General features: G+C 61.7%; 50 protein-coding genes, 1 tRNA gene and 2 rRNA genes (2 of these 53 cut by a window edge). 18 read left to right on the top strand and 35 right to left on the bottom strand.

What is annotated here, in order from left to right:
* From RG540_RS20575 to RG540_RS20560, 4 genes are all read right to left on the bottom strand, one after another.
* On the bottom strand, positions 1-1,186 hold the 5' portion of the coding sequence (locus RG540_RS20575) for an acetyl-CoA carboxylase biotin carboxylase subunit (protein WP_038591838.1). Its footprint begins 824 nt before the window's first position; the window shows 1,186 of its 2,010 coding nt (coding positions 1-1,186); the start codon lies at positions 1,184-1,186; the stop codon falls past the left edge of the window.
* Positions 1,186-1,560: a hypothetical protein gene (locus tag RG540_RS20570; RefSeq protein WP_038594370.1), complete on the bottom strand. Its 375-nt coding sequence runs from the start codon at positions 1,558-1,560 to the stop codon at positions 1,186-1,188. Before RG540_RS20570 ends, RG540_RS20575 begins: the two co-directional genes overlap by 1 nt.
* Before the next feature lie 51 nt (positions 1,561-1,611).
* Positions 1,612-3,144 carry an acyl-CoA carboxylase subunit beta gene (locus RG540_RS20565; protein WP_038591836.1) on the bottom strand — a complete coding sequence of 511 codons (1,533 nt, stop codon included), beginning with the start codon at positions 3,142-3,144 and terminating at the stop codon, positions 1,612-1,614.
* A gap of 134 nt (positions 3,145-3,278) precedes the next feature.
* Positions 3,279-4,175: a LysR family transcriptional regulator gene (locus tag RG540_RS20560; protein ID WP_038591833.1), complete on the bottom strand. Its 897-nt coding sequence runs from the start codon at positions 4,173-4,175 to the stop codon at positions 3,279-3,281.
* Positions 4,176-4,385: 210 nt separating this feature from the next.
* On the opposite strand from RG540_RS20560, the gene RG540_RS20555 reads away from it, so the two are divergent.
* The 7 genes from RG540_RS20555 (at position 4,386) to RG540_RS20525 (ending at position 13,052) form a co-directional block, all read left to right on the top strand.
* Positions 4,386-5,360, top strand: a complete 975-nt coding sequence (locus RG540_RS20555; protein ID WP_038591829.1) for an ABC transporter permease — start codon at positions 4,386-4,388, stop codon at positions 5,358-5,360.
* Complete coding sequence (locus tag RG540_RS20550; RefSeq protein WP_038591825.1) at positions 5,357-6,256, top strand: ABC transporter permease; 900 nt, start codon at positions 5,357-5,359, stop codon at positions 6,254-6,256. Before RG540_RS20555 ends, RG540_RS20550 begins: the two co-directional genes overlap by 4 nt.
* A gap of 5 nt (positions 6,257-6,261) precedes the next feature.
* Complete coding sequence (locus tag RG540_RS20545; protein WP_038591822.1) at positions 6,262-7,233, top strand: ABC transporter ATP-binding protein; 972 nt, start codon at positions 6,262-6,264, stop codon at positions 7,231-7,233.
* Positions 7,230-8,285 carry an ABC transporter ATP-binding protein gene (locus RG540_RS20540; protein ID WP_038591819.1) on the top strand — a complete coding sequence of 352 codons (1,056 nt, stop codon included), beginning with the start codon at positions 7,230-7,232 and terminating at the stop codon, positions 8,283-8,285. The genes RG540_RS20545 and RG540_RS20540 overlap by 4 nt, the downstream gene beginning before the upstream one ends.
* A gap of 20 nt (positions 8,286-8,305) precedes the next feature.
* Positions 8,306-9,880, top strand: a complete 1,575-nt coding sequence (locus RG540_RS20535; protein ID WP_038591816.1) for an ABC transporter substrate-binding protein — start codon at positions 8,306-8,308, stop codon at positions 9,878-9,880.
* A gap of 107 nt (positions 9,881-9,987) precedes the next feature.
* Complete coding sequence (locus RG540_RS20530; protein ID WP_038591813.1) at positions 9,988-11,892, top strand: CocE/NonD family hydrolase; 1,905 nt, start codon at positions 9,988-9,990, stop codon at positions 11,890-11,892.
* Between the two features lie 8 nt (positions 11,893-11,900).
* Positions 11,901-13,052: a CapA family protein gene (locus RG540_RS20525; RefSeq protein ID WP_038591810.1), complete on the top strand. Its 1,152-nt coding sequence runs from the start codon at positions 11,901-11,903 to the stop codon at positions 13,050-13,052.
* Here the strand turns inward: RG540_RS20525 and RG540_RS20520 are convergent, their stop codons facing one another.
* Positions 13,053-13,778, bottom strand: coding sequence for a response regulator (locus RG540_RS20520; RefSeq protein WP_038591807.1), 726 nt, complete (start codon positions 13,776-13,778; stop codon positions 13,053-13,055).
* Positions 13,779-13,897: 119 nt separating this feature from the next.
* On the opposite strand from RG540_RS20520, the gene RG540_RS20515 reads away from it, so the two are divergent.
* Together RG540_RS20515 and RG540_RS20510 are read left to right on the top strand one after the other, a co-directional pair.
* Complete coding sequence (locus RG540_RS20515) at positions 13,898-14,653, top strand: cyclic nucleotide-binding domain-containing protein (protein WP_038591804.1); 756 nt, start codon at positions 13,898-13,900, stop codon at positions 14,651-14,653.
* Positions 14,654-14,664: 11 nt separating this feature from the next.
* Positions 14,665-16,587: a hybrid sensor histidine kinase/response regulator gene (locus RG540_RS20510; RefSeq protein ID WP_038591801.1), complete on the top strand. Its 1,923-nt coding sequence runs from the start codon at positions 14,665-14,667 to the stop codon at positions 16,585-16,587.
* Between the two features lie 115 nt (positions 16,588-16,702).
* Here RG540_RS20510 and ccoS read toward each other — a convergent pair whose 3' ends face one another.
* From ccoS to RG540_RS20450, 12 genes are all read right to left on the bottom strand, one after another.
* Positions 16,703-16,849 carry a cbb3-type cytochrome oxidase assembly protein CcoS gene (gene ccoS, locus RG540_RS20505; RefSeq protein WP_007757373.1) on the bottom strand — a complete coding sequence of 49 codons (147 nt, stop codon included), beginning with the start codon at positions 16,847-16,849 and terminating at the stop codon, positions 16,703-16,705.
* Entirely contained in the window at positions 16,846-19,137 is a 2,292-nt protein-coding gene (locus tag RG540_RS20500) for a cation-translocating P-type ATPase (RefSeq protein ID WP_038591798.1), read from the bottom strand. Before RG540_RS20500 ends, ccoS begins: the two co-directional genes overlap by 4 nt.
* The gene (locus RG540_RS20495) at positions 19,134-19,643 is read right to left on the bottom strand and encodes a FixH family protein (RefSeq protein WP_051909543.1); all 510 of its coding nucleotides are present in this window, start codon (positions 19,641-19,643) and stop codon (positions 19,134-19,136) included. Before RG540_RS20495 ends, RG540_RS20500 begins: the two co-directional genes overlap by 4 nt.
* Complete coding sequence (ccoG, locus tag RG540_RS20490; RefSeq protein ID WP_038591795.1) at positions 19,640-21,220, bottom strand: cytochrome c oxidase accessory protein CcoG; 1,581 nt, start codon at positions 21,218-21,220, stop codon at positions 19,640-19,642. The genes RG540_RS20495 and ccoG overlap by 4 nt, the downstream gene beginning before the upstream one ends.
* Before the next feature lie 145 nt (positions 21,221-21,365).
* Positions 21,366-22,229, bottom strand: coding sequence for a cytochrome-c oxidase, cbb3-type subunit III (ccoP, locus tag RG540_RS20485; RefSeq protein ID WP_038591792.1), 864 nt, complete (start codon positions 22,227-22,229; stop codon positions 21,366-21,368).
* Between the two features lie 2 nt (positions 22,230-22,231).
* A complete protein-coding gene (locus tag RG540_RS20480; RefSeq protein WP_007762698.1) occupies positions 22,232-22,384 on the bottom strand; it encodes a CcoQ/FixQ family Cbb3-type cytochrome c oxidase assembly chaperone in 153 nt (50 codons plus the stop codon).
* A gap of 12 nt (positions 22,385-22,396) precedes the next feature.
* Positions 22,397-23,128 carry a cytochrome-c oxidase, cbb3-type subunit II gene (gene ccoO, locus RG540_RS20475; protein WP_038591789.1) on the bottom strand — a complete coding sequence of 244 codons (732 nt, stop codon included), beginning with the start codon at positions 23,126-23,128 and terminating at the stop codon, positions 22,397-22,399.
* Between the two features lie 12 nt (positions 23,129-23,140).
* Positions 23,141-24,766: a cytochrome-c oxidase, cbb3-type subunit I gene (ccoN, locus tag RG540_RS20470; protein WP_038591786.1), complete on the bottom strand. Its 1,626-nt coding sequence runs from the start codon at positions 24,764-24,766 to the stop codon at positions 23,141-23,143.
* A gap of 137 nt (positions 24,767-24,903) precedes the next feature.
* Positions 24,904-25,962 carry an ABC transporter ATP-binding protein gene (locus RG540_RS20465; RefSeq protein ID WP_038591783.1) on the bottom strand — a complete coding sequence of 353 codons (1,059 nt, stop codon included), beginning with the start codon at positions 25,960-25,962 and terminating at the stop codon, positions 24,904-24,906.
* A gap of 6 nt (positions 25,963-25,968) precedes the next feature.
* A complete protein-coding gene (locus tag RG540_RS20460) occupies positions 25,969-26,760 on the bottom strand; it encodes an ABC transporter permease (RefSeq protein WP_038594361.1) in 792 nt (263 codons plus the stop codon).
* Positions 26,757-27,581, bottom strand: a complete 825-nt coding sequence (locus RG540_RS20455) for an ABC transporter permease (protein WP_038591780.1) — start codon at positions 27,579-27,581, stop codon at positions 26,757-26,759. Before RG540_RS20455 ends, RG540_RS20460 begins: the two co-directional genes overlap by 4 nt.
* 90 nt (positions 27,582-27,671) lie before the next feature.
* Positions 27,672-28,712 carry an ABC transporter substrate-binding protein gene (locus RG540_RS20450; protein ID WP_038591776.1) on the bottom strand — a complete coding sequence of 347 codons (1,041 nt, stop codon included), beginning with the start codon at positions 28,710-28,712 and terminating at the stop codon, positions 27,672-27,674.
* 267 nt (positions 28,713-28,979) lie between these two features.
* Here RG540_RS20450 and RG540_RS20445 point away from each other — a divergent pair, with 267 nt between their 5' ends.
* The 3 genes from RG540_RS20445 (at position 28,980) to RG540_RS20435 (ending at position 32,710) form a co-directional block, all read left to right on the top strand.
* Positions 28,980-30,854 carry an adenine deaminase gene (locus RG540_RS20445; protein ID WP_038591773.1) on the top strand — a complete coding sequence of 625 codons (1,875 nt, stop codon included), beginning with the start codon at positions 28,980-28,982 and terminating at the stop codon, positions 30,852-30,854.
* A 97-nt stretch (positions 30,855-30,951) separates the two neighbouring features.
* Positions 30,952-32,055, top strand: a complete 1,104-nt coding sequence (locus RG540_RS20440) for an NADH:flavin oxidoreductase/NADH oxidase (RefSeq protein WP_038591771.1) — start codon at positions 30,952-30,954, stop codon at positions 32,053-32,055.
* A gap of 97 nt (positions 32,056-32,152) precedes the next feature.
* On the top strand, positions 32,153-32,710 hold the full coding sequence (locus tag RG540_RS20435) for a nucleoside 2-deoxyribosyltransferase (RefSeq protein ID WP_038591768.1): 558 nt from the start codon (positions 32,153-32,155) through the stop codon (positions 32,708-32,710).
* On the opposite strand, the gene RG540_RS20430 is transcribed toward RG540_RS20435, so the two are convergent.
* Positions 32,707-33,435, bottom strand: a complete 729-nt coding sequence (locus RG540_RS20430; RefSeq protein WP_151045467.1) for a GntR family transcriptional regulator — start codon at positions 33,433-33,435, stop codon at positions 32,707-32,709. The two genes, RG540_RS20435 and RG540_RS20430, sit on opposite strands and share 4 nt — an antisense overlap.
* A gap of 240 nt (positions 33,436-33,675) precedes the next feature.
* Between RG540_RS20430 and RG540_RS20425 the strand changes: the two genes are divergently transcribed.
* The 6 genes from RG540_RS20425 to RG540_RS20400 all read left to right on the top strand — a co-directional run bounded on the left by RG540_RS20425 (position 33,676) and on the right by RG540_RS20400 (position 39,583).
* Positions 33,676-34,767: an ABC transporter ATP-binding protein gene (locus RG540_RS20425; protein ID WP_038591766.1), complete on the top strand. Its 1,092-nt coding sequence runs from the start codon at positions 33,676-33,678 to the stop codon at positions 34,765-34,767.
* Positions 34,768-34,803: 36 nt separating this feature from the next.
* The gene (locus tag RG540_RS20420; protein WP_038591763.1) at positions 34,804-36,093 is read left to right on the top strand and encodes an ABC transporter substrate-binding protein; all 1,290 of its coding nucleotides are present in this window, start codon (positions 34,804-34,806) and stop codon (positions 36,091-36,093) included.
* 149 nt (positions 36,094-36,242) lie between these two features.
* Positions 36,243-37,160 carry an ABC transporter permease gene (locus RG540_RS20415; protein ID WP_038591759.1) on the top strand — a complete coding sequence of 306 codons (918 nt, stop codon included), beginning with the start codon at positions 36,243-36,245 and terminating at the stop codon, positions 37,158-37,160.
* Positions 37,161-37,179: 19 nt separating this feature from the next.
* Complete coding sequence (locus RG540_RS20410) at positions 37,180-37,998, top strand: ABC transporter permease (protein WP_038591756.1); 819 nt, start codon at positions 37,180-37,182, stop codon at positions 37,996-37,998.
* A 5-nt stretch (positions 37,999-38,003) separates the two neighbouring features.
* Positions 38,004-38,750: an aspartate/glutamate racemase family protein gene (locus RG540_RS20405; protein ID WP_038591753.1), complete on the top strand. Its 747-nt coding sequence runs from the start codon at positions 38,004-38,006 to the stop codon at positions 38,748-38,750.
* Positions 38,747-39,583: a GNAT family N-acetyltransferase gene (locus tag RG540_RS20400; protein WP_038591750.1), complete on the top strand. Its 837-nt coding sequence runs from the start codon at positions 38,747-38,749 to the stop codon at positions 39,581-39,583. The genes RG540_RS20405 and RG540_RS20400 overlap by 4 nt, the downstream gene beginning before the upstream one ends.
* 50 nt (positions 39,584-39,633) lie before the next feature.
* Here RG540_RS20400 and RG540_RS20395 read toward each other — a convergent pair whose 3' ends face one another.
* From RG540_RS20395 to RG540_RS20315, 17 genes are all read right to left on the bottom strand, one after another.
* Positions 39,634-40,455 (bottom strand): bifunctional allantoicase/(S)-ureidoglycine aminohydrolase, encoded by an 822-nt coding sequence (locus tag RG540_RS20395; RefSeq protein ID WP_038591747.1) that lies wholly within the window; start codon positions 40,453-40,455, stop codon positions 39,634-39,636.
* 114 nt (positions 40,456-40,569) lie between these two features.
* Positions 40,570-41,973, bottom strand: a complete 1,404-nt coding sequence (chrA, locus tag RG540_RS20390) for a chromate efflux transporter (RefSeq protein WP_038591744.1) — start codon at positions 41,971-41,973, stop codon at positions 40,570-40,572.
* A 1-nt stretch (position 41,974) separates the two neighbouring features.
* Complete coding sequence (locus RG540_RS20385) at positions 41,975-42,790, bottom strand: chromate resistance protein ChrB domain-containing protein (protein WP_038591741.1); 816 nt, start codon at positions 42,788-42,790, stop codon at positions 41,975-41,977.
* A gap of 155 nt (positions 42,791-42,945) precedes the next feature.
* On the bottom strand, positions 42,946-43,827 hold the full coding sequence (locus RG540_RS20380; protein ID WP_038591738.1) for a creatininase family protein: 882 nt from the start codon (positions 43,825-43,827) through the stop codon (positions 42,946-42,948).
* A 58-nt stretch (positions 43,828-43,885) separates the two neighbouring features.
* A complete protein-coding gene (locus RG540_RS20375) occupies positions 43,886-44,266 on the bottom strand; it encodes a cupin domain-containing protein (RefSeq protein ID WP_038591735.1) in 381 nt (126 codons plus the stop codon).
* Between the two features lie 51 nt (positions 44,267-44,317).
* Positions 44,318-45,613, bottom strand: a complete 1,296-nt coding sequence (locus RG540_RS20370) for an NAD(P)/FAD-dependent oxidoreductase (protein ID WP_038591731.1) — start codon at positions 45,611-45,613, stop codon at positions 44,318-44,320.
* Positions 45,614-45,642: 29 nt separating this feature from the next.
* On the bottom strand, positions 45,643-46,359 hold the full coding sequence (locus RG540_RS20365) for a GntR family transcriptional regulator (protein WP_046600483.1): 717 nt from the start codon (positions 46,357-46,359) through the stop codon (positions 45,643-45,645).
* Positions 46,360-46,490: 131 nt separating this feature from the next.
* Complete coding sequence (locus tag RG540_RS20360; RefSeq protein ID WP_051909542.1) at positions 46,491-47,987, bottom strand: amino acid ABC transporter permease/ATP-binding protein; 1,497 nt, start codon at positions 47,985-47,987, stop codon at positions 46,491-46,493.
* 4 nt (positions 47,988-47,991) lie between these two features.
* Entirely contained in the window at positions 47,992-49,089 is a 1,098-nt protein-coding gene (locus RG540_RS20355) for an NAD(P)H-dependent amine dehydrogenase family protein (protein WP_038591728.1), read from the bottom strand.
* Between the two features lie 25 nt (positions 49,090-49,114).
* The gene (locus RG540_RS20350) at positions 49,115-49,822 is read right to left on the bottom strand and encodes an amino acid ABC transporter permease (protein WP_046600484.1); all 708 of its coding nucleotides are present in this window, start codon (positions 49,820-49,822) and stop codon (positions 49,115-49,117) included.
* Positions 49,823-49,839: 17 nt separating this feature from the next.
* Positions 49,840-50,676, bottom strand: coding sequence for an ABC transporter substrate-binding protein (locus RG540_RS20345; RefSeq protein WP_080724992.1), 837 nt, complete (start codon positions 50,674-50,676; stop codon positions 49,840-49,842).
* A gap of 122 nt (positions 50,677-50,798) precedes the next feature.
* Positions 50,799-51,725 (bottom strand): dihydrodipicolinate synthase family protein, encoded by a 927-nt coding sequence (locus RG540_RS20340; protein ID WP_038591722.1) that lies wholly within the window; start codon positions 51,723-51,725, stop codon positions 50,799-50,801.
* A gap of 2 nt (positions 51,726-51,727) precedes the next feature.
* Positions 51,728-53,098 (bottom strand): dihydroorotase, encoded by a 1,371-nt coding sequence (locus RG540_RS20335; protein WP_038591719.1) that lies wholly within the window; start codon positions 53,096-53,098, stop codon positions 51,728-51,730.
* Between the two features lie 4 nt (positions 53,099-53,102).
* Entirely contained in the window at positions 53,103-53,762 is a 660-nt protein-coding gene (locus tag RG540_RS20330; RefSeq protein ID WP_038591716.1) for an aspartate/glutamate racemase family protein, read from the bottom strand.
* A gap of 575 nt (positions 53,763-54,337) precedes the next feature.
* Positions 54,338-54,414 (bottom strand) — tRNA-Met (locus tag RG540_RS20325).
* Between the two features lie 271 nt (positions 54,415-54,685).
* A 5S ribosomal RNA gene (rrf, locus tag RG540_RS20320) occupies positions 54,686-54,800 on the bottom strand.
* A gap of 233 nt (positions 54,801-55,033) precedes the next feature.
* A 23S ribosomal RNA gene (locus tag RG540_RS20315) occupies positions 55,034-57,671 on the bottom strand (it continues 265 nt past the right edge of the window).

Below are 57,671 nucleotides of genomic sequence, written 5' to 3'. Positions count from 1 at the left end.
TTGCGATCATCGGGTCGTAATACATGGAGATCTCGCCACCTTCGAAGACGCCGGTATCGTTGCGCACCACGGTGCCGTCGTCCTGCTGGCCTTCGGCAGGCGGGCGGTAGCGGGTCAGCCGGCCGATCGAGGGCAGAAAGTTGCGGTAGGGATCCTCGGCGTATAGCCGGCTTTCGATCGCCCAGCCATCCAGCTTGACGTCTTCCTGACCGAAGGACAGTTTCTCGCCTGACGCAACGCGGATCATCTGTTCGACGAGATCGATGCCGGTGACGAGTTCGGTCACCGGATGTTCTACCTGCAGGCGAGTATTCATCTCGAGGAAATAGAAATTTCTGGCGCCGTCGACGATGAACTCGACAGTGCCGGCCGAGAAATAACCGACCGCTTTCGCGAGTGCGACGGCCTGCTCGCCCATGGCTTTCCGCGTTGCCGCGTCGAGGAAGGGCGACGGGGCCTCCTCAATGACCTTCTGGTTGCGGCGCTGGATCGAGCATTCACGCTCACCGAGATAAAGCGTGGTGCCGTGTTGGTCGCCGAGCACCTGGATTTCGATATGGCGGGGCTGGTCGACGAACTTTTCGATGAAGATGCGGTCGTCGCCGAACGAGTTCTTCGCCTCGTTGCGGGAGGACTGGAAACCCTCGCGCGCCTCGGTATCGTTCCAGGCGATGCGCATGCCCTTGCCGCCGCCGCCGGCCGAAGCCTTGATCATCACAGGATAACCGATCGAGGCGGAGATTTTTACCGCCTCCTCGGCATCTTCGATCAGGCCCATATGGCCGGGAACGGTGGAGACGCCGGCTTCGGCTGCGATCTTCTTCGAGGTGATCTTGTCGCCCATCGCCTGGATGGCTTTGACCGGGGGGCCGATGAAGGCGACGCCTGCCTTTTCCAGCGCCTGCGCAAACGCAGCGTTTTCCGACAGGAACCCATAACCGGGATGCACGGCATCGGCACCGGTCTTCCTGATCGCTTCGAGAATTCTGTCGATGACGATATAGGACTGGCTGGACGGCGCCGGGCCGATATGCACCGCCTCGTCGGCCATGCGCACATGCAGCGCTTCTGCATCCGCATCGGAATAGACGGCGACCGTTGCAATGCCCATCTTCCTTGCGGTCTTGATGACCCGGCAGGCGATCTCGCCACGGTTGGCGATGAGGATTTTTTTAAACGCCGCCATCAAACCTCCAGGACGTCTTCGAAAGCCTGGGGAAAGTTTTTCCGCGCCAGGCTTTCGTTGATACGCAACATCGCCTGGTAGGAGGCGGGGTCGAACGAGCGATCTGCGGGGATCACTTCCCGCCCCAGCAAACGCGACAAGCGTTCGCCATCGAGATTGCCGCGCTCAAAGGGTTCCGCTCCGAAATAATGCCAAAGGGAATGCATGAAGGCGGTATCGGCCAGAGCGACCGTCTGATCCCGGCTGAGATGGCGCGGCCATTGTCCCAGCACCGTCACCTTGGGATTCGCCCGGCGAATGGTGAACTGCCACTGCGTTCCACTTAAACCCGACGGAAAGCCACGATGTTTGGTCATTTCGGGGATTTTGGGCATCATAGACTCCTGGAATATTTCATGGCTGCGGCCGCTCTTGTCACAGGGGCACTACAACGGGATCGTGTCGTGTTTCTTCCAATGCGTCGTCACCTGTTTGTTGCGCAGCGAGGCGAACGCCCGGGCGATGCGGCGGCGCGACGAATGGGGCATGATCACCTCGTCGATGAAGCCGCGCTCGGCCGCCACGAACGGATTGGCGAAACGCTCCTCATATTCCTTGGTCCGCGCCGCGATCTTGTCCGTGTCGCCGAGTTCGGAGCGGTAGAGGATCTCGGTCGCTCCCTTGGCGCCCATCACGGCAATTTCGGCTGTCGGCCAGGCATAATTGAAGTCGGCGCCGATATGCTTCGAGGCCATGACGTCATAGGCGCCGCCATAGGCTTTTCGCGTGATCAGCGTGACCATCGGGACAGTCGCTTCGGAATAGGCAAAGAGAAGCTTGGCACCATGCTTGATGACGCCGCCATATTCCTGCGCGACGCCGGGGAGGAAGCCCGGAACATCGACGAGCGTCAGGATCGGGATCGAAAAAGCGTCGCAGAAACGCACGAAGCGGGCCGCCTTGCGGGAGCTGTCGATGTCCAGGCAGCCGGCCAGCACCATCGGCTGATTGGCGACGACGCCGACCGTCTGACCTTCGAGGCGGATGAAGCCGGTGATGATGTTTCGCGCGTAGGCTTCCTGAATCTCGAAGAAATCGCCCTCGTCGGCGATCGCATAGATCAGTTCCTTCATATCGTAAGGTTTTGCGGCGCTATCCGGGATCAGGCTGTCGAGGCGGCTCTCGACGCGGGCGGGATCGTCGTGGAAGGGGCGGACCGGCGGCTTTTCGCGATTGTTGGCGGGCAGGAAATCGAAGAGCTGGCGGACGGCTTCGAGCGCCTCGATGTCGTTCTCGAAGGCGGCATCGGCGACCGACGACTTCTTCGTGTGGGTGCCCGCCCCGCCGAGTTCTTCGGCGGTGACGATCTCGTTGGTGACAGTCTTCACCACGTCCGGACCGGTGACGAACATGTAGGAACTGTCGCGCACCATGAAGATGAAGTCGGTCATGGCCGGTGAATAGACCGCGCCGCCGGCGCAGGGCCCCATGATGACGGAAATCTGCGGCACGACGCCGGAGGCCTCGGCATTGCGGCGGAAAACTTCGGCGTAACCGGCGAGCGACGCGACGCCTTCCTGGATACGGGCACCGCCGGAATCGTTGAGCCCGATCACTGGCGCGCCGACGCGCACGGCCATGTCCATGATCTTGCAGATTTTTTGCGCGTGGGTTTCCGACAGCGAGCCGCCGAGAACCGTAAAATCCTGAGAGAAGACGTAGACCTGGCGACCGTTGATCGTGCCCCAGCCGGTGACGACGCCGTCGCCCGCGACCTTTTGGCTATCCATGCCGAAATCCACCGCGCGGTGGGTCACGTACATGTCGAACTCCTCGAACGAGCCCTCGTCGAGCAGGACCTCGACGCGCTCGCGGGCCGTCAGCTTGCCCTTGGCATGCTGCGCCTCGATGCGCTTGCTCCCGCCGCCAAGCCTTGCCTCCGCCCGGCGCTTTTCGACCTCACCCAGAACTGCTCGCATGTCTGCTCCCGGTATTCCCTTAGGCACTACTTAGCGTCTTGCGCTCCGACGGGAAACCGCGGAACGCGCATCTATACGAATTGATAAGAGCGCGAACCGGAAAATGCAAAACGCCGGAAAACATACGACGGTGATTAGAGCGCGGTTTCGCCCGAATTCGTCTTGATGATGTTGATGAAGGCCTCGGCCGTCCAGGACAGCGGCGCGCCGGGCATGGTGATGATCCCGTAATCGGCGATCTTGTCCGGCACGAATGGCCGCATGGCGAGCGCATCGCTGCGAAAGAATTCGGCGATCAGCGACGGCACGATGGCGATGCCGAGGCCCTGGGCTGCGCAGGCGCAGGCCGTTTCGACCGAATGGACTTCGAGGCTGCAGCGGTAGGTCGGCACCATACGGCGCAGTTCGTGTTCCAGCTCGTTGCGGTTGACGCGCTGTCGACCGAGCAGGATCAGGTCGTTGCGGGCGAGATCGTTGACGTCGATCGCTTGCTTGGCGGCCAGCGGATGGCCGGCCGGCATCACGCAGGTCGTGCCGCTGGCAAAGAGCGGGCGGGCGTCGAAGGAATGTTCCTCCGGTGGCAGCCGGACAAAGCCGAGATCGGCGACGCGGCCGCGCACCATCCGCTCGATCGCATCATAGGGGCCGCTCAGGATTTCCACCGTGACGCGCGGATGATCGGCCTTGAAGCGGGCGAGGATCGGCGGCAGCATGGTGGTCGCAAGGCTGTGCGGGAAGGCGACCCGGATCAGCGCCTCGCCGAAGGCGCCGGAGCGGACGTCGCCGACCTTGACGCGCAGCCGGGCGACGCTCTCGGCGACATCATCCACCTCGTCGACCAGGAGATGCGCTTCCGGCCGCGGGATCAGACGGCCCTTGTCGCGCAGGAAAAGTTCGCGCCCGATCTCCTCTTCCAGCGACGCGAGCTGGCGGCTGATCGCCGACTGCGACAGGCCGAGTTGGGCAGCGGCTGCCATCGTCGAGCCGGTATCCATGATCGTCTTGAAGATTTCGAGTTGCTTGAAATTCATGTCGCGATCCTACGGAAGGCGGCGGCGAACACAAGCAAAGACGTCGAACAAGGTTTCCACGCGCAAAACGCATAGGATCATGCGTTCCGCGCATAATATTGCGCATCCTTCCCGGACCGCTATCGTCTGCGTCAACAAAGAGAAAAAGGGAACGTCTTTCATGAAAATTCTCTGTCCCTGCGGGACGAAGGATAAGCGGGAGCGCATGCTATGACGGTTTTCGTCATCCGCCGCTTCCTGCAGAGCATCGCCGTCCTCATCGTGACCGCGGTCATCGTCTTCATCGGCATCTACGCGATCGGCGACCCGGCCGAGATGCTGATCGCTCCGGATGCCAGCCCTGCGGAACGCGCCCAGGTGGTCGCCTCGCTCGGCCTCGACAAGCCGCTCTGGGAACAGTTCTTTACCTTCGCCTGGAATGCGCTGCATGGGGATCTCGGCCGTTCCTTCGTCTTCAATCGCCCGTCCATCAGCCTGATCTTCGAGCGCTTGCCGGCGACGCTGGAGTTGACGCTGACCGGCCTCGTCTTCGCGCTGCTGCTCGGCATTCCGCTCGGCCTGCTGTCCGGCCTGAAGCCGAACAGCGCCACCGACGAAGTGATCATGACCGGCTCGATCTTCGGCTTCTCGTTGCCGAGCTTCTGGCAGGGCATGATGCTGATCATGATCTTCTCCGTCTGGCTCGGCTGGCTGCCCTCTACCGGACGCGGCCAGATGGGCGAATTTCTTGGGCTCCATTCAAGCCTCTTCACACTGGACGGCCTGACGCATCTCATCCTGCCGGCAATCAATCTGTCGCTGTTCAAGCTCTCTCTGGTCATCCGCCTCACCCGCACCGGGGTGCGCGAAACCATGCCGCTCGATTTCGTCAAGTTCGCGCGCGCCAAGGGCATTTCCGAACGGCGCATCGTCTTCGTGCATGTGTTCAAGAACATCCTGATCCCGCTGATCACCGTGATCGGCCTGGAACTCGGCAGCATGCTCGCCTTCGCGGTGGTGACGGAGACGATCTTCGCCTGGCCGGGGATCGGCAAGCTGTTGATCGACAGCATCATGCGGCTCGACCGACCTGTCGTGGTTGCCTATCTGCTGGTCATCGTCAGCCTGTTCATCTTCATCAATTTCGTCGTCGACGTGCTCTATTCGCTGGTCGATCCCCGCGTCCGGCTGGGAGGTGCCCAATGACCGTTCGCGCCCTTTTTGCCGAAGACATGCTGCTCGGCAGACTGTTTACCGGCATCGGCCGTAGTCCGAAGGCGGTCGTTGCCGCCATCGTCTGCATCATCCTCCTGTTTGCCGCAGTCATCGGACCTTATCTGACGCCCCAGAACCCGTTCGATCTCGCGGTCCTGGACATCCTCGATTCCAAGCTGCCACCCGGCTCGCAGAGCATGGACGGCATGAACTACTGGCTCGGCACCGACGGCCAGGGCCGCGACATGTTTTCGGCGATGATCTACGGCCTGCGCACCAGCCTCGGCGTCGGCGTATTTTCCGGCCTTGTGGCCTTGATCGTTGGCACCGTGCTTGGCCTGATCGCCGCTTATTTCGGCGGGCGCATCGACACGCTGATCATGCGCGTGGTCGACCTGATGCTCGGTTTTCCGACCATTCTCGTGGCGCTGATGCTGCTGGCGCTTCTCGGCCAGGGCCTCTGGAAGGTGATCTTCGCGCTGATCCTGGTGCAGTGGGCGACATTTGCCCGCGCCGTCAGGAGTGCAGCACTGGTCGAGAAGAACAAGGACTATGTCGAGGCCGCGGTGACGCTCGGCATCGGCACGCCGCGTATCCTGATCGGCCATATCCTGCCAAACTGCCTGCCGCCGCTGATCGTCATCGGCATGCTACAGGTGGCGAACGCCATTTCGGCGGAAGCGACCCTTTCCTTCCTCGGCATCGGCCTGCCGATCACCGAACCGTCGCTCGGGCTTTTGATCGCCAACGGCTACCAGCTTTTGATGTCCGGCGAATACTGGATCAGCGTCTATCCGGGCGTGCTGCTGCTCGTGCTGGTGTTCTCGATCAACATCGTCGGGGACCGGCTGCGCGAAGTCCTCAATCCCCGACTTGGTGAAAGGTGAGCACGATGACACCCGTCCTCGAAGTCAAGAACCTTTCCACCCATTTCATGACCCGTCGCGGGATCTTGAAGGCGGTCGACGACGTGAGCTTCACGGTTGGCCAACGCGAGATCGTCGGCCTGGTGGGGGAATCCGGCTCCGGCAAGTCGATCACCGGTTTCTCGATCCTCGGCCTCGTCGATCCGCCCGGCCGGGTGGTGAGCGGCCAGATCCTGTTCAACGGCGAAGACCTGCTGACGAAATCGCCGACAGCGATGCGGGCCATTCGTGGCAAACGCATCGCGATGATCTTCCAGGATCCGATGATGACGCTGAACCCGGTTCTCTCGGTCGCCACCCAGATGATCGAGACTGTGCAGGCGCATGATCGGGTCTCGCGCGCAGAAGCCCGCGCCCGGTCGCGCGATGCGCTCGGCCTTGTCGGCATCCCTTCGCCGGAGGAGCGGCTCGATTCCTATCCGCACCAGTTTTCCGGCGGCATGCGCCAGCGCGTTGCGATCGCCATCGCGCTGCTGCACCGCCCGGACCTGATCATCGCCGACGAACCGACGACGGCGCTCGACGTGACGATCCAGTCGCAGATCCTGTTCGAGATCAAGCGGCTGGCCGGCGAGTTCGGCATGGCGCTGATCTGGATCAGCCACGATCTCGGCGTGGTGGCGGCGCTCGCGGACCGGATCATGGTCATGTATGCGGGGCGCATCGTCGAGGCGGGACAGGTCGACGGAGTGCTGACGACGCCGGTGCATCCCTACACGTCCGGGCTTCTCAGCGCCGTACCTGCGGCCGTGCCGCGTGGCGAGCCGCTTCGGCCGATCCCCGGCTTTGCGCCCTCGCCGCTGTCGCGCCCTTCCGGCTGCGCCTTCCGCGACCGCTGCGCTCGCGCGACCGATATCTGCGCCACCGAACCGATGCTCGAGATCGCCGCCGATCGCGAGTTCCGCTGTTTCCACCCCCATCTCTGGAGCGCCGCATGACGAACCCGCGCGTGGAAACCGTACCGCTCATAGAAGCCGTAGACGTCAGCCGGCGTTTTTCCCGCAAGCTCGATTATGCGGAGAAGATCGCCAACCTGTTCGGAGCGGGTCTCGAGGAAAAGACCGTGCATGCGGTCGACGAGGTCAATCTCGCCGTCTATCCGGGCGAGGTGGTCGGCCTCGTCGGCGAGTCCGGTTGCGGAAAATCGACGCTCGGGCGGGTGATGGCCGGCATCATGCCGGCGAGCGGCGGCGAGGTCCGCTGGAAGGGCCGGCCGCTGACATCGCTGCATGGCGAGGACAAACGCGCCATGCGGCTTTCCGCCCAGATGATCTTCCAGGACCCGATGTCGACGCTCAATCCGCGCAAGCGGGTGATCGACCTGATCGGCGAGGCGCCGAAAGTGCACGGCATCGTCAAGGGGCGGGAGATGCGCGATTACGTTGCCGCGCTCGCGGAGCGGGTCGGCCTCGATCCGTCCTATCTCGACCGCTTCCCGCACCAGTTTTCCGGCGGCCAACGGCAGCGCATCGGCATTGCTCGGGCGTTGGCGGTAAAGCCTAAACTGCTCGTCTGCGACGAGTCGGTCGCCGCCCTCGATGTGTCGATCCAGGCGCAGATCCTCAACCTGTTCATGGACCTGAAACGGGAATTCGGGCTGACCTACCTGTTCATCAGCCACGACCTCGGCGTCGTGAAACACATCTGCGATCGGGTGGTCGTCATGTATCTCGGCCGCGTGGTGGAAAGCGCCACGCCGGACGAGCTCTTCGATAATCCGAAACATCCCTATACCCAGGCACTGATCCGCGAACTGCCGTCGGTCACCGACCGCCGCCGGGTATTCACGCCGATCAAGGGCGAGATCCCCTCGCCGCTCCATCCGCCACCGGGATGTCATTTCCACCCCCGCTGTCCAATGGCTTTCGACCGCTGCCGCGTTGAACGGCCGGTCTTGAAGGAAACCGCCGCAGGCCATGTCAGCGCCTGCCACCTGAACGATCTTGCCACCCATCAGGCAACACATGCGACGGCCGAACCGGTCATCTAAAAAGGAAGGGAACGAACATAATGAAACCGATGAAATTTTTCCTGGCCGGGGTTGCGGCCTCGGTCCTCGCGCTGAGCTCGGCTCAGGCCGCGAACCTGATACTCGGCAGCGGCACCGAGCCCTCGGCGATCGATCCGCAGTTTTCGCGCACCGGCAACAACCAGAACATTGCCATGCAGGTCTTCGACCGCCTGGTGCAGACCGACCCGGCAATCAATGTCGAGCCGGCGCTTGCCGTCTCCTGGACCAATACCGATCCGCTGACCTGGCAGATCAAACTGCGCGACGGTGTCAAGTTCCATGACGGCAACCCGCTGACATCGGAGGATGTGATTTTCTCGCTCACACGCGCCAAGGACATCCCGAACAGCCCGGCGCCGTTTTCCGGCAATGTCGGGGCGATCGAAAGCATGAAGGCGATCGACAAGCTGACCGTCGAATTCAAGACCAAGAAGCCGACGCCCGATTTCATCGAACAGGTCGGTTTCGTCTACATCGTCGAGAAGAAGGTCGCGGAAGGCGCCTCGATCGAGGACTTCAACAGCGGCAAGGCCGCGATCGGCACCGGCGCCTACAAGTTCAAGTCCTGGACCCCGGGCGACAACCTGCAGCTCACCCGCAACGATGCCTTCTGGGGCAAGAAGCAGGATTTTGACAACGTCACGATCAAATTCATCTCGAACGATGCATCGCGCGTCGCCGCGCTTCGCTCCGGCGCCGTCGACCTGATCGACGCCGTGCCGCCGGGCGACGTGAAGACCCTCCAGGGAATCTCCGGCCTCAAGGTCTTCTCGATCGCCTCGGCCCGCATGATCTACCTTGCGCTCGACAGCGCCCGCGACAAGAGCCCCTTCATCACCGACAAGGAGGGTAAGCCGCTCGACAAGAACCCGCTGAAGGACGCCAAGGTCCGCCAGGCGCTCTCGGAACTGGTCAACCGCCAGCTGATCATCGACCGCATTCTCGACGGTTCGGCTGAAGCCGCAGGCCAGCTGGTGCCGAACGGCGTTGCCGGCAACGATCCATCGATCACGGTGCCCGCCATGAACGTCGAGAACGCCAAGAAGCTGCTGGCGGATGCCGGCTACAAGGACGGTTTCGGCATCACCATCCACACCTCCAACGACCGCTTCCCGGGCGATTCGGAAGTGGCGCAGGCGCTCGGCCAGATGTTCGCCCGCGGCGGACTGAAGGTGAACGGCGTCGTCGCTCAGCCCTATAACGTCTACACCAAGGGCGCCGGGGCCGGCGAATTCTCGGCCTTCATCTTCTCGCTCGGCAACTCGACGCCGACGTCCGCGACCGGCCTTCGCAACCTCCTGATGACCGTCAACAAGGATGCCGGCACCGGTTCGTTCAACCGGACGAAATACTCGAACCCGGCCTTCGACGATGCGATGCGCGCCGCAACCGCCGAGTTCGACGTCAAGAAGCGCGTGGAACTGCTGCAGAAGGCCACCAAGATGGTGTTCGCCGACGTGCCGGTCATCCCGCTCTACTGGCAGAAGGTCCACTGGGCCGGCAAGGCGAACCTCTCCTACGTCGCCAACATGACGGAAGACACCAGCGCGACGCTTGCCGGCATCGCCAAGTAAGCCTGCTCTTGCTGCGGCCCTCATTCCGGGGCCGCAACATCCCGGGCCGGCCTGACGTGTGGTGGGGCCGGCCCGGGCATTGATTTGCCAATTTTGAGGATATGGACATGGATACCCTGACGCCATCGCGCTTCGAGGTGATTGCCGACGACGTGATCGTCGAACGCGATGTGATGGTGACGATGCGGGACGGCATCAAGCTCGCAACCGACGTCTACCGGCCGGCCAAGGACGGCAAGGTGATCGAAGGCCGGCTGCCGGCAATCATGGAACGCACGCCCTACGGCAAGGCGGAACGCTCGCGTTCCGAGATCGAAGTGGGCATGACGGAGCCGATGAAGCGCCATGAGGTTGCGAGCTATTTCGTCCGGGCAGGATATGCCGTAATCTACCAGGATTGCCGCGGCCGCTACAATTCCGAAGGCGAATTCAGCAAATACATTTCCGAAGCCGCGGACGGCTACGATACCGCCCGCTGGCTGGTGGAACAGGCCTGGTCGAACGGCCAGTTTGGCACGATGGGCCTTTCCTATGCGGCGCATACGCAGGCAGCGCTCGCCTGCCTCAACCCTCCGGGGCTCGCCTGCATGGTGATGGACTCGGGCGGCTTTTCCAACGCCTATCAATGCGGCATCCGCCAGGGCGGCGCATTCGAGCTGAAGCAGGCGACCTGGGCCTATAACCAGGCGATCGGCGAGGGCAATGAAGTGGCCCGCGCAGCGATCGAGGCGGAGGATATCCGGGCGTGGTTCAATGTCATGCCCTGGAGCGAAGGCGCTTCGCCGGTGCGCTGGATGCCGGAATACGAAAACTACCTGCTCGACCAGTGGCGCAGCGGCACGTTCGACGAAAGCTGGCGTCGCGTCGGCCTTTATATGGAGGGCTTCTACGAGACTTTTCCGGAAGTGCCTATCGCGCTGATGTCGAGCTGGTACGACGCCTATGTGAAATCGACGCTCGACAATTATCGCGGCCTTTCCGGCAAGAACAGCCGACCGCTACGGCTGATCATGGGACCGTGGCTACACGGCAACCGCAACACGACGCTCGCCGGCGATACGTCTTTCGGGCCGACCGCGCCGCTCGGCGGAAACGTCGTGGAAAGCTGGCTATCCTTCCGCCGCAACTGGTTTGACCACTGGCTGAAGGGCAAGGACAACGCGGTTGCTCAGGAACCGGTGGTGCGCGCCTTCGTGATGGGCGGCGGGTCAGGCATGCGCAATCCGGACGGGCGCCTGGATCACGGCGGAGGCTGGATCGAAGCGAGCGATTGGCCGCTGCCGGGAACGGAATTCCGCAACTATTACATCCATGAGAACGGCTCGCTTTCGACCGAAAAGCCGAAAGCGAGTGCCGCGCCCTTCACCTACGATTTCGACCCCAAGAACCCGGTTCCGACCATCGGCGGATCGCTGACAAGCGGCCAGCCGATTTTCGAAGGCGGCGGTTTCGACCAGCGCGAGGGAGAGAAATTCTACGGCTCGAAACATCCGGGCCTGCCGCTTTCGGCGCGTGCCGACGTGCTCTCCTTCGAGACCGAGCCGCTCGCCGAAGATGTCGCCGTGGTCGGGCCGATCACGGTCGAGCTCTACGTCTCGTCCGATGCGCCGGATACCGATTTCACCGCGAAACTCGTTGACGTCTATCCGCCGAGCAAGGATTACCCGACCGGCTACGCGCTCAACATCACCGACGGGATCATCCGCTGCCGCTATCGCAACTCCTTCGAAAAGCCTGAACCGATCGTCAAGGGCGAAGTGTTCAAGGTCACGATCGAGCCGTTCGCGACCGCCAACCTGTTCGCCAAGGGCCACCGCATCAGGGTTGATATCTCATCATCCAACTTCCCGAAGTACGATATAAATCCAAATAGCTATGCGCCGGAGGGCCGGGGACGCACAAGCCAAGTGGCCCGCAACACGGTTTTCTGCGATGGTACGCGTGCATCTGCCATCCGGCTGCCGATCGTCGGTGGAGCGGCAATGGTGGGGCTGAAGCCCATCGCGAAATGAACTAGGCCATGCTGACCGTCGCCGTTACCGGCCAAATCCTGATCCACGGCCCCCTCGACCTCTGTGGTGAGGGGCAGGCCGAGGTTCGGGATTTCCTCGAGGCGGATGTGGTCTTCGGCAATCTCGAGGCGACGGTGGAGACGGCAGGGGCATGGCCGACCAAGACGAAAACGCTGCATCTGGCCTCGGCGGATGCTCTCGTTTCGGTGCGAGAACTCGGCTTCCACGCGGTGACGCATGCCAACAACCACGCCTTCGACCTCGGCCCGCCGGGCATTGCATCGACGCGCGCCGCCGTGGAAGCGGCCGGGTTGAAGCTTGCCGGCAGCGGATCGGATATCGAGCAGGCCGCAGCGCCGGCGATCGTGCCGGGACCTCATAGATCGCTCGCCATCTTCTCCGTCGATCTCGGACCACAGCCGGATGTCAACTATGCCTCGGTCGATCGCGGCGGCATTGCCCCATTGCGAATGAAACGGACGGTGAGTGTGCCAACCGCCGAATTCGAGACGCTGAAGCGGATCGTCGGGACGCTCGGTGACGACAAGCGCGGCGCGGCGCGTGCTGCAGTCGGTTATGACCTCGGCGAACGCCCGGAGCTGGACGTCTTCGGTACGCCCGTCGTTGCCGGCGATGCGATCGGCGCCCGCTGGACTGCCGACGAAAAGGACATGCGGCGGCTTGTCGACGGCGTCGATGCCGCGAAGGCGATCGGGGACCTGGTAGCGGTGGCGATCCACGGCCACCATTGGGATGCGAACTGGAAAACGACACCCGACTGGCTGCTCGATCTGTGCCGCGGCCTGATCGACAGCGGCGCGGACCTGGTTCTCGGCACCGGCGCACCGGTCATGCAGCCGATCGCCTTCCATCGCGGGCGAGCGATCATCGCCGGCCTCGGCAACTTCGTTTTTCACACCCGGCGTCCGGCGACCTATGACGAAAAAGGTGTCGATGTCTGGCGCAGCGCCGCAATCCGGCTGACGCTTGCCGATGACGGTACGTGCGAGAGACTTGAGCTGCTGCCGATTTCCGTCGGCAGGCCGACGGACCAAGGTCTGCCTCCGGGCCCGGTTCCGCTGCAGGGTTCCGATGCGGACGAGATCAGGCAAAGAGCGCTTGCCGGGCTTTCGGCGGCAGACCGGCAGCTTGTCGTCTGATCAGCCGAGCTTGCCGGTGAAAATGTAACCGACGCCGCGAACGGCCTTGATCAGCTGGGGATGTTTGGCATCCGCCTCGATCTTGCGGCGCAACCGGACGATCTGGGCGTCGATCGTGCGATCGAAGGCGTCGAGCTGCCGTCCCCTTGTCGCATCCATCAGGAAATCGCGCGTCAGCACGCGGCCGGCGTGCTGGACGAAAGCCGCCAGCATGTCGAATTCGCCCGTCGTCAGTTCGACTTCGCCATCTTCGGCAGACAGCAGCTGGCGTCTGGAAAAATTGAGCGCCCATCCTTCGAAACGGACGATCTTCTCCTCGTTTTCCTCCTGCTTCGGCTGAACCGGCTGGCGCCGCCTGAGGATCGATTTCAGCCGCGCATGCACTTCGCGCAGGTGAAAAGGTTTTGCGATGTAATCATCAGCGCCGATCTCGATGCCGATGATCCGGTCGACCACGTCGTCACGGCCCGTCAGCATCATGATCGGAATGTCCGATTGCATCCGGATTTCCCGCGCAAGATCGAAGCCGTCCTGACCACCGGGAAGCGAGAGGTCGAGAAGGATGATGTCGATCTCTTGCCTCTTCAGCTGAACGCGCATTTCCTGCCCGTCGGACACCGCACTGACGGCATATCCTTCGCCCTCGAAATATCGCGTCAGCATCTGACGGATTCGAGGATCGTCGTCGACGACGAGGATGTTTGCGGAACTGGCGGGGGATGACATCAACAGGGAACCGGCGTGTTACAGATTGTTACCAATTAGAACCGTCTTTCACACGACTAGCATTCGCGCGTTACCGGGATTCGGTCAACTGCCTCAACCAAACGGATAGGGGCAGTTTCATGTTTCTCACGGATTATGCGAAGACCTTCAACGCGGCAGCAGCAAGACCGCTCGACGAGCCGGACTGCCTGCATTCGCTGTTTGCAAAGCAGCCGGTCGAATATCTCGCGGCCGGCCAGCCCCTCTTCTTCGAGGGCGACGAGGCCAGGCATATTTTCGAAGTCATCGAAGGGACGCTGCGGGTTTTCCGGATCATTTCGGAAGGACGGCGGGTGATCACTGGATTTCTGCATGCCGGCGACGTGATCGGCGTTTCGCTCCGGGACAATTATATCTACACCGCAGAGGCCATCACCGCGGCGAAGGTCCGTCGGCTGTCGCGCCGGCAGTTCGAGGCGGCGGTCATCAATTCCGAGAGCCTGAGGCCCAAGGTCTTTGCCCGGGTCTGCGACGAAATGGCCGCAGCCCAGGACCAGATGGTGCTCCTGTCGAGCAAGAGCGCGGAGGAACGGATCTGCACGTTCCTGCTGAAGTACCTGAAACGCGCGATGGCCGAAGGCAATGCGCAACCGATCGTCGAGCTCTCCATGAGCCGGCAGGACATGGCCGACTATCTCGGCCTGACGATCGAAACGGTTTCGCGTACTATCACCAGGCTCATCGGCAAGGGCGTGCTGAATGTTCTGGACCCGGCCGCCCGTCATTCCATAAGAATCGAACGGCCGGGAATGCTTGCGCAACTTGCCGGAGACGACGATGACTGTGGAGACATGCGGCGCGACCTGATCGCTCTTGGTGAGCGACGGCGCCATTAAACGGAATAGACATGAACGGCAATACAGGATCCGAAGCCACGGCGGAAAGCCAACTCGATGCCGTCACCTCTCTTCTCGACGATGCCAACCTTATCGCCCATGGCGTGGACGGCATCATCAGCCGCTGGACCAGCGGCTGCGAGCAGCTTTACGGATGGCGTCGGGAGGAGGCTCTCGGCAAGGTCGTTCACGATCTTCTGGCGACACAGTTTCCCGAGCCGCTCGACGAGATCCGTCGTCACGTCCAGACCTATCATGCCTGGCAAGGAGAGGTCGTTCATCGCCACAAGCACGGTCACACAGTCTTTGTGGCGAGCCGCTGGGTGGCCGTCAATCCATCGAGCGACGGTCCTTCGATCATCGTTCAAACGAACAGCGACATCACCGAGATGAAAAGGGTGCAGAACGATCTTGCCGAACGCGAAGCGCATCTGCGCTCAATTCTGGACACCGTTCCGGAATCGATGGTCGTCATCGACGAGGTCGGCTGCATCTCGTCCTTCAGTGCTGCTGCGGAGCGGCTGTTCGGCTACTCATCCGACGAGGTCTGCGGCCACAATGTGAAGATGCTGATGCCATCGCCGGACCGGGACGCCCATGACGGATATATCTCGCGCTACCTCCATACCGGCGAACGCCGGATCATCGGTTACGGCCGCGTCGTGACCGGGCAGCGCAAGGACAAGAGCACATTTCCCATGGAGCTTTCAGTCGGCGAGGCCGTCACCAACGGCAAACGCATTTTTACCGGCTTCGTCCGCGACCTGACCAGCCGTCACAAGATCGAAGAAGAGCTGCGCCAGGCCCAGAAGATGGAAGCGATCGGCCAGCTGACCGGCGGCCTGGCCCACGATTTCAACAATCTTCTCACCGTCATCAGCGGCAATCTCGAGATGATGGAGAACAAGCTCGCGGATGCGGGACTGCTCGAACTGCTGCACGAGGCCCAGGGCGCCGCGGAAGACGGTGCCAAACTGACAGGCCAGCTTCTCGCCTTCGGACGGCGCCAGCCGCTCAACCCGAAGCTCGCGGATGTCGGCAATCTCGTGTCCGGTTTCTCGGAGCTTCTCAGGCGCACGCTCGGCGAAACGATCGAGCTTCGCACAACCGTCACCGGCGTTTCCAACGAAGCGCTGGTCGATGCATCGCAGCTCCAGAACGCGCTTCTCAACCTGACGCTTAATGCCCGAGACGCGATGCCGCGTGGCGGCAAGCTGTCGATCGAGATCTCCCGCGTCCGGCTGGATGTCGACTATGCGCAGATGTATCCCGATGTCCGCACCGGCGATTTCGTGCTGATCTCCGTCACCGACACAGGCATCGGCATGCCTCCCGACGTCAAGGACAAGGCTTTCGAGCCATTCTTCACCACCAAGGGCCTGGGCGCCGGAACGGGGCTCGGCCTCAGCATGGTCTACGGTTTTGCCAAACAGTCCGGCGGGCATATCCAGCTCTATAGCGAGCCGGGGCAGGGCACGAGCGTCAGAATTTTCCTGCCGGTGGCGCGCAAGGCCGATGCGGCGGGTCCGCTTGCCGTCGAGGCTGGCTCGAAACAGGCCTCCATTCCCGGCGGCAACGAAAAGATCCTCGTCGTCGAGGACGACCCGCGGGTCCGGCGCATCGCCGTGTCCCGGCTGACGCAGCTCGGTTACGGCGTCATCGAGGCCTCGAACGGCCAGGAAGCGCTGGACCAGCTCGGCCAGCACGACGGCATCCACCTTCTTTTCACGGATATCGTGATGCCAGGCGGGATGACGGGCGACGAACTGGCGGCTGAAGTGCGCACAAGACGGCCTGGCATGAAAGTGCTGTTTACCTCCGGCTACGCCGAACCGGCGATCGCCGGACGCGAGCTCGCCCAATCCGGTAGCTGGCTAAAGAAGCCGTATACCGCCCGAGAGCTCGCGGTGCGGCTTCGGGAACTGCTGGACTGAGTTAGATTTCAAAAGGCTGCATCTGCAGCCTTTTTTTGGACAATCGCCCGAGACAATGCTTGAGAGGCCTTCGCTGCGTAGGCATCGGGGCCTGCGCTTGTTCAATATCCCTGATTCATTCCGGCGGGTCGTCCTGCAGCACGCGCCAGGAGGCGCCTTCGAGGTCGTCGTACTGGCCGCTTTTCAGCGACCAGAGAAAGGCGAAGAGGCCAAGACCGCCGAGGAAAAGCGCGATCGGGATGAGATAGATCAGCATGTTCATGCGACGCGGGCCTTACCGGGAGGAATTTTTGTTTCGCCGTTGCTCTGCGCCGCCTCGGCCTTGGCGGCGCTTGCCGATCCGCTGAGCCGGAGGGCGTTGGCGACGACGATGATCGAGGACGTGGACATGGCAACGGCGGCAATCAGAGGCGTCGCATAACCGGCCAGAGCGATCGGCACGGCGATAACATTGTAGCCGATGGCGAGCGCAAAATTCTCGCGGATCAACCGGCCGGCGCGCCGCGAGATATCGATTGCCAGCGGCACCGCTTCGAGGCTGTCGTGCATGAACACAAAGTCGGCGGCCTGACGGCCGACATCCGCCGCCGTCGCCGGCGCGATCGAGACATGCGCTGCGGCGAGCGCCGGCGCGTCATTGATGCCATCACCGACCATCAGCACCTTGCGGCCGCTTGCCTCGAACGAGGTGCAGAACTCCGCCTTCTGTTTCGGCGAAAGCTCCGCCTGCCAATGTTCGAGGCCGAGGCGTGTTGCAAGATCGGCAACCACCCGGCGCCGGTCTCCGGACAATATGCCCGTCTCGAAACCGTTGGCCGCAAGGGATGCCGTGGCGGCCAGGGCGCCGGGACGAAGCGAATCGTCGAAGCGGAAGGTGGCGATCTCCTCGGCGTCGAGCGAGAGAACCGTTTCGGTCACGCTATTGCCTGGGCTTCCGTCATCCGGCACCGACAGGGCGAAGCGGCGGTTGCCTAGGCGGTAGACGCCTGCCGGCGTCACCGCTTCCAGGCCCCGACCGGGAATTTCGGTGACCGTTTCGAAGACCGTGACCGGGCCGGATACCGCCGTCGCGAGCGTCTGCGAAAGAGGGTGGCGCGAATGGACGGCGAGCCCGGCCGCCAGGGCGAGCAGCTTCCTGTCGAACCGCTCGACTTCCAGCAGCCGAGGCCGGCCGAGGGTCAGCGTGCCGGTCTTGTCGAATAACACGGTGTCGATTTCGGCAAGCCGTTCCATGGCCGAACCGTCCTTGACCATGATGCCGTTCCGGAACAGCCGGCCGGCTGCAACCACCTGCACCACCGGCACGGCAAGGCCGAGTGCGCAGGGGCAGGTGATGATCAGCACGGCGATGGCGACCAGCATGGCGTGCTTCCAGTCGCCGCCGATGAAACCCCAGGAAAGAAAGGCGGTGAGCGCCAGAAGATGGACGGCCGGAGAGTAATATTGCGCTGCCCGGTCGGCGATCCGACGATAGCGCGCCCGTCCACCCTCGGCCGCCTCCATCAGCGAAATGATTTCGGACAGGAAGGAATCCTTCGCGACAGCCGTCGCCTTCAGCACCAGCGAACCGGTGAGGCTGAGCGTTCCTGCCTGTATGATGTCCCCGACGCGGACCGGCCTTGGAGCGCTTTCGCCATTGACGATGGAGACGTCGATGTCGCTTGCGCCGCTCTCGACGAACCCGTCCACCGGCACCCGCTCGCCGGCAGCGATCGCCACCCGGTCACCCGGCCGGATTTCGTCCACGGGACGATATTCACGCGAGCCGTCCGGACCGATGATCGTGGCGCCGCGGGGCGACAGACGCGCAAGACCGCTGATCGCGGCCCGCGCCCGGTCGCGCATGACATGGTCGAGCGTGCGGCCGATCAGCAGGAAGAACAGGAGCGAGACAGTGGCATCAAACCAGGCCTGTTCGCCGTGATGCATGGTTTCCCAGAGCGACACCGCATAAGAGAGCGTAATGGCGAGCGCGATCGGCACGTCCATATTGGTCCGGCCGCGGCTGAGCGCATTCCAGGCGGATTGATAGAAGAAACGGCCGCCATAGATCAGCGCCGGCGCGGCGATAAACGCCGATATCCAATGGAACATATCGCGGGTCGAGGCATCGGCGCCCGACCATACAGAGACCGAGAGCAGCATGATGTTGGCTGCCGCGAAGCCACAAAGGGCGACAGCGCGGATCAGGTCGCGCTGCAGCTTTTCGCCGACCTCCTCGGCATTCGAGAAAAGATGTGCATCGTAGCCGGTGGCATCGACGATGGCCCTGACCAGTTCGACCGGATCCGTGTCGTCGTCTCCGGCCTTCTCCCGCCAGACGATCGAAACACGCTTCGTGGAAAGATTGACCCGCGCCCGCTCGACGGATGGCAGCGCATTGAGCGCCTTTTCGATCGTCGCGATGCAGGTGCCGCAATGGACCTGCGGAACGCTGAGATCGGTCTGGCGCAGGCCGGGGCCGATCATCCGGCTGGAGAGCGTCAATTCCTCAGAGGACGGAAGCGAATGACCCGAATATCCTTCGGCTCCGGGCGCGCAGCAGCTCATTCCGCCCTCCTCAAAACGGCGATCCGTTCGGCCTGATGCAGGATGCGCTTGCCGTTCCTGATGGCGCTCGCATCGACGATCCAATGGCCGGGCAGGATTTCGTGTGTGGCCGTGAAAACCCCTTGGGCGACGGGAACGAGGTCGAGTTCGAAATCCTGGTGTTCGCCGACCGGTCGCTTGAACTTGAGCGTCAGCGTATCGGCCGCGACCGGCCCGTTCTTCGGGTGAAAGACCTCGTATCGAATATCGGAGCCGTCGGTGGTGATGCGCCCGGTGACACCCGTCGCCGTCAGCGTCCGCGCCTCGGCCGCCTTGCCGTTGAACTGCTGGCTGGCGACATAGGTATTTTCCGCCACCAGTCCGCTCCAGCTGGTGACCGCGTTATAGGCCATGTAGAAATTGACCGAGATGATGGTGCCGAAGAAGAGCACCAGCACGCCGACCATATGCCAGCCGGTGAAGACGAAGGTTTTTGCTGGGATCGTATTCATTTTCGTCGTGCTCATTTTCTGGCTCCCGGTGTGTTGAAGACCGCTGAATAGCTGTCCTTTTCGTGGCTCGACCGGTCCTCGGCGATGAAGTGGAAATCGGCGGCCTCGGCGGAAACGGCACCCTTGGGCAGGGTTACGAAGACCTTCAGGGCAAGCGTCTTGTCAGGCTCCACCTGCACCGCGAAAAGACGGCCCGGAACATCCGTGATGCCGGAAATTTTCATCGTCGCTTCGGGCAAGCCTTCCATCGAGACGAGGATCGTGCGCGGCTCCGGGATCATGTTGAGCAGCCGGATCGTGTAGCCGTTGCGGATGGAACCGTCCGATTCCAGCACGAATTGCGGGTTGCGATCATGGAGCACGTTGACCTCCAGCCGGTCGCGCGACAGGAGCGCGAAAACGAGGCCGAGGCCGACCGCTGTCCAGACGCCGAGATAGATCAGCGTGCGCAGCCTGAGGATGACCTTCCAGTCGAAATGGCGGACCTTGTCGATAAAGGAACCGTCCGGATTGCGCACCAGCACCGGATCTATCGCCGTCGTGCCGCCGTTTGTGGCAAGCGCCATGTTGGCGTCGTATTCATCGAGCGTGGCATAGGCGATCAGGCCACGCGGCTTGCCGATCTTGTCCATGACGCCGTCGCAGGCGTCGATGCAGAGCGCGCAGGTGATGCAGGCCATCTGCTGCCCCTCGCGAATGTCGATGCCCATGGGACAGACGGCCACGCAGGCATTGCAGTCGACGCAATCGCCGACCGGCTGTCCGGCTGCTGCCGCCTTCTTGGCATGGCGGCTGCGCGGCTCGCCGCGCCAGTCGTTATAGGTGACGACCAGCGAGCTCTCGTCCAGCATGGCGGCCTGGATGCGCGGCCAGGGGCACATGTAGATGCAGACCTGTTCGCGCAACAGCCCGCCGAGCACGTAGGTCGTGGCCGTCAGGGTGGCCACGGTCGAATAGGCGACCAGCGCCGCCTGGCCGGTGACGAAATCGAAGGCGAGCGAGGGCGCATCGGCGAAATAGAAGATCCAGGCGCCGCCCGTCGCAACCGCGATCGCCAGCCATGTGGCGTGCTTGGCGACGCGCTTCCAAAACTTGTCGAGGCTCCACGGCGCGGCGTCGAGCTTGATGCGGGCATTGCGGTCGCCCTCGAAGAACCGCTCGACGACCAGGAAAAGGTCGACCCAGACCGTCTGCGGACAGGCATAACCGCACCAGGCGCGACCAACGGCCGATGTCACCAGGAAAAGGCCGAAACCGGCCATGACCAGAAGTCCTGCGACGAAGAAAAATTCCTGCGGCCAGATTTCGATGAAGAAGAAATAGAAACGACGGCTTGCAAGATCGACGAGCACCGCTTGATCGGGTGCGAAGGGACCGCGGTCCCAGCGGATCCAGGGAGTGAGGTAATAGATGCCGAGGGTTATCAGCATCACCAGCCATTTGAAGCGGCGGAAGCGCCCTTCGGCGCGTTTTGGAAATATCTTCTTGCGCTTCTCGTAAAGCGGCTTGCCCGGCGAATGCACGGGCTGGACATCGATCCGTTCGACGGAGGCGTCGCTAGGGCCAAGCGCTGGGGACGTATAGAGATTCATGGGACCAGTTCCTTTGGTCCATGTTCTCTCATCCCGGGGACGGCTACTCCTTGACACAAGTCAACCGCGCCGGAGTGACAAAACGGCCGCCCGCTGATGACAGACAGGCGGCCGCTCGTCAGATCGAACGGAGCAGCGTTTATTCTTATTCCCCGCCGCCGAGCGAGTGGATGTAGACGGTAAGCTGTTTGACAGCCACGTCGCCGAGGCGGCCTTGCCAGGCTGGCATGACGCCGTGTTTCGGGGCCTGGATCTGTCTGGCAATCTCCGCTTCGCCGTGAACCTTCAGCCAAATGGCGTCGGCAAGGCTCGGCGCTCCGAGATCCCGTTTGCCCTCGGCCTTTTCGCCGTGGCACGCGACACAGTTGTCGGCGAAGAGCTGTTTTCCGGGCTCGACCATCGATGGATCGCGCGGGGTTCCGGTAAGGCCCACCACGTAGGCGGCGACCTGGCGCACCTCGTCCGGCTTCAACATGTCGGTAAAGGCCGGCATTTCGGAGATGCGGGTCTCCCCGTCGGCGGGATCGCGGATGCCGTGGGCGATCGTCTGGTAGAGGGCGTTGATATCACCACCCCAAAGCCAGTCGTCGTCGTTGAGGTTGGGATAACCCCGTCCGCCGGTCGCACCCGTGCCGTGACACGGGGTGCAGTTGACGCGGAAAGCTGCTGCGCCGCCGGCCGTTGCGAACTGGCTGAGCTGCGGATCGGCGACGATGTCTTCCAGCGAAGAGGTCGAAATTTTCTCCAGGATGCCGCCCTGGGCGATCTTCGCACCGTCGAGATCGGCGGCAAACTCGGCGCGGCTCGAATATCCGAGCAGGCCTTTTGTCGCATTGGTGAGGAGAGGAATGGACGGATAGGCAATCGCATAACCGATCGCCCACAGGATACAGGCGTAGAAGGTCCAGAGCCACCAGCGCGGCAGCGGGTTGTTGAGTTCGCGGATGCCGTCCCACTCGTGGCCGGTGGTCTCTATGCCGCTTAGTTCGTCGATATGTTTTTCCGCCATGTTCAATCCTCCTTCAGAGGGATCCGCGCGGCCTCGTCTGCAGAGGCTTTCGCGCCGGGGCGCAAGGTGAAGACGAGAACGCCGAGGAAGAACAGGGTCATGGCGAGCAGACCCCAGCTATCGGCGAAATGGCGCATGGCCGTGTAGAATTCCATCATCCTGTCCCTTCAGCGGTAACCGGCGGCATCGTCATAGGTCGAGAAATCGACCAGCGTGCCGAGCATCTGCAGATAGGCGACCAGCGCGTCCATTTCGGTGAGGCTCTGGGCGTTACCGTCGAAATCGCCGACCTTGGCCTTGGGATAGCGGGCAAGCAGACCGGATGTGTCGGCATTCGGATCCGCCTGGTCGGACAGATCCGCCTTGGCGCTCGCGATCATCTCGTCCGAATAGGGGACGCCGACGGCGCGGTTCGCCTTCAGATCCATGGAAACGTCAACGATCTTGAGCGGCGTCGTCTTGAGGAAGGAATAGCTCGGCATCACCGATTCTGGAACGACGTCGCGCGGTTCGGTCAGATGCTGCACGTGCCATTCGTTCGAATAGCGGTCACCGACGCGGGCAAGGTCGGGCCCTGTGCGTTTCGATCCCCACTGGAACGGGTGGTCGTACATGGATTCGGCCGCCAGACTGTAGTGACCGTAACGCTCCACCTCATCGCGGAAGGGGCGGATCATCTGGCTGTGGCAGACGTAACAGCCTTCGCGGATGTAGATGTCGCGCCCGGCCAGCTCGAGCGGCGAATAGGGCCGCATGCCTTCCACCTTCTCGATGGTGTTTTCGAGATAGAAGAGGGGTGCGATTTCCACGATGCCGCCGATCGAGACGACGAGCAGCGAGCCGACCAGGAGCAGGGTCGCATTGCGTTCGATGAAGTGATGTTTGTCGAGAATGGACATGGGTATCCCTCCTTATTCGGCCGGCTGGAGAGCGGCGGGGGAGACGCCGCCCCGAACCCGCTCCTGCCGCTGGTAACCGAGGATGGTCATGGTGACGTTGAAGGCCATGATGAGCCCGCCAGCGAGATACATGGCGCCGCCGACCGCACGCAGCAGGTAGTAGGGGAACATCGCCGCGACGGTTTCCGCGAAGGAATAGACGAGGAAACCCTGGTTGTCGTATTCGCGCCACATCAGGCCCTGTTGCACGCCCGCGACCCACATGACGGCGGCGTAGACGACGATGCCGAGGGTGGCGAGCCAGAAGTGCCAGTTGACGAGGTCGAGGCTATAGAGACGCTCGCGGTTCCAGAGCTTGGGCGTCATATAGTAGACGGCACCGAAGGTGATCATGCCGACCCAGCCGAGTGCGCCGGAATGCACGTGGCCGATCGTCCAGTCCGTATAATGGCTGAGCGAATTGACGGCCTTGATCGACATCATCGGACCCTCGAAGGTCGACATGCCATAGAAGGCGATGGCGATGATCATCATGCGGACGATCGGGTCGGTGCGGATCTTGTCCCAGGCGCCCGAGAGCGTCATCAGGCCGTTGATCATACCGCCCCAGGAGGGCATCCAGAGCATGATCGAGAAGACCATGCCGAGCGTCTGAGCCCAGTCGGGCAGCGCGGTGTAATGCAGGTGATGCGGGCCGGCCCAGATATAGAGGAAGATCAGCGCCCAGAAGTGGATGATCGACAGGCGGTAGGAATAGACCGGGCGATTGACCTGCTTCGGCACGAAATAATACATCATGCCGAGGAAACCCGCGGTCAGGAAGAACCCGACCGCGTTATGCCCGTACCACCACTGGGTCAGGGCATCCTGCACGCCCGAAAAGGCCGAATAGCTCTTCACGCCGAGGAAGGAGACCGGGACCGCGAGGTTATTCACCACGTGCAGCATGGCGATCGTCACGATGAAGGCGAGATAGAACCAGTTCGCCACGTAGATATGCGGCTCCTTGCGCTTCAGGATCGTGCCGAGGAAAACGACGAGATAAGCGACCCAGACGACGGTCAGGAAGAGGTCCACATACCATTCCGGTTCGGCATATTCTCGGCCCTGCGTGATGCCGAGCAGATAGCCGGTCGCCGCCATGACGATGAAGAGCTGATAGCCCCAGAACACGTACCAGGCGAGATTGCCGCCGAAAAGGCGGGCTCGACAGGTGCGCTGGACCACGAAGAGGGACGTGGCGATCAGCGCATTGCCGCCGAAGGCGAAGACGACACCGGATGTGTGTAGCGGCCGCAGGCGGCCGAAATTGAACCAGGGTTCGACGTTCAGGTCCGGAAAGGCAAGCTGAAGAGCGATGACGACGCCGACCAGAAAACCGACGACGCCCCAAAAAACCGTGGCGATGGTGCCGTATTTCACCACCTCGTCGAAATATTCGGATTTTGACGGCAGGCTTATCGCAGACGCCCGCGGCGCGAAGGAAATCCTGCGCGTCAAAACGACCGTGCTGATCAGCAGCACGAAGAACAGGACCCACATATGGGCTGCAAACAGGCTGTCATGGGTATAAGCGGCCGCGAGCAACGCCAGGAAGGTGCCGATTGCCAGCCAGAGTGTTTCTGAGACGTAATTCATGGTCTTTGGCCTCACAGCGCAAATGCGCTGCCGGTTGAAGGATTGTGACCATGATGTGCTGACATACGGACCGCGTCGGGGGTTTGACCTGCGTCAACGACCCGCCCAAACGGCTCCATGCTTATGTTATTCCTGGCTCAGCCTTCCGGATCGAGGATGCAGCACTGTTCCGGCAGCGGCGCGAGGACTGCCCTTGCGCCGGCATCCAGCGGGTCGGAAAGCGGGCCATTGGCAGTGATTTCGCCGGCAGCGGTTTCGCATTTGTATTGATAGGCACGACCGAGATAGGTGCGCGTCCCGAGCACCGCCGGGATGCCTTCGCCCTCGCGGCGGACCGCAAGCCCGTCGGCGCGGCAGGCCAGGATGAAATCGTCCTTGATCGGGCCGAACAGGTCCTGGGAAAGATGAAGCCGCGTACCGCCGGCGGCTTCCGCCGTGACAGTCGCCGCTTGGCGATCGACGACCTTCATGCGGATCAGGTTCTCGAAGCCCACGAAGCGGGCGACGAAGGCGCTGGCCGGCTTCTGGTAGAGCACCTCAGGCGTGTCGAGCTGCAGGATGCGGCCGGCATTCATGATCGCGACGCGATCGGAGATCGAAAACGCTTCTTCCTGGTCGTGGGTGACATAGAGCGAGGTGGTGCCGTTGGCGCGCTGGAGCTGGCGGATCTCGACGCGCATGTCGATCCTGAGCTTGGCATCGAGGTTGGAGAGCGGCTCGTCGAACATCAGCAGCGGCGGCTTGATGACGAGAGCCCGGGCAAGCGCGACGCGCTGTTTCTGGCCGCCGGACAGTGCTGCCGGCAGGCGGTCGGCAAGCGGCGCAAGACCGACGCGTTCCAGCATCGCCATCGCCCGCTTGGCCCGGTCCGGCTTGGCAAGGCCACGCTGCTTCAGGCCGAAGGCGACGTTGTCGAGCACGCTCAGGTGCGGGAAAAGCGCATAGTTCTGGAACACGAGGCCGATATCGCGGGCGTGGGCGGGGAGCGTCGTCAGATCGCGGTCGCCGAGCCGGATCCGGCCGCTGGTCGGCTGCAGGAAACCCGCCACGAGGCGCAGCGTCGTCGTCTTGCCGCAGCCGCTGGAGCCGAGCAGCGACACCAGTTCGCCGGCCGCAACGGAAATCGACAGGTCTTTCAGAACCTGGGTGGTTCCGTAGTGGGCGGAGAGATTTTCGATGGTCAGAGATACGGTCACGGGAACCTACTTGGTGAGGAATGTGAGGCCGAGCGTCGCTTCGACGATCGCCATGACACCGACGGTTACCAGCATCAGAAGGACGGAAACGGAAGCGATCGTCGGGTCGAAGAACTGCTCCATATGCGCGAGAATCTGGATCGGCAGCGTCGAAATGCCGGGTCCGGTCAGGAAAACCGAGACCGAGACGTCGTTGATGGAGGTGATGAAGGCCAGGATGAAGGCGGCGATGACGCCGGCGCGGATGTTCGGCAGCACCACGGTCATGAAGGTTTTGAGCGGCGGACAGCCGAGGCTCCGCGCCGCTTCCTCGATAGAGAAATCGAAGGAGGCGAGGCTGGCGCCAACGACCCGCACCGAATAGGGCAGGATCAGCAGCGCGTGGCCGACGACGAGGCTGACGAACACCGGCAGGCCGAGACCTATCGTGATCGACTTCAGGAGCGCGAAGCCGAAGACGATTTCCGGCACCAGGATCGGCAGCACGAACAGCGTCGAAAGCCAGCGCGGCAGCTCGACCCTATAACGGTTCAGCGCATAGGCCGCCGGAATGCCGATCAGCAGCGATAGGCCGGTGCCGAGGATGGCGACCTGCAGGCTGGTAATCGCCGTGCGCCGAAAAGCCTCGATCTGGAAGATGTTGGCGAACCAGCGCAACGTCAGTCCCTGTGGCGGGAAAGTGAGGAATGTCGTGTCGCTGAGGGCCGCGCCGACGATGATCACCAGCGGCGCGAGCAGGAAGAAAAAGACGAGAATGGCGAAAGCGCCGAGCAGGGGATGAATACGCGTCGCCATCAGACCGCCATCGGGTTGAGACGGCGTGCCATGCGGCTCATGATGAGCACGACGCCGATAGTTATGACCACCATGATCGCGGCGATCGTCGAGGCGCCGACCCAATCGAAGGTCACCATGGCGCGCTGATAGAGGAACGTGCCCATCATCATCTGCTTTTCGCCGCCGAGAAGCTGCGGTGTCGCATAGGAGGTGAAGCTGCCGGTAAAGACCAGCACCGCGCCGACGATGAGGCCAGGGGCTGCGAGCGGCAGGATGACCTGGAGGAAAGTCGGGATCGGTCGGGCGCCGAGCGAGGTGGCCGCTTCGATGAGGTCGCGTGGGATTCCCTCAAGCACGCCGACCAGCGTCAGGATCATCAGGGGTACGAACAAATAGACCATCGCGACGATGACGGAGCCCTGAGTGTACAGCATCGACAGAGGCTCGCCGATCAGCCCGATCGACATCAGGACATTGTTGATGATGCCGTTCTTGCCGAGGATGATCAGCCAGGCGAAGGAGCGGACCACGACGCCGGTCAGCAGCGGAAACACCGCTGCGATAATCATGATGCTCTTCAGGCGCCCCGGCATCTGGGCAATGACGTATGCTGTGATGAAACCGACCACGAGCGAGATGCCCGTGGTGATCAATGCGATCTGAAGGGTGCGGTAGAGAACCGCCATGCGGAAGCCGCTCTTGAAGAAGGCCGCATAAGTGGAGAACGGCCCGCCCGCCTCGCCGAAGGTGGTGGCGATCGTCAGAACGACGGGGATGACCAGAAGCAGGACGACGGCGATCGTCGCCGGCAACGTCAAACTCCATCTGGCAAACTTGTTCATAGACAGTCTCTTTCAAAGGCAGGAGCGCCGCGTTGATAGCGGCGCTCCGTTGTCATTTCAACCATGTGGCCGGTCAGGCGACATCCGGGATTACTTGCCGAAAACCTCGTTCCAGCGGTCGATCCAGTCGGTCTTGGCGGCGTTCATCTTGGCGTAGTCGACGCGGCTCAGGCTGGAAACCTGATCGGCACCGTAGGTCCAGATCTTCGCCTGGTCCGGCGTGAGCTGGACCTTGGTGGAGATCGGCGCATCGACGCCCTGCTCGGCTTCCTTCTGCTGCACGTCCTTCGACAGGATGAAGTTGATGAACTGGTGGGCCAGTTCGACATTTGTCGAACCCTTCGGGATGTTGACGGTGTTCAGCGTGGCGATATCGCCGTCCTTGAGCTTCGCCCAGGTCATGGTCTTCACCGCCGCCTGCATGGAGGCGAGCGTGAAATCCTGGCCGATTGCGACGCGCACTTCGCCGGTCGAGATCAAATTCACCAGTTCGGAGCCGGTATTGTAGTTCTTGACCACGTTCGGCTTCAGGGCTTCGACGGCTTCGAACGCCTTGTCGGTGCTGGCATAGGGATCGACGCCCGCATGTTTGCCGGCCTGCACAACGACCATCGGGCCGGCCGTGGTGGTGATGCCCGGAAGCGAAACCGAGCTCTTCAGGTCCGGGCGCCACAGATCGTTCCAGGAGGTGACCGGAGGGTTCACCTTGGCCGAGTCGTAGACGAGGCCGATACGGCCGATCGTATAGGCCGGGCCGTATTTGCCCTGCGGCGCGCGGCCGAGTTCGTAGATCTCGGAGAGGTTCGGGATCTTCGCGGGATCGACCGGCTGGAAGAGGCCCTGCTCGATGCCGAGCTGCGAGAAGCTGTCTGTCAGGTAGATGACATCGACGCCCTTGCCGTCGCGCAGCTTCAGCTTGTTGAGGCGGTCGGCATTGTTGCCGGTTTCGAAAACGATGTCGCAGCCGCAGATCTTCTTGAACGGGTCGATGATGTTGGCAGTCATCTTCTCGCCGTTATAGCCCCACCAGGAAATGGTGAGCGTCTTCGACTGGGCGCTTGCCGTTGCTGTGCCGCCGAGCGTCGCCAGGAGAGCAAGGGTTGCCAATTGGGTGAAACGAGTGGCCTTCATGAGGCGGGTCCTTTTGCGAAAGCGGCGTTGATGCTCCCCTGGGACACCCCCGGGAATTGGGGGTGATACTATTTTTTGAACGGCCCGGCCGCAAGCCCAATTATTAGGCATGGGCAGTCAAGAACCAAATTTCTTTAGGCTTGAACCATCTCATACTGGAGGTTGATTTCGGGCCTCAGGTGACGGCCGATGCACGGTTTGCGATGGTTTACACATCCGGGCATCGTCTTTAGGGTCCGGCGATCAGAACCGACAGGCATTCCTCCGATGACAGTTTCCGCCCCCCTCCCCGACGACCTGCTGATCAACGCGGCCGACGAAGTTCGCATCCGCCAGGACCTGGTGTTGACCGCGCTCGGCAAACGGCCGGCGGACCGGCTGCTGAGGGTTGGCAGATTACTCGACGTCCACAGCAGGACCTGGCTCGAGGACCAGGAGATCGTCATCAAGGGACGGCGGATCGCCTATGTCGGACCGGCCGGCAGTTTTGCAGGCGAGGTAGCGGAACGTAGCCACGAGCCCAATCTCTCGGCTGTTCCCGGTTTCGGCGAGGCGCACAAACATATCGAGAGTTCCCACCTGACACCGGAATGGGAAGCGGCGCTTGTCATGCCGCACGGGGTCACCTGGACCTGCGAGGCGAGCCACGAATTCTCGAACGTCAACGGTGCCCGCAACCTGGAATTCTGGCTGGAAGCCCGCCGCCGCGGCTCGCCGATGAAGATCTTTCCGCTGCCGGGCTCGGCCGTGCCGCCGACGGCCTATGAATGGGGCGGCGGGTATTTCGGTTATGACGAGCAGAAGCAGTTCATGAGCGAAAGCCTGATGGTCGCCGGCCTCGACGAGGTAATGGACTGGCCGTCGATCTCGGATCCCTCCAACCCGTCCTACGACCGGCTCTGGGGCATGATCGGCGCAACCTTCGAGCAGCGGGGCGTTGTCGAAGGCCATGGCGCAGGTCTGCGCGACCTGGCCTCGATCAACGCGTTTGCCGCCGCGGGCCTTGCCTCCGATCACGAAGGATGGTTCCTGGATGAGATCTGGCAGAAGCTGCAGCATGGGCTGTTCATCGAGCTTCGGCCGCATTCGCTGCCGGAGGTGATCAAGGGCCTCATCGAGAAGAACCTCGCCGACTGGTCGCAGATGGCCTTTGTCACCGACGACCGCAGCGCCTCCGACACGCTGAAGATGGGCGCGACGGACTACAATGTCCGCCTTGCGATCGAGAACGGCCTTTCGCCGGAAATCGCCATCCAGTGCGTGACGCTCAACCCTGCGCGGCATATGCGGCTGACGCCCTGGGTCGGGTCGATCGCACCGGGCCGTTTTGCGGATATCGTGCTGCTCGACGACGTCGAAAAGCTGTCTATCGCCAAGGTCTGGGCGGATGGCACGCCGGTTTCGGAAGGCAGGACATTTACCGGTGCGCGTCCGAAGATCGATTGGCCGGAATGGGCGACCAAGACGGTGAAAATCGACCGCCAGGTGACCGCCGCCGATTTCCGCATCGAGGCGCCGGCCGGTCGCGCCACGGCGAATGCAGCCCTGCTGCGGCCCTTCCACTGGTCGGACGAATTCATCACTATGGAACTATCGGTCAAGGATGGCGCAGTGCAGCGCGACCACGACCGCAACGTCACGAAATTCTCGATCGTCGACCGGTTCTCCGGCGAGGCGAAAGTGTCAAAAATGTTCTGGCTCGGCACCGGACCGCGCACGCCGGATACGGCGCTCGGTTCGACGCTTGGGCATGACAAGCACAATATCTGGGTAGTCGGCTCCTCCGACGAGGCGATGGCGATGGTCGCCAATGCGCTCGCCGAACAGCAGGGTGGCTGGGTGCTGGTCTCGGGCGGCAGGGTGATCGCCCGTGTCCACTACGAGGTCGGCGGGCTGATGACCGCGCGCTCGGCCGAAAACCTCGATGCGGAAATGCAAGCGCTTTACAAAGCCGGCGAGACGATCGACTGGATGTACGAGCCGACTTTTTCGCCACGCTGGTGGCCGGGCTTCCCGGAGCGGCTGTCGTTTGCGACGCTGACCTGCTCCCCATGGCGCTGGGTGCTGGTGGCGCCATCGGAGCGGGCACCGCAGGGGTTCGTCAACGTGCTGACCGGCGAAACGCACCCGGTCGTCTGGTAGGCCGCTCTCGTCAGCGTGACTTGATGAGACCCGGTTGATTTGCCAAAACGCCGGGATCGATTTTTCGGCGCCACCGATCGCGCAAAGGAACTCAATCATGGCCCAGCCTGCTCTCTTTTCTCCGATCCGCGTCCGCAATCTCGAACTCTCGAACCGCATCGTCATCGCGCCCATGTGCCAATATTCGGCCGAGGACGGCTGCATGACCGACTGGCACGTCATCCATCTCGGCCAGCTCGCGCTCTCCGGCGCAGCGCTTCTGACGATCGAGGCGACCGGGGTCACCCCGGAGGGCCGCATCACCTATGCGGATGTCGGGCTCTATGACGACGCCACCGAAAAGGCGATGGGCCGCACGCTCGATAGCATTCGCAAATGGTCGGACATGCCGATCTCGGTGCAGCTCGCCCACGCCGGTCGCAAGGCCTCGACCGACAAGCCCTGGCTCGGCGGCAGCCAGATCGCCCCGGATCACCCGAACGGCTGGCAGACCCAATCGGCTTCGGCGATCCCCTTCAATCCGAAATACGTGGCTCCCGTCGCGCTCGACAGGCAAGGCCTGAACGAGGTGCGCGACGCGTTTGCGGCTTCCGCGGTACGGGCGGCCCGTATCGGCCTCGACGCGATCCAGATCCATGCGGCGCATGGCTATCTGCTGCACCAGTTCCTGTCGCCGCTCTCCAATCAGCGCACAGACGAGTATGGCGGTTCGCTGGAAAACCGGGCGCGTTTTCCGCTCGAAGTTTTTGATGCCGTGCGCCAGGCCTTCCCCTCCGACAAGGCGGTGACGGTGCGCGTCTCGGCGACCGACTGGGTCGAGGGCGGCCTCGACATCGACCAGAGCATCGCATTTGCCCAGATGCTGGACGAGAAGGGCTGCGACGCCATCCATGTGTCGAGCGGCGGGCTGCATATGGAACAGAAGATCCCGCTCGGCCCGAACTATCAGGTGCCCTTGGCACGTGCCGTCAAGGCTGCGGTGAAGATGCCAGTCGTGGCGGTCGGGCTGATCACCGAACCGACGCAGGCGGAAGCGATCGTTTCGACCGGCGACGCGGATATCGTCGCGATCGCCCGTGCGGTGCTTTACGATCCGCGCTGGCCCTGGCATGCGGCAGCGGAACTCGGCGCCCAGGTGAAGCCCGCACCGCAATATCTCCGCTGCCAACCGTCGCAACTCAGGAACCTGTTTACCTCCTGAAGACGCTCAAGCCGCGCGGCCGGCGCATTCATACTCGCAATGCGCCGGACAGGACGCTATGGAACATTGGTGCTGACCGATTCATCAAGGGATTTTCATGCCGACCATCTATCTCGCCGGACCGGAAGTATTTTTGCCCGATGCCCAGACCGTGATGGGCGAAAAACGCCGGCTCGCCCGCAGCTTCGGTTTTGAGCCGACCGGTCCCGGCAGCGACGAGAACCAGGCGCCCGTAGGCCAGCTGACGGCGGCCGCGATCTACCAGCGCAACGACGGCGCGATGCGACGCGCGGATGTCTGCCTTGCCAATATCACGCCGTTTCGCGGCATCAGTGCCGATCCCGGCACCGTCTATGAAATCGGCTTCATGATCGCGCTCGGGAAACGGGTCTGGGCCTATACCAACCATCCCGACGACTACGGCACGCGGGTGCGGTCGATCTGGTATTCCGGGCTCGATATCGACGAGAGCAGCGGTCGTCCTCGCGGCCCGGACGGGCTGTCGATCGAGAACCACGGCAAGGCTGACAATCTGATGATCGACATCGGCATCGAGGAAGGTGGCGGCCGGGTCATTCGCGCCGCGACACTGCCAGCCGATCCCGAACGGGATCTCGCCGCTTATACCGAGGCCTTGCGATACTTGCGCGGTTAGGCGAGCGACAGGGCATCCTTAAGGCCGAGACCCTGCTTCAGCTGAAGATCGAGATCCGCTTCGATGTGGTCGATGTGGTGGATCATGAGCTTGGCGGCACGCTCGCCATCGCCCTTTTCCAGGGCGTCGAGAACGGCGCTGTGCTCGGCATGCCCACAGCTTGAGACGCCGGAACGGCCGTAAAGCGCGATCACCAGCGACGAACGCGCAACCAGCTCATCCATGAAACGCTGCAGGATGACATTGCCGGCAACGGAGGCCAGCATCAGGTGGAAATCGCCGGACGCCTTGATCTCGGCGCGCCGTGCAGCCGGACCGCGTTCGTTCAGATAACGCTCTTCCTCGTCGAGCTGACGACGGAATTCCGCGATATCCTCGGGCGTGAGGCGCTCGACCGCGGCTGCGACGATGCCGGGTTCGATCAGCCGGCGGGAGGCAAAAATTTGACGCGCTTCTTCCGGCGACGGATTGGAAACGAAGGCGCCGCGATTACGCTCGGTCTTCACCAGGCCTTCGAACGCAAGCATCTGCAGCGCGGCTCGGGCAACCGTGCGGCTGACGTCGAAAAGAGAGCCGACTTCGCTTTCCGACAGCTTGGTGCCGGGCGCAAGACGCCGATCGATAATCGCGTTGCGTAAAGTCTCCCGGATCGCCATGGAGCGATCTTCCGGGGAGCGATCCTCGGGCGTCGTATCGGTAAGATTGATCTTTTCGCTGATATTCATTGCTGCGGTCCAATGTACGGCCTTTGTAACCCGAGTGTCTACAGGATGCCAAGCGACTTGTTTTTGATCCAATGCCAAGATTGCATACGATTTGCCCAACAGATCGAAAACGATCGCCTGATTTTTGCGCACCGGCAAAACTTCGCCGCTGACCCTTTCAGGTAAATTCAAGTCTTTCTGGACGTTTAATCGAGTTGGCATGACTGATGCATAACAATATCAGACGCAAGGGAGCGCCTGATGAGCAAAGCCGCCGAAATCGACATCGCTTCAGTCTCTAAGATCTACGGAACAACCACTGCCGTTCATGCGATCAGCCTGAAGATTCCCGCCGGAACCTATTGCTGCCTGCTCGGCCCTTCCGGCTGCGGCAAGACCTCGACGCTCCGGATGATCGCCGGGCACGAGAGCATTTCCTCGGGTGACGTCCGCCTAGGCAATACCGTCGTCACGGACCTGCCGCCGGCCAAGCGCGGCACGGCGATGATGTTCCAGTCCTACGCCCTCTTTCCGCATCTCGACCTCGTCGACAATGTCGCCTTCAGCCTCAAAATGAAGGGCGTCGACAAGGACGAGCGGCGCGCCAAGGCGATGGACATGCTGCGGCTGATGCAGCTCGAAGCCTATGCCACCCGCCGTCCGGCCCAGCTTTCCGGCGGCCAGCAGCAGCGCGTGGCGCTCGCCCGCGCGCTGATCACCGATCCGGAAGCGCTGCTTCTTGACGAGCCGCTTTCGGCGCTCGATCCCTTCCTGAAAATCCGCATGCGCGCGGAACTGAAGAAGCTGCAGACCTCACTCGGCATTACCTTCGTACACGTGACGCACAGCCAGGAGGAGGCCATGGCGCTCGCCGACCTGATCGTGGTGATGAACGATGGCCGCATCGAACAGGCTGCCCATCCCCGCGTGGTGTTCGAAAAGCCCGCGACCGCCTTCGTCGCCAAGTTCATGGGCGACCACAACGTCATCTCCGGCCGGGTGACGCAGAGCTCCGGCGACAAGCTGATGTTGTCGGTGCCCGCAGGCGGCGATTTCCTCGCCACCGACGATGGCGCCGCCGGGCTGACCGACACGGCCGACATCGCCATCCGCACCGACCATGTCCGCATCGGCCAGCCTTCCGAAAAGGGCCTCGGCTTCACCGGTTCCGTCTCGAACGTGGAATATCGCGGTTCTTCGGTAAAGCTCTCGGTCAACGGCGCGGGCATCGACGATTTCACCGCGATCCTGACCGACGCCGAATTTTTCGCCAATCCGGTCAAGGTTGGAGAAGCGATCCCCCTTTCCTGGGGCCGCGAGGACGCCATCGTCCTCGGCCGCCTCAAGAACTGATGCCACCAAAAAACTCAACCAGAGGAGAACAAGGCAATGACTGAGACCAAAAAACCAACCAAGGGCATTTCGCGCCGCACGCTTCTGAAGACGGCGTCCGCCGCGGCCGGTCTTGCCGCCGGCTCCGGCGCCATCACCGGCTTCCCGACCATCTGGGCCCAGAACCCGATCACGCTGCGCCAGTTCGGCACCGGCGTTTCGAACCTCAATGCGATCGCCGAGAAGTGCAAGGCCGACCTCGGCATCACGCTCGAAATGACCGCGACGGACTCTGACGCGGCCGCCCAGCGCGCCGTCACCCAGCCGAACTCCTACGACATCGCCGATATCGAGTACTGGATCCTCAAGAAGGTCTATCCGGCCGGCGTCATCCAGCCGATGGATACGACCAAGCTCAAATATTACGACAAGATCGTGCCGCTGTTCAAAAACGGCAAGCTGAAGCCGGACAGCGTGATCGCGCAAGGGACCGCGCCGCACACGGTGGGTTACGTCGCAAAGCCCGGCGACAAGACCTTCGCCAAGGAAGAAACCAAGTGGTTCACGATGGTTCCGACCATCTACAACGCCGACACGCTCGGCATCCGCCCGGACCTGGTCGGCCGCGAGATCTCGACCTGGGCCGACATCATGGACCCGAAGTTCAAGGGCAAGGCATCGATCCTCAACATCCCGTCGATCGGCATCATGGATGCCGCGATGATCATGGAAGCCATGGGCAACATCAAGTATGTCGACAAGGGCAACATGACCAAGGCGGAAATCGACAAGACGATCGATTTCCTGATCAAGGCCAAGCAGGCCGGCCAGTTCCGCGCTTTCTGGAAGTCGTTCGACGAGAGCGTCAACCTGATGGCCTCTGGCGAAGTCGTCATCCAGTCCATGTGGTCGCCGGCTGTCGCCGCCGTCCGTTCCAAGGGCATCGCCTGCAAATACCAGCCGCTCAAGGAAGGTTACCGCTCGTGGGGCGGCGGTCTGGGCCTTGCCGCCCATCTCTCGGGCGCCAAGCTCGACGCTGCCTATGAATATATCAACTGGTACACGTCCGGCTGGGTCGGCGCCTATCTCAACCGCCAGGGCTACTATTCGGCCGCCATGGAAACCGCCAAGGCACACATGTCCGCCGACGAATGGGGCTACTGGATCGAAGGCAAGGCAGCCAAGGGCGATATCGTCGCTCCGGACGGCAAGATCATGGAAAAAGCCGGCGCCGTGCGCGACGGCGGCTCCTTCGAGGAACGCATGGGCCACGTGGCCTGCTGGAACTCGGTGATGGACGAGGACCGATACATGGTCCGCCGCTGGAACGAGTTCATCGCGGCGTAAGACATCCGCCGGCCTGTCCCCTCCCCCTTGTGGGGAGGGTTAGGGAGGGGTCTTCTCCTGAAACCCCTCCCGGCCTGTCGGCCACTCTCCCCACAAGGGGGAGGGAAACCCGCTGCACCGCTGAAGCCTCCAGAGGGAGACATCAAGACATGGCGACGATCGCATCATCCGAGCCGGAAACGGCCAAGGCCGAGGACACAAAGCCCCGGAGCTTTCGTCTGTCGCCGGCGCTGATCTCCTATCTCCAGGCGACGCCGTTGGCGCTGATCCTCGGCGCCTTCCTGCTGCTGCCGATCCTGATGATTACAGTCGTCAGCTTCTGGGATTACGATTTCGCCCAGATGTATCCGGACTTCCTGTCGATGAACTATGCCGAGACGCTCGGTTCGTGGGTGACGTGGAAGACCTACCTGAACACGTTGAAATTCGCCTTGCTGGTCTGGGCGATCACGCTGTTCGTCGGTTTCTGGGTCGCCTATTTTCTGGCCTTTCACATCCGCACCACCGCAATGCAGATGGTGCTCTTCCTCGTCTGCACCGTGCCGTTCCTGACGTCGAACATCATCCGCATGATTTCGTGGATCCCGGTGCTCGGGCGCAACGGCCTCGTCAACACGACGCTGATCAATGTGGGGATCGTTCCAGAACCGATCGAATGGCTGCTCTACTCGGATTTTGCCGTCGTGCTCGCCATGGTGCATCTCTATACGCTGTTCATGGTGACGCCGATCTTCAACACGCTGATGCGCATCGACAAGTCGCTGGTAGAAGCCGCGCGCGACGCCGGCGCCAGGAGCACCCAGATCCTCACCAACGTCATCATTCCGCTTGCCAAGCCCGGCATGGCGATCGGCACCATCTTCGTCGTGACGCTTGTCATGGCCGACTTTTCGACGGTTCAGGTGATGTCCGGGGGTCAGAGCGCTTCGGTGGCGCTGATGATGAAGAACCAGATGTCCCTGCTTCAATACCCGGCGGCGGCCGCCAACGCGGTCGTGCTGCTCGTCCTGGTTCTGCTGATGGTCGCGGGAATTCTCCGCATTGTCGATATCCGCAAAGAACTTTAGGAAAAAGGGGAGCTTTGAGATGCACAGCGACAAGCGCGGACGCGAATTCTACATCCTCGCCATCTTCTTCGCCATTTTCGTGCTGTTCCTCTACGGCCCGCTTTCGGCGATCCTGATCCTCTCCTTCCAGGGGCCGAACGGCGGCCTCACCTTCCCGCTGAACGGCGTGTCGCTGCGCTGGTTCGCCAACCTGTTCGAGACGCAGGCGGTTGGCGATTTCGGCGGATCGTTCCGCCGTTCCGCCATGCTCGGCATCATGGTGATGATCGTCACCGTCGTCGTCTCGCTGCTCGCGGGCCTCGCCTTCCGCCGCCGCTTCATCGGCTCCACCGCTCTGTTTTATCTCGCGGTTGCCAGCCTCGTCGTGCCGTCGATCATCATCTCGCTCGGCATCGGCGTCGTATTCCAGCAGCTTGGTTTCCAGCCGTCGTGGTATACCTCGGCTTTCGGCGCCCATCTCACCTGGACGCTACCCTTCGGCGTCCTGATCATGTTTGCCGTCTTCAACCGCTTTTCGCCGGCCTACGAGGAAGCCGCGCGCGATCTCGGCGCTTCGCCCTGGCAGACCTTCCGCCATGTCGTGCTGCCGATGATCGCGCCGAGCCTCATTGGTGTCGGCCTGTTCGGCTTCACGCTGTCCTATGACGAATTCGCCCGTACGCTGATGACGTCCGGCTCGTTCAACACGCTGCCGCTCGAAATCTACGGCATGACGACCAATGTCACGACGCCGGTGCTCTACGCGCTTGGCACGGTGACGACGGTGTTCTCCTTCCTTGTCATCGCCGGCACGCTCGGCCTGATCGTCCACCTCAATCGCCGCCGCCTGCAGCCGTGAACAGAATGCGCATCCTTGTCGTAAACCCGAATACCACCGCCAGCATGACGGCGACGATCGCCGATTCTGCCATGCGCGTCGCCAATGCCGGCACCGAAATCCTTGCCGTCACCTCCTCCATGGGGCCTGTCTCGATCGAGGGCTATTATGACGAGGTCTTCGCAGTACCCGGTCTGCTGATCGAGATTGCCAAGGGCGAAAAGGCCGGTGCCGATGCGGCGATCATCGCGTGCTTCGACGATACAGGCCTCGACGCCGCACGGGCGCTGGCCAATATTCCTGTGGTCGGCATCTGCGAAGCGGCTTTGGCTACGACCGCCTTCATCGCCCAGCGTTTCACCATCGTCACCACCATGGAACGCTCGCGCCTCCCGCTCGAACATCTTGTTCATCGCTACGGCATGTCCGGCCGATGCAAGGTGAGGGCCGCCGATATTCCCGTCCTCTCGCTGGAAGATCCGAATTCCAATGCCCGCGACCGGTTGCGCAGCGAGATCGCGACGGCGCTGCGCGACGACAAGGCGGAGGCGATCGTGCTCGGCTGTGCCGGCATGGCCGATCTGACGGCCGAACTCCGCCGCGAGTTCGGCGTGCCTGTGGTCGACGGCGTCGCAGCAGCGGTGAAACAGGCCGAGGCGCTGGTGACATTGGGCTTGTCGACGGCCAAGCGAGGAGCTTATGCTTCGCCGGTCCGCAAGCCCTATAAAGGTCTGCTCGAAGATTTCGAGCCCGGGAAACTCATCGCCAAATGAAAACCCATCCTACCATTCGCGCACTCACCTCCTTCGAGGTCGAACAGCTCGTCGACTGGGCGCGGATCGAGGGCTGGAATCCGGGCTTTGTCGATGCGCCGGCTCTCCATGCCGCCGATCCTCAAGGTTTCATCGGCTGTTTCGTGGACGGCCAGATGGCGGCCGGCATATCCGCGGTCCGCTACGGTTCCGATTTCGGCTTTATCGGCCTTTACATCACCCGCCCAGATTTTCGCGGCAAAGGTTTTGGCAGAAAGGTCTGGGATGCGGGCATGGCGCATCTCGACAGCCGGACGATCGGCCTCGACGGCGTGCCGGAACAGCAGGCGAATTATCGCAGCATGGGTTTCGAGCCGGCCTACGAGACGTTTCGCTGGAGCGGCAGTCTTGCCGGAAGCCGCGATGCGGGTGTGGCCGCGATCATCGATGATCTTGTGCCTGCCGTTCTTGGCTATGACCAAGCTTTCTTCCCTGCGGAGCGCGGCGCTTTCCTGACCGCCTGGCTGAAGCCGCCACGGGCTGCCAAGGTCATCATCCGTGACGGCAATGTCTGCGGCTATGCGGTCTGCCGCAAATGCCATGACGGTTACAAGATCGGCCCGTTGTTTGCGCAGACCGCCGACGACGCGCAAAAGCTGCTGAACGCCTGCGCCGCGGAGATCGGCAACGAAACCATGCATGTCGACGTCCCGGCCCTGCAGACGGAATTTTCGGCCTATCTCGAGGCGAATCGTTTCGTGAAGGGCTTCACGACCGCGCGGATGTATCGCGGTCCGGTGCCGGCGGTGCGGATGCCGGGCGTGTTCGGGATTACCACTCTCGAACTCGGCTGACGGCGGCGTCCCGATGACAGGACGCCGCTCGAGCCTGTTGGAACCAGCGACTACCAGAGCTGGGTATGCCGGTTGACATCCTTGTAGAGCAGATAGCGGAAACGTCCCGGACCACCCGCATAACAGGCCTGCGGGCAGAAGGCGCGCAGCCACATGTAGTCGCCGGCTTCGACCTCGACCCAATCCTGATTGAGCCGATAGACCGCCTTGCCTTCGAGCACGTAGAGGCCATGCTCCATGACATGCGTTTCCATGAAGGGGATGGTCGCGCCCGGTTCCAACGTGACGATGTTGAGATGCATGTCGTAGCGGACGTCGGAAGTGTCGACGAAACGGGTTGTCCCCCAGCGGTCGCCGGTGTCCGGCATCCATGAAATCGGATGTTCATCTTCATGGGTAAAGACCGCCGGCGGAGCTTCCAGGCCCTCGACCGCCTGAAAGGCCTTGCGAACCCAGTGGAACTTGACCGGTGCCGTGCCGCGATTGCGCAGCTTCCACGGCGATCCGGCCGGGATATATGCAAAGGAGCCCGCCCTCAGCGCATGATCGCTTCCGGCGAACTCGATCGACGTCTCGCCCTCGACGACGAAGATCGCCGCCTCGGCGCGCGCGTTGGGTTCCGGCCGGTCGCTTCCGCCTCCGGGCTGAACTTCCACGATATATTGCGAGAACGTCTCCGAAAACCCCGTCATCGGGCGGGAGATGATCCATGCCCGGGTTCCCTCCCAATGGGGAAGCAGGCTGGCCACGATATCGGACATGACGGTTCGGGGGATGACGGCATAGGATGTCGTGAAAACAGCCTTGCTGGAAAGAAGTTCGGTCTGCGGCGGCAAACCACCGAGTTTCGAATAATAATCTCTGTTGGTCATGGGTCTGTTTTGCGGTCCAATTTCGCGGCGTCTGATATGCATATGCATTAAGCGCCGCATATCTCTAAGCAACTAAAAACTCGACCTCGGACGCCACGGCTCCCATATTTCCGCTCATCTCGCGAACGTCCATGCCATGCCTGCCAGTGCGCAGGCGAGCAGCGTCGCAATCACCGAAACCCTGAACCGAAAGATCGCAACTGCGGCCGCGGTCGAAAGGATAGCGGCCGGAAGGACGATCGACCCAAGGACCGGTATGTCGAGCCAAAACGCTCCCAGACGGACCACGTGGACCTCTTCGAACAACGTATGCAACGCGAACCAGATGGCGAGGTTGAGGATGACCCCGACCACCGCCGCGGTGATCGCTGACATCGCTCCGGCAAGCGCGATGTTGCCACGCAGCTTTTCGATGAACGGTGCGCCGAGGAATATCCAGAGGAAGCATGGAACGAAGGTGACCCATGTGGTCAGGATGGCCCCGAGGGTCGCCGCGATCATCGGGTTGAGCGCTCCGGGATCGCGAAAGGCGCCCATGAAGCCGACAAACTGCACCACCATGATCAGCGGTCCGGGTGTCGTCTCTGCCATGCCAAGACCATCGAGCATTTCCCCAGGCTTCAGCCATCCATAATGCTGGACGGCCTCCTGCGCCACATAAGCGAGAACCGCATAGGCCCCGCCAAAGGTGACGACTGCCATCTGGCTGAAGAAAAAACCGATTTGGGTGAAGACGTCATTCGAACCCAGGACCCACCACAATAAGCCGATGGGTATGATCCAGAGTGCGAGAAGAACCGCCGAGATGCGAAGCGACCACGAGAGGTTGGAGCGTGCGTGAGCCGGCGTCCCCTCTCCGAGAAGCGAGTCCGCGTCCGAAAGTGTAGGGCCACCGGCCGTCTTGTGGCCGCCCCCGACCTTGAAAGACGCAAGACCGAACCTGCTGCCGCAATAGCCGACGATGCCCGCAGTCAGAACGATCAACGGAAACGGCACATGCAGGAAGAAGATCGAGACGAAGGCGGCAGCAGCGATCGCCACCATGGCATTGTTCTTGATGGCCCGGCTGCCGATCCGGAAGACGGCTTGGACAACGACCGCGAGAACGGCCGCCTTCAGACCAAAGAACAGTCCCGCGACAACGCCTACGCTTCCGAAGGCGGCGTAGATGTAGCTCAGACCAAGGATAGCCAGAAATCCGGGAAGCACAAACAGGATGCCTGCGACCAGTCCGCCCGCGGTCCGGTGCATCAGCCAGCCGATATAGATCGCGAGCTGCTGGGCTTCCGGTCCGGGCAGAAGCATGCAGTAGTTGAGAGCATGGAGGAAGCGGTTTTCGCCGATCCACCGCTTCTCGTCGACAATGATCCGATGCATGACGGCGATTTGTCCAGCCGGTCCGCCGAAACTGAGAGCGGCGATACGGACCCAAACCTTGAAGGCCTCACCGAAGGAGACTCCGTGGATATATTCGCTTTTCTCGCGATCCGCGGACGCATTTCTGATGACCTCGGCCATTTTAAGCTCCCTTCTTCACCGAAGGCCAGTTGTGGGTCTCCTCGGTAGCATCGCGGCACCAGCGATAGAAGGCGTCGTAGAGAAGCATGCCAGCCTCAAGCTGCTCAAGATCATCGTTATACATCCGCGACAGGCCAAGCGACGCCGCCAGCAACCCTGGCGCCTCTGGGGCAAGATCGGGTCGCGCGGTGTCGGCCGCCCGGACGATGGTTGCAAGACGCAGCAAGGCATCACAGGTCAGCCCGAACTCCTCGACCATGACGTCGAACGTGCAGAGCTCGCCCCGGTGGCTCCAGAATACATCCTCGATATCGAAGGGCGTCGCACCGAACCGGCTGCCGACCATCAAAACCTCGGATGCCGGCACATAGAGAAACAATGCGTCTGGATCGATGAAACGCCGGATCAACCAAGGACAGGCGATACGGTCGATCTTCGGCCGAGCGCGCGTGACCCAGACGGTTCGACCGTGGTCGTCGCGGGGAGGCAGCTTGTCCTCCGGAACCGCCATCCCTCCGGCGGCCCAGGCCTCGAAGCCGCCTTCCAGGCTTTCGGCGGCCAGCCCTGCGTGCCTGAGATAGGCGGCGACGCCGTGGCTAAGCTTGCCACCCCTCTGGCAGACGACAACGACAGATTCGGCGTCGATGGCTCCGCTCCATTCTGTGACATTCCCGTGCTTGCGGCGGACGGATCCCGGTACCCGCCGCGGATCGAGCGCGAAGTCTTCGTCCGTGCGGACGTCGATGATGAGCGGTGCGCCGGGCGTACCGACAAGGCGGCTAAGCTTTTCAGGAGAAATTTCGAGAAATGACGGCATAACGCGTCCTCCCTGGTTTTGGGTTGAATGGACGCGATTCTTCGGCTGACGCCTCGTGGGGTGATCGCAGCCCCATTGTGAGATGGTGATCGCGTGCGCGACGACTGTCAAGCGACTACCACGTCTGGCAGTGGCATTGGCCCGATCATTCTTGCTTACGTCCGCCCTCGAATTTCTCTCGCCAGCTTCGGCGTGGCGGGATCGCGAGCAGTTCCCAGCCGTAACGGTGTGCATGCGAACGCTTCCAAATATGCTGCCAGACCCGCAACCGTCGCTTCGAGGATCAAAGCCCCGTTTTCCATGGTAGCCTTTGCCGGATCGCCGAAATAACCGCAGTCGTCGGCCTGGAAGATCGGCGGCCAGCCTGCCCCGAACGCGGTGATCGGGTCGTCCGTGTGGCCCGGCGCGATCCAGGGCTGCACTAGGCGCGCCGGAAGCCCCCTGATCGCTGATTGGACCCGTTCGCTCGCTTCCGGAGAGGTCAATGCCATCGTCAACGCCGCCTCCTGTTCGCAGGCATGGCCGGTGCGCGGCAGTGCGCCCTTCAGAAGCGGCAACCAGTCCCTCTCGCCCGGTGCGAAATAATCGACCATGCCAACCGCATATCCGTCGGTCACCATCTGGGCGCAGAGCGAGCGCAATGGCGCCGAGTTGCCCCCGTGACCGTTGACGAAGACGACGCGCGGAAACCCAGAATCCAGGATTGATCGCGCGGTATCGGAAAGAACCGCCAGATAAGTTTCCAGCCGTAGGCTGATCGTGCCCGGATGGCTGAGGTGATGCGGCGAGAAGCCAACGGAAACAGCGGGCGCCACGACAATTTCCACCCTGGTTACGCGGCTTGCCGCGAGTTCGGCAACGGCGGCCGAAAGCAGCGTATCTGTCTCCACGGGAAGGAAGTCGCCGTGTTGTTCGATCGCACCCGTCGGCACGACGACCAAAGCACCGGCATCCCGCTTCGCCGCCAGCTCCGCACGCGTCAATTCGGCCCATATGAATGAAGACGGCGCAAAATGCCTGGGTGCAATGCCTGTCATGTCCGGAACCCTCGCGGCTGGAGTAGCGGGCGGCAGCTTATCCCCGCCCGCACGGAAATTACATGTCGCCCGCTTCTTTCGAAGGGTTGGCGCAGACGGCGATCACGAGGCCGGCCTCGCCGATGATGTGGCGGTATCGGTAATTGACGGGCAGGTACATCGCATCGCCAGGCTTGAAGATGTGCTCTTCGCCAGTCTCCTCAACGATCTGTCTCGACCAGCCATGCAGGCAATAGAGGATCACCTCATGCACGCCATCGCCTTCGACCATGGTGTCGAAGTGCGGCATGTAAGTGGTGATGTGGAATGAAATCGACGAGCCATGCAGCTTCTTTGTGATCAGCCGGTGGCTGAACTCCTGGCCCGGATGCACCCAGGTCAGCGCCACCTGTTCCTGGCGCGACCACTTGATCTTGCCGCCAACCGCTTCTTCGCTCATGTCATGACTCCTTGGTTCGCAGAAAATTGGATTTCCAGACGTGTGGCGGCTCTATCGGAACCGCGCTTCGAAAGCGTCCCGGGCCTCCCAGACCGGCAGGATGAGATGCGGTCCAAGTCCGGATATGCGGCTGAAGGGAATCGGCCGCGGCGCGGTCAGCGGCAAGGTCAGGTCCGCATCCGCCATCCGGCCGGCAAGCCAGGGACCAATTTCTCGTCCGAGAGCCGTCGTCAGCGCTACGCCGCGGCCGTTGCAGCCAATCACCGCGTCGATGCCCGGCTTGATGCGCATCATCCGCGGCAGGAAATCCAGCGTGCCGGCAATCATCCCGGTCCATGAATATTCCACTCTGACTTCCGTAAGGTCCGGAACCATGCGGCGAAGACGATTTGCAAAAAGCCTACGGGCCAACGCCATTCGTCCAGGCAGCGGCGGCACCATGCCCCCGGTCACCAGTCGGCCGTCCGGAGACCAGCGCAATGCGAAGGTATGACGGCGCGTATCGGCAACCGGGGCCATGTCAGGCAACAGGGTCTCGCGAAGAGGCCGCGGCAGCGGTTGGGTAGCGATCTGGAACACTCGCGCGGGAATGATCGATGCGCGCAGCTCCGGCAACAGGTTGCCGATCAGCGCGTTGGTGGTCATGAGCACGCGACGGGCGCGAACCTCGCCAGCGGCAGTCCGCACGCGCCAACCCTGCCCATCGGGTTCGATGCTCTTTACGGGACTATCGCCGAACAGTCGCACTCCCGCTGATATGGCGGCACGCGCGAGCCCGTACGCATAGGCCAGCGGCGTGATCTGACCACCGGAAGCCACGCGGATTCCGCCATGCAGCGATGGAAGTCCGGTGCGCTTGAGCATGGCATCGCGATCGAGCCATTCGGCATCGACGCCGGCGGCCACCAGCCGTGGCATGCGGCCATGAAGCACCTCCTCTGCCGCGCGCGAATGTGCGGGTTGCAACCAGCCGTTCTGGACTGCATCGCAATCGATATCGTAGCGACTAATCAGATCGAACACCGCCCGGCCAGAGCCCGCCACGAGTTTCAGCAGGCGCCCGGCGTGATCGGCGCCTAGCGCTGCCACGACCTCGGCAGGCCCCAGCGATGTCTTGAGGCTCGGAACCACGAAGCCGGTATTGCGCCCAGATGCGCCGAAGCCAGGCTGATGACTTTCGAGCAGAACCACGTCGAGCCCCGCCTTGGCGGCATGCAGGGCGGATGAAAGGCCGAGGAAGCCCGCACCCACGACGACCACATCAGCGGTGATCGCGTCCGTCAACTTTGCGCATTTGGGTGCGGCTGGCGTGATCGCCTCCCACAATGACCCGATTTCCATCATCATTCCTGCTCATGCGGGACCTTGGCCTCGCGCTAGAGGTTAATCAGGTCGTATCCCCGCCCTGTCGCGAGCGCCTGGAAAAGGCCCTGACGGGTCTGCTCGTTGTGACGGATCATGATTTCCCGTGCAGCCGCCTGGTCACGACGGGCAAGGGTTTCCACGATCTGGTGGTGCGAAACGCTGGTCTCGTTGTTCACGTCCCGCAATTGGGCGCCGAGATAGAAGAAACGTTCAAGCGCATCGATCTGATGGGTCAGTAGCTGGACGAGCCTTCCATTACCGGTCGCTTCCGCAATCGCCACGTGGAATTCACGGTTGGACCTTATGAACGTAGCGAGACTGAGTTGCTCGCCTTGATTATAGGTGGCATCTGCAAGGGAGTTCAGACGATCTATCTGCTCCCCCGTCAGCCGGGTGCAGGCGAGTTCGGCGGCGCCTGCTTCCAGAATGGTTCGCACGTCGAACAGTTCGTCCATGTCCGCAAACGTGATCGGCGTGACCTGGTAGCCGCGGCGCGGAAAAGATCTGACCAGTCCCTCCTGCCGCAGGGCGGCCAACGCTTCGCGGGCCGGCGTCTTGGATATATTGAAGCGCTCCGCGATTTCAGCTTCGTTCAGTTCCTGACCCGGACGGATTGCGCATGTCAGAATCTGGGTTCGCAGCGCATCGTGAACCTGTTCCATCAGCGATGCCGGCTTTGCCGGCTGCACCACCCGACGTTTCTTTTTGATTGCTGTTACCTCAGCCATGGGCTCTCCTATCTGTAAGTCGGCCTTTCAGCCCGCAACCCGACGATCGCTCCGGCAGATATGCATGTACAAAACACAATCGAAAGGCGGCGTTTTTACCCGATGGCCAATTCCACATGGCTTATCCCTGATTATCCTTCGCGAGACAGAAAAGCGCGGAAGTAATCCGGCGCATCATCGCCAAAAGCCTGATCGCGCGGGAGATCCATCAACAGGCGACCGCGCTCCATATAGGCGATGCGGTCGGCGATTCGCCGGGCAAATCCAATCTCGTGTGTCACGATCACCATCGTCAAACCTTGTCCGGCCAAATCCGCCATCACGCCCAGGACGCCTCCGACGGATTCCGGGTCCAAGGCGGATGTCGGTTCATCGAAGAGCACGGCATCAGGCTTCATCGACAACGCCCGCGCAATGGCGACGCGCTGGCGCTGCCCACCAGACAATTCCACGGGATAGGAGTGCAGCTTGTCCTTGAGCCCGACCTTGTCGAGCAGTCTGTCCGCGGCAGCAAGCGCCTGCGTCTTCGGAATGCCGAGCAGCCTGCGAGGGCCTAAAGCCACGTTCTGCCGAGCCGTCATCGTGGGAAACAGCGCAAAACTCTGGAACACCATGCCGAGGCGACGGCGACGCTTGTCCAGCATGTGCTCCGGGCGAGCGATACGGCGGGCCGCATCGGCCCAGGGCAGACTTTCGCCCGCAAGCAGGACATCGCCGCTATCCGCAGGCTCGATCCAGTTCAGCGCGCGCAGCAACGTACTTTTGCCCGACCCCGACGGACCGAGGACCACCACGACTTCGCCTCTGCCGACAGAAAGCGAGACATCGTCCAGTCCCTTGATCGGCCCGAAGCTGCGGGTGAGGTTGCGCGCCTCGAGCACCGGGTCGCGACGAGAAGGCGCATCCGGTCCCGGATCGCCTCGCACTACGGTGCGCTCGACGATCGGCGGAGGTGCGGATACGTGACTGGACGTCTTCAGCGCGACCGCCTTTTCGATCCGGTGCTGTATGAGCGTCCAGATCGTCAGGATGACGAGATACCAGAGTGCGACGGCCAGATAGACTTCCAGCGCGCGGGTGGTCGATTGGGCGAGTTGCTGGGAGACGCGCAGGAGCTCGGCGAAAGAGATGGCCGCGAGCAGCGACGTGGCCTTGATCATGTAACTGAAATTGTTTCCGAGCGGCGGTATGATTGCCCGTATCGCCTGCGGGAACACCACCTTGAGGAAAATTTGCCAATGATGCAGCCCCAGCGCCAGGCCTGCCTCGCGCTGATCGCGCGAGACGGACATTAGGCCGCCGCGCACGATATCGGCCATGCGAGCGCCTTCGTTCAGACCCAGTGACAGCAGGCCGGTGGCGATCAGGCTCAAGGGAACGCCCATCTGCGGCAGTGCGGAGTAAAAGAACAGGATCTGTGCGAGCAGCGGTGTGCCCTTGAACATCCAAATGAAGCCGAGTGCCGGCCAGCGCAGCAGCTTGGGCGCCGCCAGCATGCCTGCCAGGACGAAGCCGAGGACCGTTCCAATCGTCTGAGCGACGACGGCAACCCAGATCGTCACCCAGGCCGCCTTCAGCAACAGAGGCGACTGAAGGATATCCAGGAATATGCCGGTGTCAAAACCCACGAAATCAGACCTTTCTCGTCACCGGCAGGTAACCGGGCCTGGTTTGGCGCGACGGATCCACCGCGTAGCGCAAAACGCCGCGCACGGTGCCGCCTGTAGGCAGATCCAGCGGCGACACGAGACCCGGCCCGGCCTCGGCCAGCGGCACGATCGTGTTGGCCATGATGTTGGCCGCGCCGAACAGCGACTGCATGGCAGGCTTGATCGACATTTTGACAGGCATCGCGCCGTCGATCTCGATCCGATCTTCCTCGACGAGGTTGAACTTTTCCGGCTGGTAGTACATGGCAAGAGAGGTGCTGAGCACCTCCCTGCCCTGATGCAGCGCCCGGGCACGCTGGGTGATGCCGATGACACGACCGGGCGGCAGGATGCCAAGCGTCGGATCGCCGCTATCGACTTCGAAATCGGCCGTCTCGAGATCCCAGGCCTCGGTGATCTCGTCGATCTCCAGATTGAGGGCATCTGCGATGCGGGTCAGCGATTCCGGAGCACCCATGTGACCCTCGACGCGACCATTGGCGATGCGGCGGTTGAACTCCTCGGGCGTCAGGCCGTATCCGACATGCTCGATATCCCCCGGCCCCGTGCCGGTGACGTCGATGCAGCGATGGATGGTCAGGCGCTTCACAGCGCTGGTGCCGCGCGCCAGAACCAGCGGAAGCACATCGTAGGAAAACCCGGGATTGATGCCGGTGCCGGTGATCGACACGCCGTTGGCCCGCGCCGCGCTGTCCAGCGCTTCAGCAAACTCGCCATAGCGAAGGCCGGGATAGAACATGGATTCGGCAGCCGACACGACATTGAGGCCCGCATTCAGGGCATCGAGCAGTTGCTCCCTAATAAGGTGAGGCTTGGACTCCGTCATATGCACCAGCACGTCCGGCTTCCCTGAAATTCCGGCGAGCGCCGTAGCGAGATCGCCGACAATCTTTACGCTGCCGAAACGCTGGTAGCCCGTGACGTCGGCCAGCGTGCGGCCGACCTTGGCGGCATCGATATCGATGGCGGCAACTATCTCGACGGACGGATAGTCGGCTTCGAGTACACGCAGCAGTCGCCCGCCCATGGCGCCGACACCGAACAGAACAGCGGTCTTCATTCAGTTTCTCCGGAATACGAGTGTCTCAACCCTTGGTCGCCGGGGCCGCGACGTTGGTCATGTTTCGTTTGACGCTGCCTGCTGCTGCGTAGCGCTCGAGCTGGCTCTGCACGATGATCCAGGCGGAATACATCAGCAGGTACCAGAAAGCGGCAACCGCATAGAGCTCGATGACAGCATAGGTTTCGTTGATGGCGGTTCGCGTGACACGCAGAAGCTCGCTGAAGGAAATGACCGAAAGAAGCGATGTGGTGCGCATCATCGAGGAAAATTCGTTGCCGAACGGCGGCAGGATCAACCGCACCGATTGCGGCAAGATCACGTGCAGCATGGCTCCGAGCCAACTCATGCCCATCGCCCGGGCGGCCTGCATCTGATCTGGGGGCACGCTCTGCAATGCACCACGTATGATCTCGGACATGTAGGCGCCCGAGTAGCAGCCGAGGCCGATCAGTCCGGCCTCCAGCACCCCGAGCCGGATGCCGAGCTGGGGCAAGCCGAAATAGAGAAGGAAAAGCTGGACCAGTGGCGGCGTGCCACGCCAAAGCCAGACCCAGGTCCCTGAGAATATCCGCAAGGCCCTGTGCCGCGACAGGGCACACAGCGCCAAAATCAACCCGATCACGGTTCCGATCGCTTGCGCCGCGATCGCCACCAGCAGGGTGACGCCAGCCACGGTGGCAAACCGTGGCTGGGCCAGATAATGCAGGAATGTCTCGACCGAGAACTGCATCGTCAACCTATATCAGATTACTGCGGGTTGAGGACGAATGCATCGACCGGAGCCACGCCCCACTTCTCGACGATCTTGTTGTAGGTGCCATCCGCGCGCATCGCTTCGAGCGCCTTGACGATCATGTTCGCCAGCTCGGTATTGTCCTTCAGCGTCGTGATCGCAAGGCGGTTGGCCGCGTTACCGGTGAACGCCATGTCGAAGGGCGCCTTGCTGGTGGAGATGTAATAGGCTGCCTGCGGGTCGTTCAGGTAGGCCGCATCGACCTGCTTGGTCACGGCCGCCTGGATGGCTTCCGAGTTGGAATCGAAGGCGCGGATATCGATCGCCTTCTTTCCGGCGGCGACCATGCGGTCGCTCTGCGCCTGCAGGTTCTTGTTGGTCGTACCGCCGGCTGCTACCGAGACGACTTTGCCGGCCAGGCCGTCGAAGCAGGCATTGTAGCTCGCGGGCACGCCGATCTTACCTTCGCACGAAATGCCGCCCGGATTGCCCTTCGGCACCATTAGGCCCTCGCCCCACTGGACGTATGCGATCATGTTCATGATCTTCAGACGATCCGGGTTGATGAAGATCGCGGTGCAGAGGCTGTCGAAGCGCTTTGCCTGGAGGCCAGGGACCAGACCGGGAAACGCAAGGTTGGTCCATTCGACTTCCTGCCCGAGGCGTTTTCCGATCTCACCGCACATGTCCACATTGAGGCCGTCCTTCTGGCCATCGGTGCGGATGAACTGGTTCGGAGCCGCGGCGAAATCTGCGGCAAACGAGATCTTTCCCTTGGTGAGGGTCGGTTCCGCCAGCGCGGAGGTCGTCATCATGGCAAGGAAAGCAAGGCACAGTGTTTTTTTCATCATGTCATTCCCCTTTTTGTTGGTTCGATTTTACTTACTGATTTATTTCCACGTATTGCGCGCCGCGCCAAAGCCGCAGCTTGCACCAGGAACCGGCGGCTTGCGCCCGGTAAATCCGTAATCCATCAGCCCAGCTCCGCGAGGCGTCTCTCCTGGCGGCGAAGCAGCCGCTCCACTTCGGCCCGCGCCAGCGCATCCAGCTGCGCGCCGGGCTGGCGTTGCGCGGCCGAGGCTATGGCGCCTCGCTTGGCCAGCACGTATTTGCGAACCGCAAGCCCGACGCCGGGCTGCTGTTCGTACCGGACGAGCGGCAGGTAGGCATCGAAGAGGTCCTGGGCGCGATCCATCTCGCCGCGGCCTGCCAAATCGGTGACCTGCACCAGCATTTCCGGGAAACCGAAGCCGGTCATGGCGCCATCGGCGCCGCGCGCGACCTCTTCCGGCAGGAAAACGCCACCATTGCCGCAAAGCACGGAAATGCGCCGACGACCCCTCTTTTCCGCATCTCGAAGCTTCGAGATTTTCGACAGGCCCGGCCAGTCCTCGTGCTTGAGCATGACGATCTGCGGCAGGTCGTCGATCAGACGGCCCAAAAGTTCGTCGCTGATCTGCACCGTCGTCGCCAGCGGAAAGTCCTGAAGGACGACCGGCACGTCCCTGCCCAGGAAGCCACAGGCCTGCCGGTAGTAGTTCAGGATCTGCGCGTCCGTGCGCAGGCTCATCGGCGGCGCGATCATCACGCCGGCAGCACCCTGTGCCATCGCCTCGTGGCTGACTTCGGCCAAGGCCGCAAGACCGGGCGACGAGACGCCAACCACGACCGGCTTGCCCTGCGCCCGTGCGATGACGCGCTGGATGACCTGCCGGGACTCGGCGCCCGTCAGCTTGGGCGCTTCGCCCATCATGCCGAGAACGGTCAGGCCATCGGCACCTGCCTCAAGGTAGAAGTCCGTCACGCGGTCGAGGCTATCCAGATCGAGCGATCCGTCATCCTGGAACGGCGTGACCGAGATCACGAAGACACCGCGCACCTTTTCGTCAAGACGTGCCATCGTCAGTCCTTTTCGGTCGCATACCAGCCGGCGGTGGCGCGCGGTACGAATTGTCCGCTGCCGGGGCTGTTGAGAATGTCCTTGCCGTCCCAGACGAGCTGTCCGCGCAGCCAGCTTGCCGCCACGCGGACCGTGAAGGTCTCGCCGTGGAAGGGGCTCCAGTTCAGGCCGTCATGAGAGGCCGCCTCGTCCCAGACGAACGAACCCTGTTCGAGCGCGACCAGATCGGCATCGCGGCCTACGGCGATCGCGCCCTTGCGGTCGTCGATGCCGAAGAAGCGGGCGGGACGCTCAGCCAGATATTCGGCACTGAGGCGCGCAGCGTCGAAGCCACGCGCTTCGGCAGCCGTGAAGAACGCCGGGAAGAGTGTCTCGAGGCCTGGAACGCCTGCACCTGCATCGAAGATCGAGTCGGTCAGCTTGTTGTCGATCGGCCAGCTTGAATGATCGGAGGAAACGAATGCCACGAGGTCGTCGGTAATCGACTGCCACAAGCCATCGATCGCAGCCGAACGAATGGGCGGGTTCACCTTCATCCGCGCTCCGAGCCGATCGCCGTCGCGCGCGGCATCCAGCCAGAGATAATGGACGCAAAGCTCGCCTGTTGCCGCGGCACCAAGTCCGGCGACCGCTCCGGTCAGGCGAAAGCCCGCTTCCGTCGTCAGATGGACCGGATGGACATGCGCCCCGCTTGCAAGGCCGAGAGCCAGGAACTGGCCGGTCGCCGCCAGTTCGGCCGCCTCCGGCCGTGCTTGCGCATGCGCGACGATCCCGTTGCGGCCAGCCGCCTTCGCCTGCGCGATGCGGGCCATGACGATCTCCTGATCCTCATTGTGCAGCCCGAGCGGAATGCGCGTCGAAGCCAGCGACTCCATCAGGTCGAGCGTGAGGTCCTCGGCGATCCGCGGGAAGCGCACGGGATTGCTCTCGAACGACGAGATTTTGAAGGCGACCACGCCGCCTTCTATCAGCGCCGCCAGGTTGGCCGTGCCCGTCTCACGGGTCGCCGTTCCATAAAGCGCCATGTCGGCATGAGAATGCGCTGCGATCGCTGCGACCTTGGCATCCAGACGCTCCGGCCGATCAAGCGGCTCCGGATTGTCATAAGGCATGTCGACCAGCGTGGTGACCCCTCCTGCGATCGCCGACCGCGTCGTGTCGGCGATGCCGGGGAGGCCCTTGTAGCTCGTTGCATGGGTTTGGCCATCTACCGCACCGGGGAGGATGAGCGCATTCCCACGGTCGTCGATGCGCGCGGCTGAGGGCGCTTTGCCCGTACCGACAGCGGCTATGCGACCGCCGGAGATTGCCACCCAGCCGTTTTCCAAGGTGCCATCCGGCACCACAACGCGACCCTTGACGACAAGCTCCATCGGATCAACCCTTAGCAAAATATTGGAGATCGAGCGCGTTGATCGCGGCCGCAACGGCCGCCTGAACGGGATCGACGACCGGCACGCCCAACTCCTGCTGCAGCACGGGACGATGACCGCCCATACCGGCGCAGCCGAGGATCACGACACCGGCACCGTCCGTTTCCGCCATGACCTTGGCGGTGCGCGCGACCGATGTGCCGGCCAGGTTCAGGTCGTTCGCTTCCGCCACGGACATGTTGACAGCCCTGTCCGCTGCGAGACGCGCAGTCAGGCCCAGCCGTTCGATATGGGCCGCATGGCGCGCCACCGAAGAAGCCCCGAGCGAGACGACGCCGAAGCGCGGTGCGAGCTGCAGTGCAGCATAGTATGCAGCCTCCGCGATGCCGACCACTGGTCGGCTCGTCGCCGCTCGCGACGCAGTAACACCGGGATCGGAAAAGCAGGCTACGACGAAGGCATCCGCATCGCTTGAAGCGATCGCGTCGACGACCATAGGCGCGACAAGCGCCACATCCTCATCGGTCTCGATGCCGATCGGCGCATCGGGTAGACGATCGCATACGATCGTGTGTTTCGTCACCGCCTGCAACGGCGCGATGCTCGCCGCGATAGCCTCGGTCACCTTCGCCGAACTGTTCGGATTGAGAACAAGAATTTTCATCAGAAGCCTATCTCGATAATCACGACAAGCCTCCGGTATCTACCGTAATATGTCAACTGATATTTTTATAGAGACTTTTTTGAAAGATACATTGTATTTCATGTGCTTAGGTGTTTGCAAGTTGAGTAAACACCTTAAATTCATGCTTATATGGATTAATCAGGCGTAGAATTTTTCGCGGTTCCTGTGCCTGCGCATCTCGGCCACGCTCTGCGCCGCCGGTCTCGCATCCTGCAGACAGACCGCGTCTCCGTGGTGCCGAGCGATGATACGTCTGTTACGTTCACGCGAGACGAGGCTGGCGCGCGGAGGCGGTTCGTTAGGACCGGGATCGTCTCGCACCTCGTCCCACAGGCGCTCACTTCTTTTAAGTACGGCAAGGCCGGCTGGACCCAGGGATACAGCCGGAACGCTTTACGTTGAGGTCGGTCGAGAAGACTATTTGCCGTACCGTTGCGGGAAAAAGGCCTTCCGGGTCTCTATCGACACGGAGCAGAAACGCAAAAAGCTCCTCGACGCTTACGCGGAGGAGCTTCTGAGGAAATTCCCCGAGTGGGAGAATTTACAAGTGTCGTTGGTTGCGGGGGCAGGATTTGAACCTGCGGCCTTCAGGTTATGAGCCTGACGAGCTACCGGGCTGCTCCACCCCGCGTTGTACAGGCGACGGGAACCGTCGACCTGAGAGCTTTTTGCCGAAGGCAAAATAGCGATGCGCAAATCCCTTTGGGATTTATCGCGGTGGCGTAACCGCTTTTGCGGTTATGCCTGCTGGCGAGCAAATTGCCGAAGGCGATTTGTCTCGCGTAAGGGACGTACTGCAAGTTTCCGTCAAACGACGAAAGGGCCGCTTGTGGGCGGCCCTTGAGATCGGCTTCAAGGGCCGTTTGGTTTCGTGGATCGAGAAGATATGTTGCGTTTTGCAGACCTGGCAGCGACCTACTCTCCCGCGTCTTGAGACGGAGTACCATTGGCGCAGGGGCGTTTCACGGCCGTGTTCGGAATGGGAACGGGTGCGGCCGCCCCGCAATGACCACCAGGTCAGCGAAGCGCAACATTTGAGAAGCTGGTTGAGGCGAACCTCATTTTTAGTCTTTGAACACGTCGTTTGAACCTTTCCGGACCCGACGAGCGCTTGAGGCACCCATACAGGCCAGAGGCCGTCGCCAATCGTTTGGCGGGCCGTCCGCAGCACAGCATCCGAAGGATGCGACAGCGTCAGGACTAAGGTCTTGGCATCATCAAGCAAAGCTTGATGAGCATGGTCAATGAGAACGATCAAGCCAATCGGGCGATTAGTACCGGTAAGCTTCATGCATTGCTGCACGTCCACACCCGGCCTATCAACGTGGTCGTCTTCCACGGCCCTGATAGGGAATACTCGTTTTCAGGTTGGTTTCCCGCTTAGATGCCTTCAGCGGTTATCCATTCCATATATAGCTACCCTGCTATGCCCTTGGCAGGACAACAGGTCCACCAGAGATATGTCCATCCCGGTCCTCTCGTACTAGGGACAGATCCTGTCAATATTCCTACACCCACGGCAGATAGGGACCGAACTGTCTCACGACGTTCTGAACCCAGCTCACGTACCGCTTTAATTGGCGAACAGCCAAACCCTTGGGACCTGCTCCAGCCCCAGGATGCGATGAGCCGACATCGAGGTGCCAAACAACCCCGTCGATATGGACTCTTGGGGGTCATCAGCCTGTTATCCCCGGCGTACCTTTTATCCGTTGAGCGATGGCCCTTCCACGCGGGACCACCGGATCACTATGACCGACTTTCGTCTCTGCTCGACTTGTCAGTCTCGCAGTCAGGCGGGCTTATGCCATTGCACTCGACGACCGATTTCCGACCGGTCTGAGCCCACCATCGCGCGCCTCCGTTACTCTTTCGGAGGCGACCGCCCCAGTCAAACTACCCACCATACACTGTCCCGGATCCGGATGACGGACCGCGGTTAGACATCCATGACGATAAGGGTGGTATTTCAAGGATGGCTCCACGAGAACTGGCGTCCCCGCTTCAAAGCCTACCACCTATCCTACACATGCCGACACGAATGCCAGTGTAAAGCTATAGTAAAGGTGCACGGGGTCTTTCCGTCTGACCGCAGGAACCCCGCATCTTCACGGGGAATTCAATTTCACTGAGTCTATGTTGGAGACAGCGGGGAAGTCGTTACGCCATTCGTGCAGGTCGGAACTTACCCGACAAGGAATTTCGCTACCTTAGGACCGTTATAGTTACGGCCGCCGTTTACTGGGGCTTCGATTCAAAGCTTGCACCTCTCCTCTTAACCTTCCAGCACCGGGCAGGCGTCAGACCCTATACGTCGTCTTTAGACTTCGCAGAGCCCTGTGTTTTTGATAAACAGTCGCTACCCCCTGGTCTGTGCCACCCCATTATGGTTGCCCAAAATGGGGTCACGCTTCTTCCGAAGTTACGCGTGCAATTTGCCGAGTTCCTTCAACATAGTTCTCTCAAGCGCCTTGGTATACTCTACCTGACCACCTGTGTCGGTTTCGGGTACGGTCTATACGGTGGAGCTATTTCCTGGAACCGCCCCACTGCCCAACCAATCCAATAAGGTTGAACAATTTTTGCGATCCGTCACTACCACCAGGCCCACGAATATTAACGTGGTTCCCATCACCTACGCATTTCTGCCTCGGCTTAGGGGCCGGCTAACCCTGCTCAGATTAACTTTAAGCAGGAACCCTTGGTCTTTCGGCGAGAGGGTCTCTCACCCTCTTTATCGTTACTCATGTCAACATTCGCACTTCCGATATCTCCAGAGGCCCTCACGGGTCCTCCTTCACAGACTTACGGAACGCTCCGCTACCACACGTGACAAGTCACGTATCCTCAGCTTCGGTGCATGGCTTTAGCCCCGTTACATTTTCGGCGCAAAGACCCTTAATTAGACCAGTGAGCTGTTACGCTTTCTTTAAATGATGGCTGCTTCTAAGCCAACATCCTGGTTGTTTTGGGATCCTCACATCCTTTCCCACTTAGCCATGACTTGGGGACCTTAGCTGGAGGTCAGGGTTGTTTCCCTTTTCACGACGGACGTTAGCACCCGCCGTGTGTCTGCCGATTAGTACTCCCGGGTATTCGGAGTTTGGTTAGGATCAGTAAGACGGTGAGTCCCCATAGCCCATCCAGTGCTCTACCCCCCGGGGTATTCGATCGACGCACTACCTAAATAGTTTTCGCGGAGAACCAGCTATTTCCGAGTTTGATTGGCCTTTCACCCCTAGCCACAAGTCATCCCAATCTATTGCAACAGATGCGGGTTCGGTCCTCCAGTTGGTGTTACCCAACCTTCAACCTGCTCATGGCTAGATCACTCGGTTTCGGGTCTAATGCAACTAACTGAACGCCCTGTTCAGACTCGCTTTCGCTGCGCCTACACCTACCGGCTTAAGCTTGCTAGTTACACTAAGTCGTTGACCCATTATACAAAAGGTACGCCGTCAGGGTTGCCCCCTCCGACTGTTTGTAGGCATCCGGTTTCAGGTTCTATTTCACTCCCCTTGTCGGGGTGCTTTTCACCTTTCCCTCACGGTACTTGTTCGCTATCGGTCATGCACGAGTACTTAGGCTTGGAGAGTGGTCTCCCCATGTTCAGACAGGATTTCACGTGTCCCGCCCTACTCTAGGACAATCAGTGTTCTACGCCTACGGGGCTATCACCCGCTACGGCCGCCTTTTCCAAAGCGTTCGGCTTTATTCCTGATTGCCACTGGCCTGGTCCGTGTTCGCTCGCCACTACTTACGGAGTCTCGGTTGATGTCCTTTCCTGCAGGTACTTAGATGTTTCAGTTCCCTGCGTTCGCTTCTTACCCCTATTTTATTCGAAGGTAAGATACCTTTTAACAATGCTTGGAAACCATTTTTGGTTTT

Origin of the sequence: Neorhizobium galegae bv. orientalis str. HAMBI 540 (assembly GCF_000731315.1) — a bacterium.
In the GTDB taxonomy this organism is placed as follows: domain Bacteria; phylum Pseudomonadota; class Alphaproteobacteria; order Rhizobiales; family Rhizobiaceae; genus Neorhizobium; species Neorhizobium galegae.
Note: the sequence above shows the minus strand (reverse complement) of the source record. Positions and strands in the feature narration are given on the sequence as shown.

Excerpts from the sequence above, each read along its gene's own strand:
- RG540_RS20570 (WP_038594370.1), bottom strand. The coding sequence starts at position 1,560 with ATGCCCAAAATCCCCGAAATGACCAAACATCGTGGCTTTCCGTCGGGT.
- RG540_RS20565 (WP_038591836.1), bottom strand. The coding sequence starts at position 3,144 with ATGCGAGCAGTTCTGGGTGAGGTCGAAAAGCGCCGGGCGGAGGCAAGG.
- RG540_RS20560 (WP_038591833.1), bottom strand. The coding sequence starts at position 4,175 with ATGAATTTCAAGCAACTCGAAATCTTCAAGACGATCATGGATACCGGC.
- RG540_RS20555 (WP_038591829.1), top strand. The coding sequence starts at position 4,386 with ATGACGGTTTTCGTCATCCGCCGCTTCCTGCAGAGCATCGCCGTCCTC.
- RG540_RS20550 (WP_038591825.1), top strand. The coding sequence starts at position 5,357 with ATGACCGTTCGCGCCCTTTTTGCCGAAGACATGCTGCTCGGCAGACTG.
- RG540_RS20545 (WP_038591822.1), top strand. The coding sequence starts at position 6,262 with ATGACACCCGTCCTCGAAGTCAAGAACCTTTCCACCCATTTCATGACC.
- RG540_RS20540 (WP_038591819.1), top strand. The coding sequence starts at position 7,230 with ATGACGAACCCGCGCGTGGAAACCGTACCGCTCATAGAAGCCGTAGAC.
- RG540_RS20535 (WP_038591816.1), top strand. The coding sequence starts at position 8,306 with ATGAAACCGATGAAATTTTTCCTGGCCGGGGTTGCGGCCTCGGTCCTC.
- RG540_RS20530 (WP_038591813.1), top strand. The coding sequence starts at position 9,988 with ATGGATACCCTGACGCCATCGCGCTTCGAGGTGATTGCCGACGACGTG.
- RG540_RS20525 (WP_038591810.1), top strand. The coding sequence starts at position 11,901 with ATGCTGACCGTCGCCGTTACCGGCCAAATCCTGATCCACGGCCCCCTC.
- RG540_RS20520 (WP_038591807.1), bottom strand. The coding sequence starts at position 13,778 with ATGTCATCCCCCGCCAGTTCCGCAAACATCCTCGTCGTCGACGACGAT.
- RG540_RS20515 (WP_038591804.1), top strand. The coding sequence starts at position 13,898 with ATGTTTCTCACGGATTATGCGAAGACCTTCAACGCGGCAGCAGCAAGA.
- RG540_RS20510 (WP_038591801.1), top strand. The coding sequence starts at position 14,665 with ATGAACGGCAATACAGGATCCGAAGCCACGGCGGAAAGCCAACTCGAT.
- ccoS (WP_007757373.1), bottom strand. The coding sequence starts at position 16,849 with ATGAACATGCTGATCTATCTCATCCCGATCGCGCTTTTCCTCGGCGGT.
- RG540_RS20500 (WP_038591798.1), bottom strand. The coding sequence starts at position 19,137 with ATGAGCTGCTGCGCGCCCGGAGCCGAAGGATATTCGGGTCATTCGCTT.
- RG540_RS20495 (WP_051909543.1), bottom strand. The coding sequence starts at position 19,643 with ATGAGCACGACGAAAATGAATACGATCCCAGCAAAAACCTTCGTCTTC.
- ccoG (WP_038591795.1), bottom strand. The coding sequence starts at position 21,220 with ATGAATCTCTATACGTCCCCAGCGCTTGGCCCTAGCGACGCCTCCGTC.
- ccoP (WP_038591792.1), bottom strand. The coding sequence starts at position 22,229 with ATGGCGGAAAAACATATCGACGAACTAAGCGGCATAGAGACCACCGGC.
- RG540_RS20480 (WP_007762698.1), bottom strand. The coding sequence starts at position 22,384 with ATGGAATTCTACACGGCCATGCGCCATTTCGCCGATAGCTGGGGTCTG.
- ccoO (WP_038591789.1), bottom strand. The coding sequence starts at position 23,128 with ATGTCCATTCTCGACAAACATCACTTCATCGAACGCAATGCGACCCTG.
- ccoN (WP_038591786.1), bottom strand. The coding sequence starts at position 24,766 with ATGAATTACGTCTCAGAAACACTCTGGCTGGCAATCGGCACCTTCCTG.
- RG540_RS20455 (WP_038591780.1), bottom strand. The coding sequence starts at position 27,581 with ATGAACAAGTTTGCCAGATGGAGTTTGACGTTGCCGGCGACGATCGCC.
- RG540_RS20450 (WP_038591776.1), bottom strand. The coding sequence starts at position 28,712 with ATGAAGGCCACTCGTTTCACCCAATTGGCAACCCTTGCTCTCCTGGCG.
- RG540_RS20445 (WP_038591773.1), top strand. The coding sequence starts at position 28,980 with ATGACAGTTTCCGCCCCCCTCCCCGACGACCTGCTGATCAACGCGGCC.
- RG540_RS20440 (WP_038591771.1), top strand. The coding sequence starts at position 30,952 with ATGGCCCAGCCTGCTCTCTTTTCTCCGATCCGCGTCCGCAATCTCGAA.
- RG540_RS20435 (WP_038591768.1), top strand. The coding sequence starts at position 32,153 with ATGCCGACCATCTATCTCGCCGGACCGGAAGTATTTTTGCCCGATGCC.
- RG540_RS20430 (WP_151045467.1), bottom strand. The coding sequence starts at position 33,435 with ATGAATATCAGCGAAAAGATCAATCTTACCGATACGACGCCCGAGGAT.
- RG540_RS20425 (WP_038591766.1), top strand. The coding sequence starts at position 33,676 with ATGAGCAAAGCCGCCGAAATCGACATCGCTTCAGTCTCTAAGATCTAC.
- RG540_RS20420 (WP_038591763.1), top strand. The coding sequence starts at position 34,804 with ATGACTGAGACCAAAAAACCAACCAAGGGCATTTCGCGCCGCACGCTT.
- RG540_RS20415 (WP_038591759.1), top strand. The coding sequence starts at position 36,243 with ATGGCGACGATCGCATCATCCGAGCCGGAAACGGCCAAGGCCGAGGAC.
- RG540_RS20410 (WP_038591756.1), top strand. The coding sequence starts at position 37,180 with ATGCACAGCGACAAGCGCGGACGCGAATTCTACATCCTCGCCATCTTC.
- RG540_RS20405 (WP_038591753.1), top strand. The coding sequence starts at position 38,004 with ATGCGCATCCTTGTCGTAAACCCGAATACCACCGCCAGCATGACGGCG.
- RG540_RS20400 (WP_038591750.1), top strand. The coding sequence starts at position 38,747 with ATGAAAACCCATCCTACCATTCGCGCACTCACCTCCTTCGAGGTCGAA.
- RG540_RS20395 (WP_038591747.1), bottom strand. The coding sequence starts at position 40,455 with ATGACCAACAGAGATTATTATTCGAAACTCGGTGGTTTGCCGCCGCAG.
- chrA (WP_038591744.1), bottom strand. The coding sequence starts at position 41,973 with ATGGCCGAGGTCATCAGAAATGCGTCCGCGGATCGCGAGAAAAGCGAA.
- RG540_RS20385 (WP_038591741.1), bottom strand. The coding sequence starts at position 42,790 with ATGCCGTCATTTCTCGAAATTTCTCCTGAAAAGCTTAGCCGCCTTGTC.
- RG540_RS20380 (WP_038591738.1), bottom strand. The coding sequence starts at position 43,827 with ATGACAGGCATTGCACCCAGGCATTTTGCGCCGTCTTCATTCATATGG.
- RG540_RS20375 (WP_038591735.1), bottom strand. The coding sequence starts at position 44,266 with ATGAGCGAAGAAGCGGTTGGCGGCAAGATCAAGTGGTCGCGCCAGGAA.
- RG540_RS20370 (WP_038591731.1), bottom strand. The coding sequence starts at position 45,613 with ATGATGATGGAAATCGGGTCATTGTGGGAGGCGATCACGCCAGCCGCA.
- RG540_RS20365 (WP_046600483.1), bottom strand. The coding sequence starts at position 46,359 with ATGGCTGAGGTAACAGCAATCAAAAAGAAACGTCGGGTGGTGCAGCCG.
- RG540_RS20355 (WP_038591728.1), bottom strand. The coding sequence starts at position 49,089 with ATGAAGACCGCTGTTCTGTTCGGTGTCGGCGCCATGGGCGGGCGACTG.
- RG540_RS20350 (WP_046600484.1), bottom strand. The coding sequence starts at position 49,822 with ATGCAGTTCTCGGTCGAGACATTCCTGCATTATCTGGCCCAGCCACGG.
- RG540_RS20345 (WP_080724992.1), bottom strand. The coding sequence starts at position 50,676 with ATGATGAAAAAAACACTGTGCCTTGCTTTCCTTGCCATGATGACGACC.
- RG540_RS20340 (WP_038591722.1), bottom strand. The coding sequence starts at position 51,725 with ATGGCACGTCTTGACGAAAAGGTGCGCGGTGTCTTCGTGATCTCGGTC.
- RG540_RS20335 (WP_038591719.1), bottom strand. The coding sequence starts at position 53,098 with ATGGAGCTTGTCGTCAAGGGTCGCGTTGTGGTGCCGGATGGCACCTTG.
- RG540_RS20330 (WP_038591716.1), bottom strand. The coding sequence starts at position 53,762 with ATGAAAATTCTTGTTCTCAATCCGAACAGTTCGGCGAAGGTGACCGAG.